Source organism: Geodermatophilus sp. URMC 60 (assembly GCF_053502585.1).
On the sequence record NZ_CP199958.1, the window covers coordinates 3364168 to 3420952 of the forward strand.

Annotated in this window: 55 protein-coding genes (2 of these 55 running past the window's edge); 24 read left to right on the plus strand and 31 right to left on the minus strand. The window is 72.8% G+C overall.

All coding sequences use genetic code 11. The features are described from left to right. Together ACWIX3_RS15965 and ACWIX3_RS15970 are read left to right on the plus strand one after the other, a co-directional pair. Positions 1 to 164, plus strand: partial view of a DoxX family protein gene (locus tag ACWIX3_RS15965; protein WP_448608322.1) — the final stretch only. Its footprint begins 406 nt before the window's first position; only the last 164 of its 570 coding nucleotides appear in the window; its start codon lies beyond the left edge, outside the window; the stop codon is at positions 162 to 164. A gap of 203 nt (positions 165 to 367) precedes the next feature. Then, the gene (locus tag ACWIX3_RS15970) at positions 368 to 1186 is read left to right on the plus strand and encodes a nucleotidyltransferase domain-containing protein (protein ID WP_448608323.1); all 819 of its coding nucleotides are present in this window, start codon (positions 368 to 370) and stop codon (positions 1184 to 1186) included. Positions 1187 to 1423: 237 nt separating this feature from the next. Here ACWIX3_RS15970 and ACWIX3_RS15975 read toward each other — a convergent pair whose 3' ends face one another. Continuing rightward, entirely contained in the window at positions 1424 to 1786 is a 363-nt protein-coding gene (locus ACWIX3_RS15975) for a hypothetical protein (RefSeq protein ID WP_448608324.1), read from the minus strand. A gap of 484 nt (positions 1787 to 2270) precedes the next feature. Beyond that, a complete protein-coding gene (locus tag ACWIX3_RS15980) occupies positions 2271 to 3185 on the minus strand; it encodes an amidohydrolase family protein (protein WP_448608325.1) in 915 nt (304 codons plus the stop codon). A 541-nt stretch (positions 3186 to 3726) separates the two neighbouring features. Here ACWIX3_RS15980 and ACWIX3_RS15985 point away from each other — a divergent pair. From ACWIX3_RS15985 to ACWIX3_RS16000, 4 genes are all read left to right on the plus strand, one after another. After that, positions 3727 to 4695: a collagen-like protein gene (locus ACWIX3_RS15985; RefSeq protein WP_448608326.1), complete on the plus strand. Its 969-nt coding sequence runs from the start codon at positions 3727 to 3729 to the stop codon at positions 4693 to 4695. Between the two features lie 906 nt (positions 4696 to 5601). Next, on the plus strand, positions 5602 to 6228 hold the full coding sequence (locus tag ACWIX3_RS15990; RefSeq protein ID WP_448608327.1) for a maleylpyruvate isomerase family mycothiol-dependent enzyme: 627 nt from the start codon (positions 5602 to 5604) through the stop codon (positions 6226 to 6228). Positions 6229 to 6336: 108 nt separating this feature from the next. Further along, positions 6337 to 6681 (plus strand): TfoX/Sxy family protein, encoded by a 345-nt coding sequence (locus ACWIX3_RS15995; protein ID WP_448608328.1) that lies wholly within the window; start codon positions 6337 to 6339, stop codon positions 6679 to 6681. A 569-nt stretch (positions 6682 to 7250) separates the two neighbouring features. Continuing rightward, a complete protein-coding gene (locus ACWIX3_RS16000) occupies positions 7251 to 7952 on the plus strand; it encodes an acetate uptake transporter (RefSeq protein WP_448608329.1) in 702 nt (233 codons plus the stop codon). 639 nt (positions 7953 to 8591) lie between these two features. Here the strand turns inward: ACWIX3_RS16000 and ACWIX3_RS16005 are convergent. From ACWIX3_RS16005 to ACWIX3_RS16025, 5 genes are all read right to left on the minus strand, one after another. Beyond that, positions 8592 to 9992, minus strand: a complete 1401-nt coding sequence (locus tag ACWIX3_RS16005) for an MFS transporter (protein ID WP_448608330.1) — start codon at positions 9990 to 9992, stop codon at positions 8592 to 8594. Between the two features lie 282 nt (positions 9993 to 10274). Next, positions 10275 to 10574: a muconolactone Delta-isomerase gene (gene catC, locus ACWIX3_RS16010; RefSeq protein WP_448608331.1), complete on the minus strand. Its 300-nt coding sequence runs from the start codon at positions 10572 to 10574 to the stop codon at positions 10275 to 10277. Positions 10575 to 10647: 73 nt separating this feature from the next. Beyond that, complete coding sequence (catA, locus tag ACWIX3_RS16015; protein WP_448608332.1) at positions 10648 to 11496, minus strand: catechol 1,2-dioxygenase; 849 nt, start codon at positions 11494 to 11496, stop codon at positions 10648 to 10650. Positions 11497 to 11548: 52 nt separating this feature from the next. Then, complete coding sequence (locus ACWIX3_RS16020; RefSeq protein WP_448608333.1) at positions 11549 to 12652, minus strand: mandelate racemase/muconate lactonizing enzyme family protein; 1104 nt, start codon at positions 12650 to 12652, stop codon at positions 11549 to 11551. Then, the gene (locus ACWIX3_RS16025; RefSeq protein ID WP_448608334.1) at positions 12649 to 13593 is read right to left on the minus strand and encodes a LysR substrate-binding domain-containing protein; all 945 of its coding nucleotides are present in this window, start codon (positions 13591 to 13593) and stop codon (positions 12649 to 12651) included. Before ACWIX3_RS16025 ends, ACWIX3_RS16020 begins: the two co-directional genes overlap by 4 nt. Before the next feature lie 230 nt (positions 13594 to 13823). On the opposite strand from ACWIX3_RS16025, the gene benA reads away from it, so the two are divergent. The 4 genes from benA (at position 13824) to ACWIX3_RS16045 (ending at position 21384) form a co-directional block, all read left to right on the plus strand. Beyond that, on the plus strand, positions 13824 to 15200 hold the full coding sequence (gene benA / locus ACWIX3_RS16030; protein WP_448608335.1) for a benzoate 1,2-dioxygenase large subunit: 1377 nt from the start codon (positions 13824 to 13826) through the stop codon (positions 15198 to 15200). A 5-nt stretch (positions 15201 to 15205) separates the two neighbouring features. Then, the gene (benB, locus tag ACWIX3_RS16035) at positions 15206 to 15754 is read left to right on the plus strand and encodes a benzoate 1,2-dioxygenase small subunit (protein ID WP_448608336.1); all 549 of its coding nucleotides are present in this window, start codon (positions 15206 to 15208) and stop codon (positions 15752 to 15754) included. Between the two features lie 76 nt (positions 15755 to 15830). Continuing rightward, complete coding sequence (benC, locus tag ACWIX3_RS16040) at positions 15831 to 18590, plus strand: benzoate 1,2-dioxygenase electron transfer component BenC (protein ID WP_448608337.1); 2760 nt, start codon at positions 15831 to 15833, stop codon at positions 18588 to 18590. Further along, positions 18574 to 21384, plus strand: coding sequence for a LuxR C-terminal-related transcriptional regulator (locus tag ACWIX3_RS16045; protein ID WP_448608338.1), 2811 nt, complete (start codon positions 18574 to 18576; stop codon positions 21382 to 21384). The genes benC and ACWIX3_RS16045 overlap by 17 nt, the downstream gene beginning before the upstream one ends. A gap of 22 nt (positions 21385 to 21406) precedes the next feature. Here the strand turns inward: ACWIX3_RS16045 and ACWIX3_RS16050 are convergent, their stop codons facing one another. The 4 genes from ACWIX3_RS16050 to catA (ACWIX3_RS16065) all read right to left on the minus strand — a co-directional run bounded on the left by ACWIX3_RS16050 (position 21407) and on the right by catA (ACWIX3_RS16065) (position 24457). Then, positions 21407 to 22237: a CoA transferase subunit A gene (locus tag ACWIX3_RS16050; protein ID WP_448608339.1), complete on the minus strand. Its 831-nt coding sequence runs from the start codon at positions 22235 to 22237 to the stop codon at positions 21407 to 21409. Between the two features lie 12 nt (positions 22238 to 22249). Then, positions 22250 to 23002 carry an alpha/beta fold hydrolase gene (locus ACWIX3_RS16055; protein ID WP_448612479.1) on the minus strand — a complete coding sequence of 251 codons (753 nt, stop codon included), beginning with the start codon at positions 23000 to 23002 and terminating at the stop codon, positions 22250 to 22252. 261 nt (positions 23003 to 23263) lie between these two features. Next, positions 23264 to 23551 carry a muconolactone Delta-isomerase gene (gene catC, locus ACWIX3_RS16060; RefSeq protein WP_448608340.1) on the minus strand — a complete coding sequence of 96 codons (288 nt, stop codon included), beginning with the start codon at positions 23549 to 23551 and terminating at the stop codon, positions 23264 to 23266. A gap of 36 nt (positions 23552 to 23587) precedes the next feature. Then, complete coding sequence (gene catA, locus ACWIX3_RS16065) at positions 23588 to 24457, minus strand: catechol 1,2-dioxygenase (RefSeq protein WP_448608341.1); 870 nt, start codon at positions 24455 to 24457, stop codon at positions 23588 to 23590. Positions 24458 to 24837: 380 nt separating this feature from the next. Between catA (ACWIX3_RS16065) and ACWIX3_RS16070 the strand changes: the two genes are divergently transcribed. The 4 genes from ACWIX3_RS16070 (at position 24838) to ACWIX3_RS16085 (ending at position 28606) form a co-directional block, all read left to right on the plus strand. Beyond that, a complete protein-coding gene (locus tag ACWIX3_RS16070; RefSeq protein ID WP_448608342.1) occupies positions 24838 to 25179 on the plus strand; it encodes a cupin domain-containing protein in 342 nt (113 codons plus the stop codon). A 147-nt stretch (positions 25180 to 25326) separates the two neighbouring features. Further along, the gene (locus ACWIX3_RS16075) at positions 25327 to 26733 is read left to right on the plus strand and encodes an MFS transporter (protein WP_448608343.1); all 1407 of its coding nucleotides are present in this window, start codon (positions 25327 to 25329) and stop codon (positions 26731 to 26733) included. 75 nt (positions 26734 to 26808) lie between these two features. Further along, positions 26809 to 27267, plus strand: coding sequence for a universal stress protein (locus ACWIX3_RS16080; protein WP_448608344.1), 459 nt, complete (start codon positions 26809 to 26811; stop codon positions 27265 to 27267). A gap of 61 nt (positions 27268 to 27328) precedes the next feature. Next, entirely contained in the window at positions 27329 to 28606 is a 1278-nt protein-coding gene (locus ACWIX3_RS16085; protein ID WP_448608345.1) for a benzoate/H(+) symporter BenE family transporter, read from the plus strand. 688 nt (positions 28607 to 29294) lie between these two features. Here the strand turns inward: ACWIX3_RS16085 and ACWIX3_RS16090 are convergent. Continuing rightward, positions 29295 to 29702, minus strand: a complete 408-nt coding sequence (locus ACWIX3_RS16090) for a hypothetical protein (protein ID WP_448608346.1) — start codon at positions 29700 to 29702, stop codon at positions 29295 to 29297. A 244-nt stretch (positions 29703 to 29946) separates the two neighbouring features. Between ACWIX3_RS16090 and ACWIX3_RS16095 the strand changes: the two genes are divergently transcribed. From ACWIX3_RS16095 to ACWIX3_RS16105, 3 genes are all read left to right on the plus strand, one after another. Beyond that, positions 29947 to 30162: a hypothetical protein gene (locus ACWIX3_RS16095; RefSeq protein WP_448608347.1), complete on the plus strand. Its 216-nt coding sequence runs from the start codon at positions 29947 to 29949 to the stop codon at positions 30160 to 30162. A gap of 661 nt (positions 30163 to 30823) precedes the next feature. Further along, positions 30824 to 32188 carry an MFS transporter gene (locus ACWIX3_RS16100; protein WP_448608348.1) on the plus strand — a complete coding sequence of 455 codons (1365 nt, stop codon included), beginning with the start codon at positions 30824 to 30826 and terminating at the stop codon, positions 32186 to 32188. Between the two features lie 13 nt (positions 32189 to 32201). Continuing rightward, a complete protein-coding gene (locus ACWIX3_RS16105) occupies positions 32202 to 34103 on the plus strand; it encodes an acyl CoA:acetate/3-ketoacid CoA transferase (protein ID WP_448608349.1) in 1902 nt (633 codons plus the stop codon). Between the two features lie 646 nt (positions 34104 to 34749). On the opposite strand, the gene ACWIX3_RS16110 is transcribed toward ACWIX3_RS16105, so the two are convergent. The 11 genes from ACWIX3_RS16110 to ACWIX3_RS16160 form a co-directional block, all read right to left on the minus strand. Further along, positions 34750 to 35451 carry a hypothetical protein gene (locus ACWIX3_RS16110; protein WP_448608350.1) on the minus strand — a complete coding sequence of 234 codons (702 nt, stop codon included), beginning with the start codon at positions 35449 to 35451 and terminating at the stop codon, positions 34750 to 34752. Between the two features lie 303 nt (positions 35452 to 35754). Next, positions 35755 to 36735 carry an EamA family transporter gene (locus ACWIX3_RS16115; protein WP_448608351.1) on the minus strand — a complete coding sequence of 327 codons (981 nt, stop codon included), beginning with the start codon at positions 36733 to 36735 and terminating at the stop codon, positions 35755 to 35757. Between the two features lie 189 nt (positions 36736 to 36924). After that, entirely contained in the window at positions 36925 to 37272 is a 348-nt protein-coding gene (locus tag ACWIX3_RS16120) for a hypothetical protein (RefSeq protein ID WP_448608352.1), read from the minus strand. Positions 37273 to 37821: 549 nt separating this feature from the next. Then, entirely contained in the window at positions 37822 to 37992 is a 171-nt protein-coding gene (locus ACWIX3_RS16125) for a hypothetical protein (RefSeq protein WP_448608353.1), read from the minus strand. Positions 37993 to 38128: 136 nt separating this feature from the next. After that, positions 38129 to 38263: a hypothetical protein gene (locus ACWIX3_RS16130; protein WP_448608354.1), complete on the minus strand. Its 135-nt coding sequence runs from the start codon at positions 38261 to 38263 to the stop codon at positions 38129 to 38131. Between the two features lie 441 nt (positions 38264 to 38704). Further along, entirely contained in the window at positions 38705 to 39385 is a 681-nt protein-coding gene (locus tag ACWIX3_RS16135; protein ID WP_448608355.1) for a DUF899 domain-containing protein, read from the minus strand. 142 nt (positions 39386 to 39527) lie between these two features. Continuing rightward, positions 39528 to 39896, minus strand: a complete 369-nt coding sequence (locus tag ACWIX3_RS16140) for an ArsR/SmtB family transcription factor (RefSeq protein WP_448608356.1) — start codon at positions 39894 to 39896, stop codon at positions 39528 to 39530. Then, positions 39886 to 40317: an SRPBCC domain-containing protein gene (locus tag ACWIX3_RS16145; RefSeq protein ID WP_448608357.1), complete on the minus strand. Its 432-nt coding sequence runs from the start codon at positions 40315 to 40317 to the stop codon at positions 39886 to 39888. Before ACWIX3_RS16145 ends, ACWIX3_RS16140 begins: the two co-directional genes overlap by 11 nt. A gap of 584 nt (positions 40318 to 40901) precedes the next feature. Beyond that, positions 40902 to 41156, minus strand: a complete 255-nt coding sequence (locus ACWIX3_RS16150) for a hypothetical protein (protein WP_448608358.1) — start codon at positions 41154 to 41156, stop codon at positions 40902 to 40904. Between the two features lie 119 nt (positions 41157 to 41275). Further along, on the minus strand, positions 41276 to 41956 hold the full coding sequence (locus tag ACWIX3_RS16155; RefSeq protein ID WP_448608359.1) for a GntR family transcriptional regulator: 681 nt from the start codon (positions 41954 to 41956) through the stop codon (positions 41276 to 41278). Positions 41957 to 42010: 54 nt separating this feature from the next. Continuing rightward, positions 42011 to 42208 carry a hypothetical protein gene (locus ACWIX3_RS16160; RefSeq protein WP_448608360.1) on the minus strand — a complete coding sequence of 66 codons (198 nt, stop codon included), beginning with the start codon at positions 42206 to 42208 and terminating at the stop codon, positions 42011 to 42013. A gap of 327 nt (positions 42209 to 42535) precedes the next feature. On the opposite strand from ACWIX3_RS16160, the gene ACWIX3_RS16165 reads away from it, so the two are divergent. From ACWIX3_RS16165 to ACWIX3_RS16190, 6 genes are all read left to right on the plus strand, one after another. Continuing rightward, positions 42536 to 43672, plus strand: coding sequence for an amidohydrolase family protein (locus ACWIX3_RS16165; RefSeq protein ID WP_448608361.1), 1137 nt, complete (start codon positions 42536 to 42538; stop codon positions 43670 to 43672). Next, complete coding sequence (uraD, locus tag ACWIX3_RS16170; RefSeq protein WP_448608362.1) at positions 43669 to 44193, plus strand: 2-oxo-4-hydroxy-4-carboxy-5-ureidoimidazoline decarboxylase; 525 nt, start codon at positions 43669 to 43671, stop codon at positions 44191 to 44193. Before ACWIX3_RS16165 ends, uraD begins: the two co-directional genes overlap by 4 nt. Next, positions 44190 to 44522 carry a hydroxyisourate hydrolase gene (gene uraH / locus ACWIX3_RS16175; RefSeq protein ID WP_448608363.1) on the plus strand — a complete coding sequence of 111 codons (333 nt, stop codon included), beginning with the start codon at positions 44190 to 44192 and terminating at the stop codon, positions 44520 to 44522. The genes uraD and uraH overlap by 4 nt, the downstream gene beginning before the upstream one ends. Positions 44523 to 44538: 16 nt before the next feature. Then, the gene (pucL, locus tag ACWIX3_RS16180) at positions 44539 to 45417 is read left to right on the plus strand and encodes a factor-independent urate hydroxylase (RefSeq protein WP_448608364.1); all 879 of its coding nucleotides are present in this window, start codon (positions 44539 to 44541) and stop codon (positions 45415 to 45417) included. A gap of 33 nt (positions 45418 to 45450) precedes the next feature. Beyond that, positions 45451 to 46938, plus strand: a complete 1488-nt coding sequence (locus ACWIX3_RS16185; protein ID WP_448608365.1) for a nucleobase:cation symporter-2 family protein — start codon at positions 45451 to 45453, stop codon at positions 46936 to 46938. A 158-nt stretch (positions 46939 to 47096) separates the two neighbouring features. Next, the gene (locus ACWIX3_RS16190) at positions 47097 to 48809 is read left to right on the plus strand and encodes an NAD-dependent malic enzyme (RefSeq protein WP_448608366.1); all 1713 of its coding nucleotides are present in this window, start codon (positions 47097 to 47099) and stop codon (positions 48807 to 48809) included. Between the two features lie 154 nt (positions 48810 to 48963). On the opposite strand, the gene ACWIX3_RS16195 is transcribed toward ACWIX3_RS16190, so the two are convergent. From ACWIX3_RS16195 to ACWIX3_RS16205, 3 genes are all read right to left on the minus strand, one after another. Next, entirely contained in the window at positions 48964 to 49113 is a 150-nt protein-coding gene (locus ACWIX3_RS16195; RefSeq protein ID WP_448608367.1) for a hypothetical protein, read from the minus strand. A 68-nt stretch (positions 49114 to 49181) separates the two neighbouring features. Next, positions 49182 to 50654: an MFS transporter gene (locus ACWIX3_RS16200; protein WP_448608368.1), complete on the minus strand. Its 1473-nt coding sequence runs from the start codon at positions 50652 to 50654 to the stop codon at positions 49182 to 49184. A gap of 30 nt (positions 50655 to 50684) precedes the next feature. Then, on the minus strand, positions 50685 to 51665 hold the full coding sequence (locus tag ACWIX3_RS16205; RefSeq protein WP_448608369.1) for an NAD(P)-dependent oxidoreductase: 981 nt from the start codon (positions 51663 to 51665) through the stop codon (positions 50685 to 50687). Positions 51666 to 51757: 92 nt separating this feature from the next. On the opposite strand from ACWIX3_RS16205, the gene ACWIX3_RS16210 reads away from it, so the two are divergent. Beyond that, on the plus strand, positions 51758 to 52717 hold the full coding sequence (locus ACWIX3_RS16210; RefSeq protein ID WP_448608370.1) for a cupin domain-containing protein: 960 nt from the start codon (positions 51758 to 51760) through the stop codon (positions 52715 to 52717). Between the two features lie 325 nt (positions 52718 to 53042). Here the strand turns inward: ACWIX3_RS16210 and ACWIX3_RS16215 are convergent, their stop codons facing one another. The 5 genes in view from ACWIX3_RS16215 to ACWIX3_RS16235 are tightly spaced (at most 22 nt apart) and all read right to left on the minus strand, a layout consistent with a single transcriptional unit that may run on beyond the window. Continuing rightward, on the minus strand, positions 53043 to 54227 hold the full coding sequence (locus tag ACWIX3_RS16215) for an alpha/beta hydrolase family protein (protein WP_448608371.1): 1185 nt from the start codon (positions 54225 to 54227) through the stop codon (positions 53043 to 53045). Between the two features lie 22 nt (positions 54228 to 54249). Further along, positions 54250 to 54729: an SDR family NAD(P)-dependent oxidoreductase gene (locus ACWIX3_RS16220; protein WP_448608372.1), complete on the minus strand. Its 480-nt coding sequence runs from the start codon at positions 54727 to 54729 to the stop codon at positions 54250 to 54252. Beyond that, positions 54726 to 55478: an SDR family NAD(P)-dependent oxidoreductase gene (locus ACWIX3_RS16225; RefSeq protein WP_448608373.1), complete on the minus strand. Its 753-nt coding sequence runs from the start codon at positions 55476 to 55478 to the stop codon at positions 54726 to 54728. The genes ACWIX3_RS16220 and ACWIX3_RS16225 overlap by 4 nt, the downstream gene beginning before the upstream one ends. After that, a complete protein-coding gene (locus tag ACWIX3_RS16230; RefSeq protein WP_448608374.1) occupies positions 55475 to 56443 on the minus strand; it encodes a fumarylacetoacetate hydrolase family protein in 969 nt (322 codons plus the stop codon). The genes ACWIX3_RS16225 and ACWIX3_RS16230 overlap by 4 nt, the downstream gene beginning before the upstream one ends. After that, positions 56443 to 56785 carry the final stretch of a VOC family protein gene (locus tag ACWIX3_RS16235; protein ID WP_448608375.1) on the minus strand. The gene runs 596 nt beyond the window's last position, so the window shows 343 of its 939 coding nt (coding positions 597–939); the start codon falls outside the window, past its right edge — the gene reads right to left on this strand; it ends in the stop codon at positions 56443 to 56445. The genes ACWIX3_RS16230 and ACWIX3_RS16235 overlap by 1 nt, the downstream gene beginning before the upstream one ends.

The following is a 56785-nucleotide window of genomic DNA, read 5'->3' on the forward strand; positions in this document are numbered from 1 at the left end:
GGCCGGCCTGGGCGCTCGCCGCGCTGGCCACCGGGGTGGCCACGTCGTTCCTCACCGTGGCGGTCGCTCGCCGCGGCCGCCCCGGCGTCACCTCAGCTCCCGGCCGGACCGCCGTGCCGGCCCCGGGCGACACCGCCGGGGATCCCACCACAGCGGGCGCCTGATCGCGGGGCCTCCCTCACGCCCGCGACCAGCACCACCGCGAACGCCCGCGTGCTCGCGGTGGTGCTGCGCTGCTCCACGTTGATCTGTCCGACGAGCGGAGGGGAGGGGCTGTGGTCCGCTGGTGCCCCCCTGGAGATCAGCGACCTGCTGCCGCCACGGCATCGGGCGAGTGCCTGGACCCGCCCCGCGGCATGCTGCCGGAGTGATCGGAGAGGACGAGCTCGTTGATCTCGCCCACCGGTTGCCCGCCGTCGGCGGGGTCGTCGGCGTAGTTCTCGGTGGCAGCCGGGCCCGTGGCACCCATACTGCGGTTTCCGACGTGGACCTGGGCATCTACTACCGGCCACCGCTGGACGTCACCGGCCTCGGCGCTGTCGCGCGCGAGATCGCCGGAGCGGACGCTGTGGTGACCGACCCGGGTGCCTGGGGGCCATGGGTCGACGGTGGCGCCTGGCTGCGCATCGGCGACACGGCGGTCGACTGGATCTACCGGGACGTCGACCGCGTCCGCGTCTGCTGGCAGGAGGCGCAGGCGGGACGCTTCGCCCTCCATGCCCAGGTGGGACATCCGCTGGGCTGGCCGGATTTCGCCTATGCCGGTGAGATCGCGCTGGGCCGTGTCCTGGCCGACCCCTCCGGTGAACTCGGAGAGCTGCACGAGGCTGCCGGTCACTATCCGCCGGCGCTCCGGGAGACGGTGGTGACCAGGACTCTCTGGGAGGCGTCGTTCACCGTCGACATCGCCCGCAAGGTGCTGCCCCGACAGGACACCGCCTACGTCGCCGGGTGCCTGTTCCGTGCCATCGGGCTGTGCTGCCACGCGCTGCACAGCAGGGCGGGACAGTGGCTGATCAACGAGAAGGGTGCCGTCGCTGCGTCGGGCCTGCTCGGCGACGCACCGCCGGCCTTCGCCGATCGAGCCCACGCCATCCTCGGCGACCTGGGTACGACCAGCGAACGCTTGGCCCGGGCGCTCGACCACGCCGCCGGCCTCATCGCCGAGATCAGGCGCCGGATGTGAGCACCGAACCGGGGAGTGGCTCCGAGCCGCCACCGGTGGATCGATCGACCGACGAGACGGACGCAGCTCGACCCGGTTGCAGGAACCGGACCCGTGCGGTGGCGGCCCGAGCGGCTGTCCCCCGGACACGTCCTGCCGCGGCGTCGTCGCCGACCGCCACGCCGGCCGGGATCACCGACCCGGTGCGTCCGTCACGCGCGGCACGGGGCCGAGAGCGGTTCTTGCCGGCGGGGTGGTTCACGTGGGAACCGTCCGGCCGGTGTGGGCCAGCCAGGTGACCAGCGAACGGTGCAGGTCCTGGGCCTCGGCTCGGGAGAGCCGCAGGCCGAGCGCCTCGCCGTTGTCGTCGACCAGCACGCCGATGCTGTTCGGGGGGCATTCGAGCAGGCCGAGGGTGATCCGCCCTTCGGCGTCCTCGCTGGTCTTGAACCACAGCAGGTCGTCGTGACTGAGCAAGACCGCAGCGGCCGGGTCGGGCGTGGACTGCGGCGGCCCGGCGTCGTCGTCCTCACCCGGGTCGTCCTCGCCGGGATCGACCGCGATCCAGGCGGCACGGAGGGTGCGGCGGAACCGGGAGACCCAGGGGCTGAGCAGGCGCATCGGCGTACTCCTCCGGTTGTCGGCCGGCCCGTCCGCTGCCTCGGGGAAGACCTCGGCGGGGTCTGCGTCGCAGGCCGGCTGGATCGACGGGGGAGGACGGTCCGACCGAGGCCGAGTCGGTCGCAGCCGGCCCCGGTCGTCCGACCTCCAGCGTCTGGAGAACGGAGTCCCCGGCCGGGACGACAGATACCTCGGCGCGTCACGGAGTCCGGCCCGAGGAGTCGACGGCGGCGCCGCTGCCGGCTGCGGCGCCGGGCACCGTGCCCGGGCCGGAGCGTCGCGGCGAAGGCGCGCAGCCAGGCCGAGCATCGCTCACCATCCCAGCGCGGATGGTCCCGGTCCCCGGCCGGACCCCCTCCAGCCGCCCTGGCAGTGTGGCCTCCTGCGTTCGGGACGTCTCATCCCGTGCCGACGCAGCGAGGCCTGGGGAGGCCCTCCGGGTTGTCGAGGACGTCACGCGCGGTCGGCTCTCCGGCGGTGCAGGTCACAGCGAGTACACCCTTCGCGCTGTTCCGGCGAAGACATCGTCCTGCACATCGGCCGGCTGGTCGGCGAAGGCTCGTCGCCAGGCAGCGACCAGTGGTGGCAGCTCGGTCCAGATCTTCTCGACCGGGAAGTTGCTGCCCCACATGCACCGGTGCGAGCCGAACAACTGGAGGCAGGTGCCGGTGACCAGGTCGATGAGGGCCTGGTCGACGCGGTGGATGAAGGTGCCCTGCCCGGTGAGCTTGACCACCACGTTGGGCTGCTCGGCCAGGAGCTGCATGCCCTGGCGCCAGGCCTCGACGGTCACCGGATCGGTGTCCTCCAGCATCCCGGCGTGCACCAGGACGAACGTGATCTCGGGGAAGTCGGCGACGATTCGTGCTGCCAAGGCCATCTGGGGGCTGAACACCTGCAGCTCGAACAGCCACCCGAGGTCGGCGAGCGAGGCGATGTTCCCCCGGAACACCGGGTCGGTCATGCGGTCGGGAGCCGCGGCGAACCGGTACTGCGGGCGCTCGTGCCAGTGCAGCTGGAGCCGCGTGCCCCGGACCAACGGGGTGAGCGCCGCCTGCTGCCGCATCACGTGCACGGCACCGGGGTCGAACAGATCCGCCGAGCCGATGAAGGCCATCGGCCAGCCGGTCGCGGCGTGCACGTCGGCCAGCCAGCGGATCTCGTCGAGCGACCGGTCCACCGGCCAGTTGGCCTGCACGTAGACCGAGGAGGTGATGCCGACCGCAGTGGCCTCGGCGATGTACTCCTCGGCGAGGTAGTCGCGCCGGATCGGCTCGTAGGGGCCGAAGATCCGCGGTACCGGATCGCCGCTGAGCCAGGGCAGGTCGGCGACGCGCCAGATGTGGTGATGGCAGTCGACCAGCCCGGCGGGCCCGGCGGATGTGTTCCCGGTGGTCATCGTGGACTCCTGCTCCGTTCCGGTTCGACGCACGCGCGAGCTGCTCGGCCGCCGCCGCGCGCGGGTCCTCACCAGCGCACGGCGCGGCGGCCGATGAGTCTCGCCCTCACGGACGGGGTCCGGAAGCTGTCACGACCTCGCACGCGGACGGCGTCTCGAGGTCTGCCGTGCGGCACATGACCGCGTCATCGAGCGGCCGACGCCTGGCGGGTGCGGGGTCACGGGTTCGGGTCCCTCCACCTCCGCTGGGTCGGGAGCGGATGGTCGGCCCGCCGCGGACACCCGCTGCTGGCGGCGATCGGCCGGTGACCGTCGGCCCGACCGGTCGTCGTTGTGGCCGGTCTCACTGGGGGCCGGACGCTTGTCCCGGTCGGCCCTGGGCACGGTGATGACTGGCTTTCGGGCCGGACCATGTCTGGTGCCGACTGCGTCGGCGCCGGCCGGGTCTCCGCAAAGGCGCGGGGTCGGATACCGACCGCGGGTGGCTGATACTCCAGCGCCGCCCGCCACATGACCGCCTACATGAGAGGCCACTACAGCCATGGCGCAGTCGAAGAGCACGACACGCAGCGAGACCGTTGCAGTTCCCGTCGACGTCACCGTCGAGGAGGGCGACCGCGGCGGAAAGGGCCCGACCGGTCCGGTCGGCCCCGTCGGCGAGCCCGGCGACAAGGGTTCCAAGGGCCCGGTCGGCCCTGTCGGTGAGCGGGGTGACAAGGGCGAGAAGGGCCCGGTCGGCCCCCTTGGTGAGCCCGGCGACAAGGGCGAGAAGGGCCCGACCGGTCCCATCGGCCCGGTCGGTGAGCGCGGCGAGAAGGGGCCGATCGGTCCGCGAGGCGAGCAGGGCCCTCAGGGTGAGCCCGGCCCGCGGGGCGAGAAGGGGCCCGAGGGGGAGACCGGTCCGCAGGGCGAGCAGGGTCTGCCCGGCTCCACCGGTCGCCCCGGCGAGCAAGGTGAGCAGGGCCCGCAGGGCCTGCCCGGCCTGCGCGGCGAGACCGGCCCGCGCGGTGTCGTCGGTGAGCGGGGTGGGCAGGGGCCGCAGGGTGAGCAGGGCCTGCCCGGGGCCCAGGGGCCGCGCGGCGTGATCGGCGAGACCGGCGAGCAGGGCGAGAAGGGCCTGCCGGGTGTGCAGGGCCTCCCCGGTCTGCAGGGCGAGCAGGGGGCTCCTGGTGTCCGCGGCCTGCAGGGCCCGCAGGGTGTGCAGGGCCCGGCCGGCCCGGCCGGTCCGGCCGGTCTGCCCGGCGTGCAGGGTCCCCAGGGCCCGGCCGGTCCGGCCTGGCTCTACCAGCTCAGTCCCGCCGAGCTGGCGTCCAAGGTCAAGCAGGCGGCGTTGGACGTCACGCCGCGCACCGTCTACGACCCGCGGGTGGGCGTCCGCTACCTGGCGGCGCTGACCTCGACGCTGATCAAGCTGCAGGGCGGGTTGTTCCTGCGTGCCATCGTCGACACCGATGCCGCGGCGAACAAGCAGTCGGGCGCCGACCTGTCCAACGTGCGCTCCATCGCCTGACCGGCGCAGCACACCCGAAGGGCGCCTCGTCCCGCCACCGCGGGAGGAGGCGCCCTTCGCTGTCCGGGCTGCGCCGCGCTCCGGTGTGGCAGTCACGATCGGGACGCCCGTGCGTCGGATCCCGTGGCCGGCCGGCGAGCCGCAGCCCCGTGACCACCCGCCTGGTGTGCCCGGGAGGTCCTGGCGGGCGTCGTCGTGGCCGTACCGGCGGATCGGTGGAGGTCCTCGGGCCGGGACGACCACGGCCGCCCCCACCGTCGGAGGGGCGGCCGTCGCCGCGGGCGCCCCGGGTGCTCGTCCGACGTCCGGGGCGTGTCTCGCAAGCAGGGGTCGCCGGTACGGGATCGTGAACCGGTGGTGTGCGTGCTGAGCTGACTGATGAGCAGCAGGCGGGCGATCGAGCCGTTGACGCCGCAGGTGACCGGCCGGTCCCGGCCCCACCGGGATCACCGGCAGGTGCTCAAGGGCATCGTGCGCCGTTGCCCGTGCGGGCTGGCGTAACGCGATCTGCCCGAGTGGTTCGGGCCCTGGCAGACGGTGTGGGAGCGGCACGCCCGTTCCCGGAACGGCACCCGGGACGAGGCGCTGGCCGCGGTCATCGCCCACGCCGATGCCGCCGGTGACATCGACCGGGCTGTCTCCATGGTTCTCACGGTCGACCGCACGCACCAGCACGCCACCAACCTGCCGCGAGCCGAGACCTCGACCGATCGGCCACGACCGCGGGGTCTGCGAGCACCGCAACGTCGTCGAGGGCTCTTTCGCCCTGCTCGAGCAATGGCGCGCACGTGCCACCCGCTACGCCGAACACGCACTCACCTACCGCAGCGCTGTCGTCCTGGCCGCAGTCCTCGCCTGGACCCGTGCTCGGGACACACGCCCTGGTTCTCGTGCCAGGATGACCTTGTGGACACATTCGCACAGATTGCCGACGAGCGTCGCGGTCTGGCTGCCCTGATGTCGGGACTGACGGGTGAGCAGCAGGCGACGCAGAGCCTGTGCAGTGAATGGAGCGTGCACGACGTGATCGCGCACCTGGTCGTGCCCCTGGAAGTGAGCACCCCGAAGTTCGTGCTGGCCATGCTGGCATGCCGCGGGAATTTCGACCGAGCGAACGTTCGGCTGACCCGCGAGCAGGCACGCCGGCCCTTCGGCGAGATCATCGAGGTGTTGCGCCAGAAAGCTGACTCGCAATTCACCCCTCCCGGTTCAGGTCCCGAGGCGCCCCTCACCGACCTTCTGGTGCACGGCCTGGACATCCGCTGGCCACTGGGGCTGCCGCGCGACATCCCCGAGGAGCGTCTGCACGAGTCGTTGACCTTCCTGACCGCCGCTCCCGTCGGTGGCCTCGTCTCCAAGGGCACGCTGGGCGGATTGCGATTCGAGGCGAACGACATCGACTGGGCTCACGGCAGCGGTCCCACCGTGAGCGGCAACGCCGAGGCGCTCCTGCTGGCGATCACCGGCCGCACGACCGCACTCGGCCAGCTCAGCGGCGACGGCGTATCGACGTTGCGTGGCCGGCTGGCCTGACCCAGTCCACCAGAACGGGTAGGAGCCGCAAGTCCGAAGCGAGCGGAAATCGGTCTGTCGGCGACCGGAGGATCTACGCTTCTCAGTTCGCCAGGAAGGAGACAGCGAGTGGCTCACGATGCTCAACTCGCAGAGCGCGTTCGTGGTGCGGTTTCTCATGAGAAGAACGTTCGTGAGGTGAAGATGTTCGGTGGCCTTGCGTTCATGGTGAATGAGAAGATGGTGGCCTGCGTCTCGGCCGGCGGGGGCGCCCTACTCGTGCGCGTGTCTCGCAGTCGCGATGCCGAGTACCTGGATGTGGTCGGGGCCCGCCGCGCAGAGATGGGCAAGGGCCGGTCGATGGGCGAGGGGTGGATCACCGTCGACGAGGAGGTGCTCACGGAAGACGGAGATCTGCAGTTCTGGATCGATGCCGTCCTGGAGTACAACGCCGAGAGGTCAGCGGAGCGTTGACCGAACGGATCGAGCGACCAGGCCCGGACCGTCCGGCAGATCACGCCACGCGAGCCCGCACCGACAACGGTGCACGATGCCCCTCCACCACCTGTCGGTGATCCCGGTACGGCCGCGACCGCCCCGCCACCCTCGGCACCGACGGCTCGATCGCCGCCCACTGCCCATCGGTCAGCTCTGCGCGAGTGCCCACCGAGCCAGACCCCGCAGCATCCGCCACTCACTCGGGAGACGCGCCCCAGGCCGTCGCGGCGAGACACGCCGGAGCTGTCTTGACGCCCCGATGTCCCCACGATCACCGTCGTGCGGGGAGGGGGCACCCGATGCGAATGGCCACCCAGAGCCGGGTGGAGCAACCCACGCAGCCCGACGACCGTGCCTGCCCGCTGTCAGCCGGACACGAGAGTGATCACCGCGCTCGATCAGCGGGTGCCACGAATCGGCCTCGATGCTCTCCGCGGAGGTCATGGATTCGCGGTCCACAGACGTCTCGTCCCGCTGTGCCGGAGCCGTTCACGGCGCACGTGCCGGCTGTGCCGCTCCCAGCGTCGATCAGGAGGGGTCTTGCAGTGGCAGTCAACGCAGCACCCGACGTAGGAACGACGACCGCACCAGGGGGCAGCGAGTTCCTCGCCGACCTGAGCGACCCGACCGCCGGCCGGGTGGCCATGGCGAGAGAACTCGCCTCGGAGAACGTACGGATGATCGCCGACCCCGCGCCGCTGGGTCTCGGCTGCTTCGCGCTGACGACGTTCCTGCTGAGCCTGTTCAACGCAGGTCTGTTGCCGACGGCCGGCGAGCCGATCGTCTTCGGCGTCGCACTGGCCTACGGGGGCGCGATCCAGGTGCTCGCCGGCATGTGGGAGTTCCGGAAGGGCAACGTCTTCGGCGCGACCGCTTTCACGTCCTACGGCGCCTTCTGGCTGTCGTTCTGGGCGTTCGTCACCTTCTACGCGGCCGACATCCCGGACGCCGGTGACCGGGCGACCGTCGTCGGCTGGTACCTCATCAGCTGGGGCATCTTCACGGTGATCATGTGGGTCGCCTCCCTGCGCACCACCGCGGTGCTGGCCCTGCTCTTCACCCTCCTTGCGGCGACGTTCTTCGTGTTGGGGGCCGGGGACGTGGCGCACAACGAGGGCCTGACCACGCTCGGCGGCTACCTGGGCCTCGTGACCGCTGCCGTCGCCTGGTACGCGTGCCTCGCCGGGGTCAGTGCGTCCACCTTCGGACGCGCGGTGCTGCCGAACCCGCCGCTGTACAAGCTGTGACCCTGTCCGGCGGTCGTCCGACCGACGGCCGGCCGGTGGTTGCGGTCCTGGGTTGCGTCGACCGCGTCCCGGGTCCTGCGAAGCAGCGCACGGCAGTTCGTGTCTGCTGGAGGAGCGGCATACGGACCGGCTCGAAACCTCTGCGAACGAGAGCATGACGGCCCGGCAGCGTGGGCGGGTCCGGCGGTCCCTGTTCCTACGGCGGCCCGCCCGCTGCCCACGAGTTCGGGAGCGACCGCGCCGGTGTCGATCCGGCTGCCTGGGAACGCCCACTCGTCGCCGGGCGCGTCCTCCAGCGCCGTCGTGACGGAGGCGGACGCATCGGCGGCCGAGATGCCCTGGACGCCGCGCAGCAGGACGAACGTGGCGGAACGGGGGCCCGGATGGGAACGTGGCCGGGGCAGCGCCTCGACGCGCACCACCCCGGCCACGGCTGTCAGGTCACCACACCGGGGACCCCGGTCCCTCATCGCCCGTGGTCCTGCCTGCAGTCGAGCCCGACTCGAGGTCGTGGTCGCTCCGGCCGTCGTGCCGCGCCACAGCGGATGGACACCCAGGGACATCCGCTGTCCCCTCCAGGTGACGGCAGCCGGTCCGGCGTCCGGGCCACCCTGTCGTCCTCTCGCGGACGCCGACCCGCTACTCGGGCGTGCGGGCGAGCAGGTCGCCAGGCTCCACGGCGAGCCTGGCCGGCGCGGCCCGTCGGGCCACCTGCGCGTGCCGGGCGTCCGCCGTCGGGACGACGAGGGTGAGCAGAGCCCCGAGCACGGCCAGGGCGGTCAGCACGTAGAAGATCGTGTTGAGCGCGATGCCGGAGGCGACGAGCAGCCCGCCGATGAGCGGACCGCCGATGCCGCCGAGGCGCCCGAACCCGGCGCACCAGGCGACACCCGCACTGCGCACGTTGGTGCGGTAGTAGGTCGCGACGAAGCCGTAGATGAGGATCTGCGTCCCGCTCGTCCCCAGGCCCACCACCGCCACGAACGCCAGCAGCACGCCCAGCGGGAGACTGACGGTGAGCAGTGCGATCGCCGCTGCGCCCAGCGCGAAGGACGCGGCCACCACCGGCTTGGGCCCGAACCGGTCGGCGAAGCGGGAAGCGGCCAGCGCGCCCAGGACCGCGCCGCCGTTGAGGACCAGCAGGAAGGCCAGCGACCCCTTGGTGGAGAAGCCGGCGCGGCCCATCAGCTCGGGCAGCCACGTGTTGAGCGCGTAGACCAGCAGGAGACCGGTTGCGCTGAGCAGGCCCAGCAGGATGGTCGGCAGCAGGTAGGTGCGCCCGGCCAGCCCGGCGAAGCCGGCGCGGCCTCCAGCGACCGGGTCGACGACCTCCGGGCCCCCGGTGCCGGGTTCGGCGAGCGTGACCCCGGTCTGCGCCGCGACGGCCCGCGCCTCGTCGAGGCGCCCCCGCGACGCCAGCCAGGCCGGCGACTCGGGCATCTTGAGGACGGCGAGGGGGAGCAGCGTCACCAGGGGCAGCGCGCCGATCCAGAACATGCCCCGCCAGCCGATGGCGTCCAGCAGCAGGATGGCCAGCAGGGCGGCGAGCAGGCTGCCCAGCGGCACCCCGGAGTAGGTGATCGCGTTGGCCAGGTTCTTCTTCCCCGCGGGCGCGAACTCGGCGACCAGCGCCCCGGTGGTGGCGACCAGTGCGCCGACCCCGATGCCGGTGACGAAGCGGAGCAGGCCGAAGGTCGTCGTGCTCGTCGCCAGCGCGGTGAGGGCCATGCCGACGGAGAACCATGCGTAGGCGGTGAGCATGACCTTCCGCCGGCCGATGACGTCGGCGACGCTGCCGGCCAGCAGCGCGCCGACGAGCACGCCGATCAGCGCATAGCTGCCGAGGGCGCCGGCCACGGCCGGCGTCACCTCGCCGATCTGGCCGGGATCGCGCAGGAAGAGGGGGACGACGGTCCCGTAGACGACCAGGTCGTAACCGTCGAAGACCAGGCCGACCGTGGCGAGCGAGACGATCCAGGTGACGGACTTCCGACGGAGCGCGTCCCGTCGGACGGCTCCGTCCTGCATGGGTGGTGCCACTGTTGTTCTCCTCGGGACGGGCCCTGGCTCGGGGACGACCGGGTGGCCGTGGCAGGGCAGGGGGCACCCGGCGACCGACGTCGCCACGGGTGGGGGAGGTGCGCCGGCTGGAAGGGGACGCCGGGCGGTCCGGTGGTGCGGGTCGTGCGGTACTGCCGGGGGTCGGCCGGAGGGCGTGTTGGCTTCCCGGGTCCTGCGCGGTGCCTACTGCGCCGGGGCCCGCGCGGTGCCTACTGCGCCGGGTCCTGCGCGGTGCCTACTGCGCCGGGTCCTGCGCGGTGCTTACTGCGCCGGGTCCTGCGCGATGTCCGACGGGTGCGCGGCCAGCGGGGTGACCGTGATGGTCATGTGGGGGAACAGCGGCAGGCCCCACAGGATCTGGTGCAGCTGCTCGTTGCTGTCGACGGCGAAGACGCTGAGGTTGGCGTACTGCCCGACGCACCGCCAGATGTGCGGCCAGTGGCCCGAGCGTTGCCAGCGCTGGGAGTAGGCCTTCTCCCGGGCGAGGAGGTCGTCGCGTGCCGCCGGGTCCATGTCCGGCGGCAGCGCGACGTCCATCCGCACCGCGTACAGCTGGGTCACGCGCCCTCCTCGCCGGCACTCGTCGGTCGCGTGCTCCGGCGTCCGGTGTCGCTGCGTGACCTCGCGAGCTCGATCACGAGGGGTCCAGCGCGAAGTCGTAGGTGACCTCCTCGCCCTGCCCGGAGGCGGCCGTGGTCGGGTGCAGGACCAGCTCCGGCTTCACCGCCTGGGCGACGTCGTCCTCGACGTGCTGCCCACCCGCGAAGTACAGCTGCGTGGTGACCAGCTGCTTGCCCTCGGCCGACACCTTGAGGTGCAGGTGGGCCGGGCGCCAGGCGTGCCAGCCGGCCGCGGCGATGAGCGCGCCGCACGAGCCGTCGGTCGGGATCTGGTAGGGCGCGGGCTTGACGGTGTGGAACGCGAAGCGGCCGTCGGGCCCGGTCAGGATGGTGCCGCGCAGGTTCCACTCCGGGATGCCCGGCGCGAACTGCGAGTAGTAGCCGTCGTCGTCGGCGTGCCACAGCTCGACCCGGGCGTCCTCCAGCGGGTGGCCGCCGAGGTCGGTGACCGTGCCCTGGAAGACGAACGGCGTGCCCTTCTCGCCGTCGCGCATCGGCAGGGTGGCCTCGCTGCGGAACTCCGGCGAGCCCGGGATGTAGTACGGGCCCTCGATGGTGCCGACGGCGCCCGCGCGGTCGGCGTTGGCGACCTCCTCGACCACGTGCTCGATCCACACGTCGAGGAACAGCGGCCACTCACCGTCCGCACCGACCCGGATCAGCCATGCCTTGAGGGCGTCGTACTCGGCGTAGGTCACCCCGTGCTTGCGGATGACCTCGTGCAGGGCCGTGATGGCGTCGGTCGCGATGGCCGACACCCGGGCCGGGTCGACCGACGCGCCGCTGCGCTCCTTCTGGGCGAAGCGCTCGGTGGCGTTGCGGCCGGAGCCGGCCGCGGTCGGATTGACGTCGGTTGCGGTCATGGTGTTCTCCTGCGTCGTCGTGACGGGTGGAAGGGATGGGTGGAGAGGCGGTTCAGCGGTCCAGGCGGTAGTGCGCGAGCTTGTCGGGGTCGACGTCGATGCCGATCCCCGCTCCGGGACGGACGGCGAGCTCACCGCCGGAGATCTCCAGCGGCTCGGTGAGCAGGTCGTCGCTCATGTCCAGGAAGTTGGAGAGTTCGCCGGCCCGGCGCGAGGAGCTGCGGTGGGCAGCACCGAAGGCGACGCTGCAGGCGGTGCCGATCTGGCCGTCGATCTGGTTGCCCATGACGACCTCGACGCCGAGGCCCTCGCACTGGTGCAGGATGCGCTGCGAGGTGCTGAAGCCGGTACGGGCCGTCTTGATGCTGATCGCGGTCGCCGACCCGCCGAGCAGCTCCCGGGTCACCTCGCCGGGCGTCGTGGCGCTCTCGTCGGCGACGGTCGGCATCGTGGTCCGTGCAGTGAGCCAGCGGCGCCCGAGCACGTCGTCGGCCGGGCAGAGCTCCTCGGACAGCGTCAGATCGAGGTCGGCCATCGCGCGGAGGGCGCGCGCTGCCTCGGACGGCGTCCAGCCGCGGTTGCCGTCCACGTACAGCTCAACGTCCGGCCCGAGGGCCGCCCGCAGCGCCCGGCAGGCGCCGACGTCGAGCTCCACCGGACGCCGGCCCACCTTCACCTTGAACACGCGGATGCCGTAGGTGTCGCGGACCCGTTCGGCCTCGGCGACCATCTCGGCGTCGGGCGCGAACCCGACCATGTGGGACACCCGCATCCGGTCGGTCCAGCCGCCCAGCAGGTCCGAGACGCCGAGACCGAGCGTGCGACCCAGGGCGTCCCACATCGCCATGTCCACGGCCGCCTTGGCGGCCGGGTTGCCGACGGTCCGATCCATCCGGGCGTGGACGGTCTCGCGCTCGAGCAGGGTCAGGCCGACCAGTTCCGGGGTGAAGAGCTTCTCGACCACCGCGACGATGGACTCCTGGGTCTCGCCGTAGGTGTACGGCCGCGGCGGCGCCTCGGCGACGCCGATCACGCCGTCCTGGGTGTGCACGCGCACCAGCACGTGGTCGGCGACGTGCACCTCACCGCTGGCGAACCGCAGGGGCTTGCGGTACGGGATCGCGAAGGGGATCGCCTCGATCCTGGTGATCTTCATCGGGCTCCTCCGAGGGGGACGGGATCCGGTGCGGGCGGCGCGGGGAAGGCCACGTCGGATGCGATGAAGCCGTTGGCCTCCAGCGCATCCAGCAGCCGGGCGAGGGCAGGCGAGGGGTCGGCGCTGCGCCAGGCGAGGGCCAGGTCGATGTGCACGTCGTCGGCCACGGGCACGAGCTGGACGCCCTCCACGTTGAGGGCCCGGGCCGACTCGGGGAGCAGCGCCACCCCGAGACCGGCGGCGACGAGCGTGAGCACGATCGAGGTCTCGGCGGCCTGGTGGGTGCGCCGGGGCAGGAAGCCGGCAGCCAGACAGGCCTGGGTCACGACGATGTCGACGACCGAGTCGGGGACGCCGTAGACGACGAAGTCCTCGTCCCGCAGTTCGGCGAGCGCGACCGGCTCCTCACCAGCGAGACGGTGGCTACGGGGTACGGCGAGGAGTACGCGCTCCCGGGTGATCAGCCGGGAGGACAGCCCCGCGCGGCGCAGCGGTGGCCGGAGCACGGCGAGGTCGATCCGGTCCTCCTCGAGCGCGGCCTCCTGCGCCGGGGTGAGCATGTCGGGCTGGAACCGCAGCACCAGGCCGGGTACCTCCCGGGCGGCGATCCGGGCCAGCTGGGGCAGCCGGCGGAGCGCTGCCAGCCCCGTCGACCCGACGCGGAGCAGGCCGGTGTTGCCGGCGCCGACCAGGCGCACCCGGGTCTGCGCCGCCTCGATCGAGTCGAGGATGCGCTCGGCATCCTGCAGGAGGGCCTCGCCGGCGGGGGTCAGCTCGACCCGTCGCGTCGTCCGCGTGAACAGGGTGACTCCGAGCTGGGTCTCGAGCTGCCGGATGGCCTGGGACAGCGGGGACTGGGCCATGTGCAGACGTTCGGCAGCCCGCCCGAAGTGACGGGTCCGGGCCACGGTGACGAAGTAGTGCAGCTGGCGGATCTCCACGTGCCCTCCTCCGTTGATCGGTCCGGGCCCCAGGCGGATGCTGTGATTCACCCAACGTAGGGCCGGTTGCCATGTATGGACAAAGACCGAATGGCGCTCGATCCAGATCCGGAGCGTCTGGGTAAGTCCCTGGTCAGGACTAGGCAGATTGCTGACGCGGACGTGACTCGCGCCACCCACAGTGGGGTGCAGCGCACTCGACCCACCGCCCCCTGGACCGGAGGTCCGCCATGACAGTCGAATCCACCCAGCTCCGCGACGTCCTCTCCGACGCCGTCATCGACGACCCGTCGGCCGGGATCTACCGCGCCAACCGTCGGATCTTCACCGACGAGGAGATCTTCGAGCTGGAGATGACCCACATCTTCGAGGGCAACTGGGTCTACCTCGCGCACGAGAGCCAGGTCCCGAACCCGGGGGACTACTTCACGACCTTCATCGGCCGTCAGCCCGTCGTCATCACCCGCGACAAGAACGGCGAGCTGCACTGCCTCATCAACGCCTGTGCGCACCGCGGCGCCATGCTCTGTCGCCGCAAGACGGACAACCGGATGACGTTGACCTGCCCCTTCCACGGCTGGACGTTCCGCAACGACGGCAAGCTGCTCAAGGTCAAGGACCCCGAGGGCGCCGGCTACCCGGCCAGCTTCAACCAGGACGGCTCGCACGACCTGGTCAACGTCGCGCGGTTCGACAGCTACCGCGGGTTCCTCTTCGGCAGCGTCAACCCCGACGTGAGCACGCTCGCCGAGCACCTCGGTGACACCACCACGGTGATCGACATGCTCGTCGACCAGTCGCCGGAGGGGCTGGAGGTGCTGCGCGGCGCCTCCACCTACACCTACGACGGCAACTGGAAGGTCCAGGCGGAGAACGGCGCCGACGGCTACCACGTCAGCGCCACCCACTGGAACTACGCGGCCACGACCTCGCGGCGCAGCACCGGCGAGTCGAAGAACACCACCAAGGCGCTGGACGCCGGCGGCTGGGGCAAGTCCGGCGGCGGCTACTGGTCCTACCCGAACGGACACCTGTGCCTGTGGACGTGGGCGGCCAACCCGCAGGACCGCCCGCTGTGGGACCGCCTGGACGAGCTCAAGGCCCAGTTCGGCGACGCCAAGGGCGAGTTCATGGTCAAGGGCTCCCGCAACCTGTGCCTCTACCCGAACGTCTACCTGATGGACCAGTTCAGCACCCAGATCCGGCACTTCCGGCCGATCTCGCCCGAGCAGACAGAGGTCACCATCTACTGCATCGCGCCGAAGGGCGAGAGCGCCGAGGCCCGTGAGCACCGGATCCGCCAGTACGAGGACTTCTTCAACGCCTCCGGCATGGCCACCCCCGACGACCTGGAGGAGTTCCGCTCCTGCCAGCTCACCTTCCGGGCCACCGCCGCGCCCTGGAACGACATGAGCCGCGGTGCCGAGCACTGGCTCAACGGGCCGGACGAGGTCGCCAAGTCCCTCGGCATGGACGGCGTCATCTCCGCGGGGCAGCGCAACGAGGACGAGGGGCTGTACCCGATCCAGCACGGCTACTGGCTGCAGACCATGCGCGCCGCAGTCGAGAAGCAGGCCGGCGCGGCCGCCGCGACCACGAAGGGCTGATCCCCATGACCACGCTGCAGAACCCCCTGCACACCCCGGCGGAGGGGGCTCCCGCGGGCGGGAAGCTCATCACCCAGAACATGATCGAGCAGTTCCTGTACCGCGAGGCCCGCTACCTCGACGACCGCGAGTTCGAGAAGTGGTTGGAGTGCTACGCCGACGACGTCGTCTTCTGGATGCCGTCGTGGGCCGACGACGACCGGCTCACCGAGGACCCGCACCGGGAGATGTCGCTCATCTACTACTCGAACAAGGGTGGCCTGGAGGACCGCGTCTTCCGGATCCGCACCGAGCGCTCCAGCGCGACGTCGCTGCCCGAACCGCGCACCAGCCACAACATCACCAACGTGGAGGTCATCGAGCGCCGCGGCGACCTGGTCGACATCCGGTTCAACTGGCACACGATGTACTTCCGGTACAAGACCGTCGACCCGTACTACGGGACGTCGTTCTACACGATCGACTTCTCGGGGCCCGCGCCGCTCATCCGGCGCAAGACCGTGGTGCTGAAGAACGACTACATCCACCACGTCGTCGACGTCTACCACCTCTGAGCAGCGGCTCCACCAGGCTGTTCTCCTCCTAGCTGCTGTTCCTCCGAAGTACGGAGAAGTTCCCATGGACCATCGCGTGGCACTCGCGTTCGAGGACGGGGTCACCCGCTTCATCACCTGCCGGGACGACCAGACCGTCGCCGACGCGTCCTACCGGTCGCGGATCAACATCCCGCTGGACTGCCGTGACGGCGTCTGCGGCACCTGCAAGGCCTTCTGCGAGTCGGGCGAGTTCGACATGGGCGGCTTCCTCGAGGACGCGCTGTCGGACGACGAGGCCGAGAGCGGGTACGTGCTGACCTGCAGCATGAAGCCGCGCTCGGACCTGGTGCTGCAGATCGCGACCACCTCCGCGGTGGCCAAGACCAGCGCCGCCACGCACCGCGGTCGCATCACCGTGCTGGACCGGCTCTCCCCGACGACCGTCGGGCTGACCGTCGAGATCGACGACCGGGACTCCCTGGCGTTCCTCCCCGGGCAGTACGTCAACATCGCCGTCCCGGGCACCGAGGAGTCCCGGTCGTACTCCTTCAGCAGCGCTCCGCAGGACAAGGAGCTGACCTTCCTGGTCAAGCTGACGCCCGGCGGCGTCATGTCGACCTACCTGGAGGAGCGGGCCGAGGTCGGTGAGGAGATCACCTTCACCGGACCGCACGGGAGCTTCTTCCTGCGCGAGTCCGACGCCCCGCTGCTGCTCCTGGCAGGCGGGACCGGGCTGGCGCCGGTCCTGGCCATCCTGCGGACGCTGGAGGGCAACCGCAGCGACCGGCAGATGCACCTCGTCTACGGGGTCACGACCGACGACGACCTGGTCGAGTTGGAGACCATCGAGCAACTGGCGGGCGCCATCGACGGGCTCACCTGGGACTACTGCGTCGCCGACCCCGCGACCAAGGCCCCCAACCAGGGCTACGTCACCGGACTCTACGGACCCGAGCACCTGCACGACGGCGACGCCGCGGTGTACCTCTGCGGCCCGCCGGCCATGGTCGAGGCGGTCCGCGGGCACGTCGCCGGGCTGGGCGTTGCCCCGTCGGGCTTCTACTACGAGAAGTTCGCCCTGGCCGCGGTCCCGACCGAGGTCGCCGAGGAGGTCGCCGAACCCGAGCCCGGGGCGGTCGTGCCGGAGTCCGAGGCGGTGGCTCCCGAGCCGCCGCCGGTGCCGCTCGTCGTCCCGGACACCGTCGCCGAGCTGCTGGCCCTGGGCGGCCGGGAGGGCCGGACGTCGGCCGGCCAGGCCCTGTTCCCGCCGGTCGAGCTGCGCCCGCTCGGCGCCGACGCGGCCGGGCCGCGTGCCGAGTCGCCGGCGGAGTTGTGGCGGTTGGCGGGACAGCAGGTGGGGGAGCCGTTCCCCACCGGAGACGTCCTCCCCGTGGACGACGCCGACGACCTCGTGCTCGCCGTCGGCGCCCGCGCCGTCGCCGGCCAGGAGATGCTGCCCGAGGTGGCGCTGGAGCAGCTCACCCCGCCGGCGCCCGAGGCACCGGTCGCTCAGCCGGACGCGGATCGGTCGGACGCGGAGATCGAGCCGGCGTTGACCGCCGGCGGCTACTCGATCACGGGCGACGGGTACGAGATCGGTGAGGAGCACCCGTCGGTGCACGAGTCCGACGCCATCTTCGACGCCCGCCGGGCGCTGGAGCTGGGCGCGCTCGAGCTGACCATCGGTCGCCTGACGCACCAGCAACTCGTCGGCTACCGGATACTGGCCGAGGCCACCGTGCCCTACGTCGAGGGTGACCGGTTCGTCGACGCGGCGGCGTACACCGAGACCAACGCCGCCTTCCACGACTACCTGTTCACCCTCACCGGGAACGAGCACCTCCTGCGCGCCTACCAGGCGCTCGGCGTCAAGGGGCACATGGAGGAGGCCCTCCGCTCGGCCACCTGGTGCCATCCCCGGTGTGCGCAGGACCACCTCGACATCGTCGAGGCCTTCCGGGACGGCGACCGCGAGCGGGCACGGATCCTCATCTCCGAGCACGCGGAACGGTCGAAGGAGACCACCCGCCGGGCCATGCACGACCTCGCCGCGGGACGCCGTCCCCGGTTCGTCACGCCTGGCAGGTTCGCCGGCCAGGTGGTCCTGGTCACCGGTGCCGGTCAGGGGATCGGTGAGCGCACGGCACGGCGGATCAGCGCCGAGGGCGGGACGCTGGTGCTGGCCGACCGGGCCGAGCTGGTGCGCGACCTGGCCGGGGAGCTCGGGCAGCCCGGGGCCGAGGCGCTCCCCGTCGTCGCGGACCTGGAGACCTGGGAGGGCGCGAAGTCGGTCGTGGACGCCGCGCTGCAGCGGTTCGGCCGCATCGACGTCGCCATCCACACCGTCGGCGGCACGATCTGGGCCAAGCCGTTCGAGCACTACCCGCCCGACCAGATCCAGGCCGAGATCAACCGGTCCCTGTGGCCGACGCTGTGGTGCTGCCGCGCCGTCGCGCCGCACATGGTCCAGCGGGGGCAGGGCACCATCGTCAACGTGTCGTCGGTGGCCACCCGGGGGGTCAACCGCCTCCCGTACGCCGCGGCCAAGGGCGGGGTCAACGCCATCACCACCGCGCTGGCCCTCGAGATGGCCCCGCACGGCGTGCGCGTCGTCGCCACCGCTCCCGGCGGGACCGACGCCCCGCCGCGCCGCACCCCGCGCGGGCCGGCGCCCCAGACCGAGCAGGAGCAGGACTGGTACCGGACGATCGTCGACCAGACGGTCGAGTCCTCGTTGCTGAAGCGGTACGGGTCCCTGGACGAGCAGGCCGCCGCCATCACCTTCCTGGCGTCGGAGGAGGCCTCCTACATCACCGGGACCATCCTGCCGGTGGCCGGTGGCGACCTCGGTTGAACCGCTGACCGGGCGGCCCACGACGGGGGAGCACCCGGCCTCCCGGGCCCACGGTGCCGGCGAGGGCCCGAGCGGTGAGGAGCTGCACGTCGTCGGGCTGGCCACCGAGACGGCGCGGCTCGAGACACTGCTCGACCGGGCCTCCGCGGACGGGCCGGTGGTCGCCCTCGTCGAGGGCCCGGCCGGGAGCGGCAAGACCACCCTCCTGCGCCGGTTCCTCCGCCGGCACCCGGGGCTGCCGACGACGTCGGCCACCGGGCTGCCGTGGGAGAGCTCCCGGGCCGGTGCGCTCGCCCGACGGCTGCTCGACGACCACCCCGGGGGCACTCCGCCGGGGCCGGACGGCAACGACCCGGTCGACCTGGGCATCGCGCTCGCCCGCCGGTGGGAGGCCCGGGCCAGGGAGGAGCCGCTGCTGGTCGTCGTCGACGACGCCGACTGCGCGGACCCCGTCTCGCTGCGGGCGATCGCCTCCGCGGTCGCGCGCGTCCACCGGGAGCCGGTCGTGCTGCTGCTCGCCCGGACCACCGGGTGGCCGGACACCGGCGACCCCGGGGCCGGCGCCGTCCTCGACCGGCTCGCGGCCACCTCCGTCCCCGTGTCGCGGCTCGGGCCGGCCGAGACCCGTCTGCTCGCCGCGCGGGTGGCGGCGGTCGACCTCCCGATGCCCGTCGCCCGGCGACTCTGCGAGCACACCGCCGGGATCCCCGGTCACCTCCTGGAGCTGCTCCGCGACACCCCACCGGGCCGCTGGTCGGACTGGCAGACCCGGCTGCCCGCGCCGGCCAGCATCCGGCGCCGCGTGCAGCAGGCGCTCGAGCGCTGCTCCCCGGAGGCCCGGGCGCTGGTGGAGGCCGCGGCCGTGCTCGGCCGGAACGCCGTGCTCGCCGACGCCGCGATCCTGGCCGGGCTCACCGACCCGATCGCCGCTCTCGACGAGGCCTGTGCCGCCGGCCTCCTGGTGACCGCCGCCGGCCACGGCCTGGATGCGCTCGACTTCCCGGAGCGGTTCATCCGCGGCGCCGTCCACGCCACGCTCTCGCCGCGTGCACGGCACGACCTGCACCTGCGAGCGGCCGCCGTGGTCACCGACGACACCGAGCGGCTCCGCCACCGGGTCGAGGCGGCCCCTCTCCCGGACGCCCACCTCGCGGACGAACTCGTGGAGCTCGCCCGGCGCAAGGCCGACGAGGGGGCGTGGGCGGTCGTCGCCGGCGCGCTCATCGACGCCAGCCGGATCAGCCCCACCCGCGCCGACCGGGAGGAGCGCCTCATCCAGGCCGTCGACGCGCTGGCCGGAGCCGGCCTCATCGGTCAGGCCGTCGACGCCCTCCCCGAGCTGGAGGCGCTGCCCCCCGGCCCCCGCCGGGACGCGGTCCTGGCCTACGTCGCCATCCAGCGTGGCCGCCGGGCCGAGGCCGCCACCCACCTCGACGCCGCCTGGCGCCGTCGTGGCCCGGACCGGCGCGCCGCCGCGGTGGTGTGCCAACGGCACGTGTTGCACGCCCTGGCCGACTGGGACGGTGAGGCGCTGGTCCGGTGGGCCGGCCGAGCGGTCGAGCACGCCGAGCCCGGGTCGCCCGCCGCGGTGGAGTCGCGCGCGATCGTCGGCCTCGGTCACGCCGCCCGCGGCGACGTCGCCGCGGCGTTCACCGCCTACCGGCATGCCCTGGCCGAGAGCCCGACCGGACCCCAGCACCAGCGGGGGCGCATGGGCCTGGGCTGGCTGCACCTGGCCCAGGACGATCCCGAGGCGGCCCGACGCGAGCTGGAGTTCGCCGTCCCCACCGCCCGGCAGGCCGGCTCCAACCGCATCTCGCTGTGGGCTCTGGTGTGGCTGGCCCGCACCCGCTTCGCGCTCGGGGACTGGTCCGGGGCGCTGGACGCGGTCGGCCAGGCGGAGGTCCTGCTCGCCGCCACGGGGCTGGAGCTCCTGCGGCCCCTCGTCCACTGGACCGGCGCGCAGATCCGGGCCCTGCGCGGTGAGCCGGAGATCGCGGAGCGGCACCTGCAGCTGGGCGGGGCGGGGGAGCAGGACTACACGGTCATGACCGTCCCCGCGCTGCTCGCGCGGGCGCACGTCGCCGAGGCGGCGTCGGACTACTCCGCGGTCGTCCGTCACCTCGCCCCACTCGCCACCCGGGAGCCGCGGGGCGGGCTCGACGAACCCGGGTTCTGGCCCTGGCACGACGTCTACGCCAACGCCCTCGTCGTGACCAACCGGCTCTCCGAGGCCGAGGACTTCCTCGCCCCGCTCGAGGCGACGGTGCACCTGCGGGGGCACCGCTCCGCGAGCGCCCGGCTCGGTTACGTCCGTGGCCGGCTGCTGGCCGGACGCGGTGACCTCGTCCGCGCGGAGGCCGCCTTCGAGGAGGCGCGGGCCCGGCTGGCTGCGCTGCCACTGCCGTACGAGCGCGCTCGCGTGGACTTCGCCCACGGCATCACCCTGCGCCGCGCCGGCCGGCGCCGGGACGCCGCCGCGCTGCTCGCCACGGCACGCCAGTCCTTCGCCGCGCTCGGTGCGCGGGTCTACGTGGAGCGCTGCGACCGGGAACTCAAGACCGGTCGCCCCGCACCACGAGGGGCGGAGGCCGGCACCGAGCACCTCACCGAGCAGGAGCGGACCGTCGCCGCCCTCGTCGCGAGGGGCCTGACCAACAAGGAGGTGGCTGAGTCGATGCTGTTGTCGGTCAAGACCGTCCAGTTCCACCTCACCCGGGTCTACGCCAAGCTCGGCGTCCGGTCCCGTGCCGAGCTCGCCGCGCGATCCTCACGCGAAGCCGCCCGGGGATGAGGCCTCCGGGGCGACGAGCCCGTCACGGGCGACGCGCTCGGGCACCACCTGCGGGAGCGGTGCCGGCCTCCTCCCCGACGGCGGCCGGCGCAGGGGAGCGGTCGGTGCGCGGACGGGTGGTGCGCTTCTCGATCTCCTTGCGCACGGCGCCGACGACGACCACGCGGTCGACGAAGACCCCGGGCAGGTGCACGTCCTCGGGCCGGATCTCGCCGGGTCCGACGAGCTCCTCGACCCCGGCGATGGCCACCCGCCCGGCCAAGCCCGCCAGCGGGTTGACGTTGGCCGCCGACCCGTGGAACACCAGGTTGCCGTGCCGGTCACCGACCGCGGCGCGGACCAGGCCGAAGTCGGCGGTCAGCGCGGCCTCCGGCACGTACTGCCGGCCGTCGAACTCGCGGACCTCCTTGGGCCGGGAGGTCCCCACGACGGTGCCCTCGGCGTCGTAGCAGACCGGGATGCCGCCGTCGGCGACCATCGTGCCCACGCCGGTGGGCGTGTAGAAGGCCGGGATGCCGACCCCACCGGCGCGCAGCCGCTCGGCCAGGGTCCCCTGCGGGGTCAGCTCCACCTCCAGGTCCCCGGACAGGTAGAGGCGGGCGACCTCCTTGCTGCCCCCGACGAAGGAGCTGATCGTCGTGCGGATCCGGCCGGCGTACAGCAGCACCCCGAGCGCCCGGTCCTCGACGCCGCAGTTGTCGGAGATCGTGGTGAGGTCCCGCCGGCCCTGCTCCAGCAGCGCGTCGATCGAGGCGAAGGGCACCCCGCACAACCCGAACCCACCCACCGCCAGCACCGCGCCGTCGGGGATGTCGGCGACGGCCTCCCGCGCGCTCGCGACGACCTTGTCCACGGACGGCCTCCTTCAGTCGCCGACGTGGTGCCGCAGTGCGGCGTTCACCGCTACGGGGTGCGTGGCGGTCGGCAGGTGGGCGGCTCCGGCGACGACGACGAACGCGCTGTCCGGGATGCCGTCGGCGAGCAGCCGGACCATCTCGACAGTGGTCGCCGGGTCCTCGGCGCCGGCGACGGCCAGCGTCGGGGCGGTGACGTCGCCGAGCCGGTCGCGGACGTCGAAGGCGCCGATCGCCTCGCAGCAGGAGGCGTAGCCCTCCGCGGGGGTGGCCCGGAGCATGCCCAGCAGCCGCTCGGTCGCGGCCGGTTCCTCCTCGGCCCACTCGGCGGTGAACCAGGTCCCGGTCCGCGAGGGCACGAGGATCTCGGTGCCCTGCTCTCGCACCTGCGCTGCGTGCACCGCCCACGACGGCGGATCGGCGAACTGCGCGGCGGAGGCGATGATCGCCAGCCTCTCCAGCCGGCCGGGGACGGTGAGCGCGAGGTGCTGGCCGATGGCGCCGCCGATGGAGACGCCGGCATAGGAGGACCGCTCCACTCCCCACGAGGCCAGCAGCGCCAGCACGTCCCCGGCGAGGTCGGCGACCGTGCACGGACCGGGCACGACCTCGGAACCGCCGTGCCCCCGCAGGTCGTACCGGATCACCCGGTGGGTGCGGGCGAACTCGGCGACGTGGGGGTCGAACAGGCCGGTGTCAGTGCCCAGCGACGGGCCGAGGACGAGCACGGGGGCATCGGCCGGGCCGTCCTCGACGGCGTGCAGTTCGTGCCGTCACGCGGCTGTCCCCCCCCCGGAGATGGCGGCGCTGCAGGCGGGACGGTCATCCCGGCGTCCGCCGGGCCGCCGGGTGAGGCGAGCAGCTCGTGGAGCCCTCCGACCCGGCTGGGCCCGTCGGGGACGCCGTCCTCGGCGGACACGCGACCAGCGCGGGCCGGTCGCCGTCGTCGAGCGCGGCGGTGGATGGCGTCGGAGGTCCGGACCGACTCGACGTCCGCCGGCCGCCGCAGCCGCTCCTCGCCGAGCTCACGGGTTCGCCGACAGTGCCGACGGGTGCTCGGTGAGCGGGGTGACCTGGACGGTCATGAAGGGGAAGAGCGGCAGGTTCCACAGGATGTCGTGCAGCTCGTCGCTCGAGGCGACGTCGAACACGCTGATGTTGCTGTACTGGCCGACCACCCGCCACAGGTGCACCCAGGTGCCCTGGCGCTGCAGTTCCAGTGCCCGGGCCTTCTCGGTGGTCACGAGCCGGGTGCGCTCGTCGGGGTCGAGGTCGCGGGGGATGGCGACGTCCATGCGGACGTGGAACAGCATGCTGGAGCTCCTCGAGGACCGGGACGGGGTCCCTCTTCAGGCGGCGGCCGCTGCCTCGTCGCGCTCGAGGACGAAGTCGTACTCGACGCGATTCGTGCCGTCGCCGGCGTCCTGCGGGTCCAGGATGAGCTCGGGCTTGACCGCGGAGGCGACGTCGCTGTCGAGCCACTCGCCGCCGGTGAAGTACAGCTGGGTGGTGATGGCCCGGTGGCCAGGAGCGCTGACGATCAGGTGCAGGTGGGCCGGGCGCCACGGGTGCCAGCCGGCGGCCTCGATCAGCTTGCCGGTCGGGCCGTCGGTCGGGATCTGGTAGGGCGCGGGCTGGATGGTGCGGATCTCGAACCGGCCCTCGTCGTCGGCCACGACCAGAGCGCGCAGGTTGCCCTCGGGCAGGTGCGGGGCGAAACCGGAGTAGTAGCCGTCGTCGTCGGCGTGCCAGATGTCGATCTCGGCGCCGGCTATGGGGTTGCCGTCCACGTCGCGGACCTGGCCGGCGAAGATCAGCGGGCTGCCCTTCTCGTCCTCGCGCATGGGCAGGGTGGCCGGGGAGGGGACCCGTTTCTGGCCGGGCAGGTAGTAGGGGCCCAGGATGGTGCCCTTGGTGCCCTGCTGGGTCTCGGCCTGTACCTCCTCGACGACGTGTTCGACGAAGACGTCGAGGAACAGTGGCCACTCGCCGCCCTCGCCGACCTCGATCATCCAGGCCTTGGCGGCCTGGAACTCCGGATAGGTGACCTTGTGCTCCCGGATGGCCGCGTGCACGCCGTCCAGGACCGCTCGGACCACCGCGTCGACCCGCTCCGGGGGCACCTGGCGGGCGGCCTGGTACATCTCGTTCGTCAGGAACGACTCGGTCGCGCTGGCCCCCGAACCGGCCGCGGTGGGGCTCTGCTGAGTGTCGGTCATGACCGTGCTCCTCGGATGTCAGCGCGGTACTCCGACCGCGCGTCATGGGCCGGGCCTGCTATTCCGTAATGGAGTCGTGCCATCGTGGACGACACGGTGGGCGGCCGTCCAGCCATCGAGGTCCCGATCGGCCCTCGGCCAGGCCTTCAGCCGTTTCGGGCCGCTCTTCCCGTCTGAATGCGTGGCCATTGTGCTGGACCTCCGTCCAAGCCACGGATGGAGCCGCCAATGCGTGGCAACGCCTCTACGCTGCAGTGGCCAGGTCCGGAGGTCACGATGCGCGCCGGGATCGAGGCGGCGGGCCGATCTCACTGATCCACCGTGAACTCCTCTGGTCCCGGGGCGGTGCGTCCCGTGATCCGAGGAGATGAGGAGGAGTGGTGACCGCGTCCTTCCAGGCGTTCCGGCTCGAGGACCTCGAGCGGGAGCTGAGCGAGTCCGACCAGCCGTACCGCGAGTTCCTGCGGCGACTGGGCATGTCCGTCGGGCTGTACCGCCTCCCGGTCGGCGCCGAGGACCGGCAGCACCCCCACGCCGCGGACGAGATGTACCTCGTCCTGCGCGGGCGTGGAACGTTGCGGATCCGCGATCACGAGGTGGAGGTCGGCCCGGGCAGCGTGGTCTCCGTCGACCACGGCGAGGACCACCGCTTCGTCGACATCAGGGAGGACCTCCACCTCATGGTGGTGTTCGCGCCGCCCGAGTCGCCTGACGAGGACTGACCCACCGCCACCCCGCCCCACGACCTGCTCCAGTCACCCCGTGTCCGTCGGGGAGGCAGGACCCCGGCCCCCGCAGGGCCCCGCGGTGCCGGATGCGGTGCCCGCGGCACGTGTTCGGCCGCACCAGCACCTCCCAGGAGGTCCGCAATGTCAACCGCCACCGGTAGCTCATCGGACGCCGTCACCGAGCCGACCCCGGAACAAGAGGCCCGGCGCCGGCGAACCGTGGTCTGGGTCGTCGCGCTGGCCACCCTCGGTCTCGTCTTCGACGGGTACGACCTGGTCGTCTACGGCACCGTCGTCCCGCTGTTCCTCGCCGATCCCGGCCACATAGGGCAGGTCACGCCCCCCGTCGCCGGGGCACTGGGCAGCTACGCGCTGTTCGGCGTACTGGTCGGCGCCCTGCTCGCCGGCAGCGTCGCCGACATCGTCGGCCGCCGGAAGGTCATGCTGACGGCGTATGCGTGGTTCAGCGTCGGCATGGGCGCGACCGCGCTGATGAACAGCGTCGGCGGATTCGGGCTCATGCGCTTCCTGACCGGCATCGGCGTCGGGGCCCTGGTCGCCACCACCGGCGCCCTCGTCGCGGAGTACGCGCCGCCGGGCAAGAAGAACCTCGCCAACGCCATCACCTACTCCGGTGTGCCGGTCGGGAGCCTGCTGGCCGCGCTGCTGGCGATCCTGCTGCTGGGGCAGATCGGCTGGCGCGGCATGTTCTGGATCGGCGCGCTCCCGTTGGTGACCCTCCTGCCGCTGGCCTTCTTCCTGATGCCGGAGTCGCCCAGCTGGCTCGCGTCCCGCGGTCGGCTGGAGGAGGCCCGGAGGATCTCCGAACGCACCGGCGTGCCGATCATCGCGACGTCCAGCCCCGCTCCCGGGAACGCCACGGCGCCGGCCCGGCGCGAGCGGGCAGGCTTCGCGGGCCTGTTCGGGCGGCAGTACTGGTTCCCCACGCTGGTGCTGGGACTCATGAGCGCCACCGGCCTGATCCTCGTCTACGTGCTGAACACCTGGCTGCCCGAGCTCATGGGCCGCGCGGGGTACTCGACCCAGGGATCGTTGTCCTTCCTCCTGGTGCTCAACGGCGGGGCGGTCCTCGCGGCCCTGGTGGCGTCCCGGCTCGCCGACCGGTTCGGTCCCAAGCTGGTGGTCGCCGGGTCGTTCCTGATCGGGGCGATCGCCCTGGCGCTGCTCACCGTCGACGCTCCACTCGCGCTGCTCCTGCTCTTCGTCGCGGTCGTCGGGGCGGGGACGAGCGGCACCCAGATCCTGATCTACGGGTTCGTGGCCAACTACTACCGCACCAACGTGCGCAGCGCCGGTGTCGCGTGGTGCGCCGGCTTCGGGCGCCTGGGGGGTGTCGCAGGCCCTCTGGTCGGCGGCCTCCTTGTGGCCGCGGGGCTCGCGCTGGAGTCCATCTTCTACGTGCTCACCGGGCTGGCGGCCTTCGGTGCACTGCTCACCCTGCTGGTCCCCGTGGCGCGGGGGGCGGTCGCGGCCAGGACCGTGCCGGTGGAGCCCACCGTCGCAGCGCAGCCCTCCGCCGGGCGATGAGCGCCGGTCGGGCGCACCTGCCCGCGAGAGCAGCCGGTCGGTCGATCTGCGACTCCTGCAGGGAGGCGAGCAGCGGTGTATGAGCGGATCCTCGTCGCGATCGATGCGCACCCCTCGGAGGAGAACGCCTCCGCGATCCGGCGCACCGAGCAGATCGGCACGCTGACCGGGGCCACCGTGCACGTGCTCCACGTGGCGCGGGGGCACATCATCCCGGAGGACATCACCGGCGGTTCGGCGCGCCTCGGCGTCTGGGCCGCCGAGGACGACCCCGAGGACGCCGACCGGGCCGCGGTGCAGCAACTGGTCGACGGGCTCTGCGCCGCAGGCATCGACGCCCACGGGGAGATCGTCGTCGCCACGGAGCACGACGCCGCCGACGTCATCCTGCAGCGGGCCGAGCAACTCGACGTGGACCTCCTCGTCCTCGGGCACCAGCACCACCGCGGATCCCGGACCGCGGAGCGGGTGATCCACCACCACCCGCCCTACTCGATCCTGCTGGCCCGGCCACCCCAGCAGCCGCGGCGGTAGGGGTTCCCCGCTGGTCGGTCCCCATGACCGGCCCGCGCAGCGACCAGACGGAGCGGAGCACATGCGATCCCAGCGCGCCGGTGGGAACGCCGTCGCCGGAGCGGCGGTGCGTGAGCACCTGATCGAGCGCCCCATCCGGCCCCTGCCCGGCCTGCGCCGGCTCCTGCGGGACGCCGGTGGGGTCTACGCTGCCAACGGCCTCATCGGCGTGGTCTTCGCGGCCACCGGTCCGGTCGCGGTGATCCTGGCAGTGGGCGCGCAGGGCGGGCTGGCCGAGGAAGAGCTGGCTTCGTGGATCTTCGGCGCCTTCTTCCTCAACGGCGTCCTCACCGTCGTGGCGTGCTGGCTCTACCGGCAGCCGCTGGCCTTCTTCTGGACGATCCCGGGCACCGTGCTCGTCGGGCCGGCCCTGACCCACCTCACCTGGCCGCAGGTGGTCGGCGCCTTCTTCGCCACAGGCCTGCTCGTCCTCCTGCTCGGGGTGAGCGGGTGGGTGCGCCGGGCCATGGCGGTCGTCCCGATGCCGATCGTGATGGCCATGGTCGCCGGGATCTTCCTGCGATTCGGCACCGACCTGGTGCGCTCCTTGCACGACGACGTCGGGATCGCCGCGCCCATGGTCCTGACCTTCCTGCTGCTCAGCGCGCTGCCGGGGCTGGGGCGACGGATCCCCCCGATCATCGGGGCGCTGATCGTCGGGGCGGTGACGGTGGTGGTGTCCGGGCGGTTCCACCCCACCGGAGCCGGGGCGGAGTGGTTCGCCGCGCCGGTGCTCCAGGTCCCCGAGTGGTCGCTGCAGGCGATGCTGGAGCTGGTCGTGCCGCTGGCCATCACCGTGCTGGTGGTGCAGAACGGCCAGGGCATCGCGGTGCTGCGCTCCGTCGGACACAGCCCGCCGATCAACGCCGTCACCGTCGTCTGCGGCGTCTGGTCGCTGCTCACCGCGGCGGTGGGCACGGTGTCGACCTGCCTCACCGGGCCGACGAACGCCCTGCTCTCGGCATCGGGGGAACGCTCCCGGCAGTACACCGCCGGGATCGCCTGCGGCCTGCTGGCCATGCTGTTCGGCCTGTTCGCGCCGCTGTTCACCAGCGCCATGCTGGCCATGCCGCCGGCCTTCATCGCCACGCTCGGTGGCCTGGCCCTGCTGCGGGTGCTGCAGGCGTCCTTCGTCGCGGCGTTCAGCACACGCTTCACCCTCGGCGCCCTCGTCACCTTCGTGGTGACCGTCGCCGACGTGACGGTCGTGAACGTCGGGGCCGCCTTCTGGGGTCTGCTCGCCGGGCTGGCCGTCTCCGGGCTGCTGGAGCGCCCGGACTCCTCCTCCGCCCGGAGCTGAGCGCCGGTCCCGGTGGTCGGCCACCGCTGCCGGGTGCCGACCCCCGGCCTCGCGACGACGGCTGCGACCTGTCCGCCGCGGACCTCGCCGCCGAGGTGGACGACAGGGCCCATGGCCACCGCGTCCTCGACCAGCGCGGCTGCCGGGACGGGACACGCCTGGCCGCCGGGGCCGTGCCGGAGTCCGCGAGGACCGGACCCGACCGGGCCCGGGCCATCCGGCACCTCGCGGCGACCCAAAGAGTTGAGCGGGTCCGTCGGCAGCGGCGGCGGCCGAGGAGGTGGACCCCCGGCACCCACGAGGGGACGATCCCGCCGGTCGGCTCGCACGGGACCGACGACTCACCGCTCAGCGGGACCAGCGACGGCGCTGGCACAACGAGGGGGTGTTCGTCGTGCCGGCACCTGTGGTCGGCAACGACATGGTCGCCGGCTTCGTGACGAGCCACCTGCCGGGGCGGCACGACGTCTCCCGGGGCCCGGCTGCAGCACTGGACGGTGGGGCTCGGCGATCCGTGGGCGGTGGACTGCGGCCTGGGCGGGATCGTCGGCCGCCGTGACATCCGGGAGATCCGCCCTCAGCCCGAGGGTGCCAGCCGGCAGTGCTGCCCGGAGTGGGCCGTCATGGGACACCGAGCAGGCTCGTCGTGAGGGCGGCTCCAGGAACACCCGCGGACGGGAGGGACGCCTCAGCGCAGCCGCTCGGCCACCTGCTCCAGGCCGGCCCTGACCAAGCGTCCGTACCCGTCGTCGCCGAGGACGCCGATCGCGGCCTGCGCCTGCTGGAGGTGCTCGCGAGCACGGGCCAGATCGCCCAGCTTGCGATAGCACTCGCTCACGTTCAGGTGCAACGACGGGTACAACCCGGCCACCGGAAGCGTCACCCCGGCCTGCGCCGCCCGCGCATCGGTGATCAGGTCGGCAGCGGCCAGCGCTCGTTGGTCCCAGACCAGCTCGTCGCGCACGTCGTCCTGCACATCGGCCATCGCGTGCGCGAGTGTGCAACGGTGCAGGGGGTCCCCTCCCTCGCCGCCGATCTCATCCCAGATCTTCGCGAACTGGTGGCGAGCGGCCTCGCGCCGGCGACGAAGGGCCATCAGCGGCAGCCACCTCCCCCTGAGCGGGCCGCTCGGGGACCCACCGCAGGCTCGCCCCGAGGGCGCTCTCGGGGACGGCGCAGCGGGGGTCCCGGTCGCCGGTCGGGGCTCCACTCCGGCCGGGGAGCCAGCATGCCCGCTACGGCGCCGGGAGCAGCTGCGGAGCATCACCGAAGGCGGACCACGCCACGTGTACGCCTCCACCGGTTGTCCGGCCGGGCCTGGTGGGTGCAGCCTCGGGGCCGTGACGATCCGGTGGTTCACCGACGCCGACCGGGTGGAGCGGGCGCGGATCGTGCGCGAGCGGTTGGATCGGGATGAGCTGCTGCTGACGTTCGCCCGGTGGCTGGCGGATCGCGCGGGGCACGACGGGCCGGTCACCGTGCCGGAGCTGACCCCCGAGACGGAGGCACGTCTGTTGCGGCTGCTGCGGGACGAAATGGCTCCGCCGGCCCCCTGAGCGTCATCCGCGGCCTCGGGGCGGAGGGCGTCGCGCTGCGGCTCGTTCACCACGGCGTCGAGTGCTCAGGACTGCACGAGCGGAGGCAACCGGCCTGGCGGTGTGCGGGTCAGGGGTTCGAGTGCGCTCAGCGCCACCCCGTCGACCGGGCCGTTCCCTCGCAGGGAGGGCGGCCTGAGTCGTTCCTGGGGCCGTGCCGGTGCGCGGACGGTGCTGGTCACCTCGCAGCGCCCGCCCCCTGGGGTGTGCGGCCTCCCTCGCCGGCGTTCCTCCCTCCACGGCCGGCGCCGGCCACGGACCGGGAACGCCCGCAACTCGCCGATGTGCCGCAACCCGAGGATGCTGTGCCCGGAGTTCGGGCAGCGAGGGGGTGACCGTGGATCTGCACCGTCGTCCGTGGGCCCTGCCCGTCCCGGTGCGTCGCCGAGCCGCGTACCGCCGACGGCCACCTGCACGAGGGCCTTCGCGGGGACCGTGCCCAGTGTCCTGCGCAGGACCTGTGGCCTGTCGTCCGGTCACCTCTCGTGCCGCTGCACCGGTCCCGAACGCTGAGCCGGCCGCCCGTGAGCGGGCGGCCGGCTCGATCGCCACGGGGCTCCCGTCCCTCGGCCGGAGACGTCCCGAACCTCAACAGATCCTGCACACGCAGAGGGGATGAGCCTTGTCCAGGTCTCACCAGGAAGCCGCCGTCCCGCCGGGGTCGCGCACGCCCATCGTCAAGGTCGTCGGCGCCAGCCTCGTCGGCACCACCGTGGAGTGGTACGACTTCTTCCTCTACGGCTCGGCCGCCGCGCTGGTCTTCAACACGCTGTTCTTCCCCGACTTCGACCCGCTCGTGGGCACGCTGCTCGCGTTCGCCACGTACGCCGTGGGCTTCGCGGCCCGGCCGATCGGAGGCATCGTCTTCGGCCACTTCGGCGACAAGGTCGGCCGCAAGCAGATGCTGGTCATCACGCTGATGCTGATGGGCGGCGCGACGTTCCTCATCGGCCTGCTGCCGACCTACGGGGCGATCGGCGTCTGGGCGCCGATCCTGCTGATCCTGCTCCGGCTGGTGCAGGGCTTCGCCCTCGGTGGCGAGTGGGGCGGGGCGGTGCTGATGGCCGCCGAGTACGGCACGCCGGAGCGCCGTGGGTACTGGGCCTCCTGGCCGCAGGCCGGTGCGCCGGCGGGCAACCTCCTCGCCGTCGCCGTCCTCGCGCTGGTCTCGGCGTTCACCACCGAGCAGCAGTTCGAGTCCTGGGGCTGGCGCATCCCGTTCCTGCTCAGCGCGGTGCTGGTGGGCGTGGGTCTCTGGATCCGGGTCTCGATCGAGGAGTCGCCGGTCTTCCGGGCCGCCCGCGAGCAGTCCGCCAAGGCGGAGGAGGCTCCCAAGCTGCCCGTCGTCCAGGTCCTGCGCGAGTACCCCCGGGAGATCATCCTGGCCATCGGCGCCCGCCTGGCGGAGAACATCGGCTACTACATCTTCACCGCGTTCGCGCTGGCCTACGCCACCGGTGAGGCGGGCGTCTCCCAGGGCACGGCGCTGAACGCGGCGCTCATCGCCTCCGCGATCCACTTCGCCGCCATCCCCGCGATGGGTGCTCTGTCCGACAAGTTCGGCCGCCGGCCGGTTTACCTGGTGGGGGCCGTGGGCGTCGGGGTGTGGGGCTTCGTCTTCTTCGTCCTGTACGACTCGCAGTCGTTCCTGCTCCTTGCGCTCGCCGGCACGGTCGGCCTGGTCTTCCACGGGGCGATGTACGGGCCGCAGGCGTCGTTCTTCTCCGAGCTGTTCTCCACCCAGGTGCGCTACAGCGGCCTGTCGGTGGCCGGCCAGGTGTCCTCGATCGTGGCGGGCAGCCTGGCGCCGATCATCGCCACGGCGCTGCTGATCGAGTACGGCAGTTCCCTGCCGATCTCGCTGTACCTCGCCGGTGCCGCGGTGCTCACGGTGATCGCCGTCGTGCTCAGCCGGGAGACCGCGCGCAGCGACCTGACGCGGGACCCCGCCGCCGACCGGAGGCTGGTCGGCTCCGGCCGGCGCTGAGCCCCGCCATCCGGTGCAGCGCAACAAGGTCATCTCGGCCGATGCCGCGGCGCAGATCGTCCTCGACGGCGACACCGTCGCCACCGGCGGGTTCGTCGGCGTCGGGTTCGCCGAGGAGCTGGCGCTCGCGCTGGAACGGCGGTTCGAGGCCACCGGCTCGCCGCGGGACCTCACCCTGGTCTACGCGGCGGGCCAGGGCGACGGCGGCGCACGCGGGCTGAACCACTTCGGTGCCGACGGCATGGTGCGCCGGGTCATCGGCGGGCACTGGGGGCTCGTGCCGAGCCTCGGCGTGCTCGCTCTCGACGACCGCATCGAGGCGTACTGCTGGCCGCAGGGCGTGATCAGCCACCTGTTCCGGGAGATCGCCGGCGGGCGCCCGGGCGTGGTCACCAAGGTCGGGCTCGGCACGTTCGTCGACCCGCGCCACGGAGGCGGTCGGATGAACGAGTGCACCAGGGAGCAACTGGTCGAGCTGGTGACGCTGCGTGGGGAGGAGCACCTGTTCTTCCCCGCGCAGCCGGTGCACGTGGCCCTGCTGCGCGGGACGACGGCCGACCCCGAGGGCAACATCACCATGGAGCGGGAGGCGCTCACCCTCGAGGTGCTGTCGATGGCGCAGGCGGCCAAGAACTCCGGTGGCGTGGTGATCGTGCAGGTCGAGCGGGTCACCGAGCACCGGACCCTGAGCCCGCGCGAGGTGAAGGTCCCCGGCGTCCTGGTCGACGCGGTCGTCGTCGCGCAGCCCGCCAACCACGGTCAGACCTTCGCCGAAGCACACAACCCCGCCTACACGGGGGAGATAACCGCACCCAGCACCGGGCTGGCCCCGATGCCCCTCGACGCGCGCAAGGTGATCGCCCGTCGCGCCGCGATGTTCCTGTCGACCAACGCGGTGGTGAACCTCGGGATCGGCATCCCCGAGGGGGTGGCGGCGGTGGCTGCCGAGGAGCGGATCCTCGACCTGATCACGCTGACCGTCGAGCCCGGCGGTGTCGGTGGCATCCCGGCCGGCGGGCTGAGCTTCGGCGCCGTCACCAACCCGCAGGCGATCATCGACCAGCCGTACCAGTTCGACTTCTACGACGGCGGCGGGCTGGACCAGGCCTTCCTGGGCATGGCCGAGGCCGATGGGGAGGGGAACGTCAACGTCAGCCGGTTCGGTCGCCGGGTCGCCGGTGCGGGCGGCTTCATCAACATCAGCCAGAACGCCAAGGCGGTCTTCTTCCTCGGCACGTTCACCGCCCGCTCCCGGGTGGCGGTTCGCGACGGCGCGCTGGTCGTCGACGACACCGGCGCGGTCGCGAAGTTCCGCGACCGGGTCGGGCAGGTGACTTTCAACGGACGCCTGGCTGCGGAGCGCGGACAGTGCGTCCACTACGTCACGGAGCGGTGCGTCCTGCGTCTGACCGAGCGGGGCCTCGAGCTGGTCGAGGTCGCCCCGGGCGTCGACGTGGAACGGGACGTGCTGGCCCACATGGACGTCGCTCCCGTCATCGGCGACGACCTGTGCGCGATGGACGCGGCGATCTTCCGGGACCGGCCGATGGGGCTGCGCGACCGGCGTCCCGTCGAGATGGATGAGCGTTTCCGGTTCGACGCGGCCACCGACACCGTCTACGTCAACTTCGAGGGGCTGCGGCTGGTGACGGCGCAGGACGCCGACGACCTGGCCGGGGAGCTCGACCGCCGGTTCTCCGCGCTCGACCGGCGGGTGCACGTGGTCGTCAACTACGACAACTTCGACCTCGGCCCTGACGCGGCGGACCCCTTCTTCGCCATGGTCAGGAGCAACGAGGATCGCTTCTTCCTCTCCTCCACCCGCTACTCGACCAACGCGTTCTTCCGCCGCCAGTTGGGCCGGGAGTTCACCGAGCACGACCTCTACGCCAACTTCAGCGAGCGACCTCGCTGAGCGCGTTCTCCACCGCTGTGGTCGCGCACGCGGGCCCGCTGACCATCGAGTCGGGGGCGTTCCCCACGAGCCGCCGCAGATCGGACTGAGCGACTGGTCCAGCAGGGATCCGGGGAGCTCCCTCGGTGGGTCCTCCGGGGAGCCCTACCTCGTTCCGTCCTCGGGAGCACTGACGGCCTTCACCATCGATCTGGTGAGCAGGCCGGCCGCGGCGACTGCGGCAGCCGCGATCGCGGAACGGAGCAGACGGTGCCTGCGACTCATGGCAGCCTCCCGGGGCGGCGGTGTGCCCGATCTCTACTCCGGTGGCCCGATCGGCTCAACGGCCCGTCAGGTCCGGGGACGCCGCGCACGTGATGCGTCCTGATGCGAACGCGCTCCTCGTCCTGGCGCCACCGTGGTGGCCGAGGAACTGCGTCCACTGACGTTCGCGGGAGTCCTTCCGGACCGACCTGCACGTGTGTACTCCGGCGAACCACCGTGAACCCTTCCCGCCTCCCTGGCAGTGTGGAGGTAGGGGGCTCGAGCTCCTCGGCCTCCGGGTGCCCGAGCAGCGGCTTCGTCGACCTCGAGCGCGACGTGGCGCCCCGGATCACGGGTTCGTGACCCGGGACCAGCGCGAACGACACCAGCCGACGTGCCGGGCTCAGGATCCGGGACGGTCCTGCTGGACCTCACGTGCTGGGAGTTCTTCGACGGTCACGGGCGCTGGTGTGGCGGGCCCGAAGACCCTCGCGGCGGCAGTGATGATGCCCTTCAGGACGTGTTGCACGTAGTTCGCGGCGGCCATCGGGCCCAAGCCGAAGGGCAACAGCCCGGCCAGGAGCGGCGGTCCGACCGCCAGTGCCCATGCCCGGAGGATCTCCGACTGTGAGGCCGCGACCTCCCTCCGCTCCTCCGCCGTCAGCGCCGCCAGAGCGTCGTACGAAGCGGCTCGTCCCAACAGCGACGCGTGGGGTCCCAGGATCGCGTCGGGACGGATCCGCCCGGTCTTGTCGAGCTCGACCGCTCCGTCCGTGAGGACCAGGAGGACGGCGATGCGGGTCAGTTCAGGGTCGGTGAGATCTCTGCCGTAGAGCAGTCCGACCTTGATCGCCGCGCTCACCGCCTCCTTCAGGACCTCCCGCAACGCGACCGGGAGTGCGGCAGCCGAGATCACCGTCCCGTAACCCGGGAGGATCGACGGCAGGGAGTAGGAGACCGCTCGCGCTGCCCTGATCCGGTTTCCGCGCGTCACCTGGCCGACCAGGTCCACCGGTGCGACCAGGGGCTTGCCCGCACGGACCTTGTCGACGACCTGCTGAGCCTCCTCGAGGGAGGGTTGGAGAGTCCGGTTGATCAGCGCCATCGCACGCTCGACGGTCGACTCGATGTCGAACTCCGGCTTGGGGAAGGTGAAACCGCTGGTCATCTCGGTCTCCTGTCCGTTGGCGACCCATGGAGGATGCCAGCGGGCCGCTCCGGAAGGGGGATGACGGTGCCCGGCTCGTGCTCCGGGTCACCGACTGCTGAGGAGCCCTGGTCGGCGTCGCGGTCCAGTAGGTCTGTCCGCGCAGGCCATCCGGTGAGGGCGGCCCTCCACTGCCGGTTCGCGGTCCGGGACCCTGGTCGGCCATAGACCGGGGGCGGGGGGACTCCCTCGCGGCCGCCCTCATGGCTCGCCCCGGCGATCCGATGGTGAGCGCGACCTCGTCCAGGGGCGTCGCAGCCGACGGGGCTCGCCGGTGGGCAGGGGAGCCCTGGCGGGCGAGCGGGCGGCCCCGCCGCTCGCGACGACGACCAACGCGACCGCGAGCAGCTGCACCGGGGTGAGGACCTGGCCGAGCACGAGGAGCCCGGCCAGGGCTGCCGCGGCCGGTTCCACGCTCATCAGCACGCCGAACACCCGGCTGGCGAGGGCACGCAGCGCGGTGAGCTCGAGGGCGTAGGGCACCACCGAGGACAGCAGGGCGACCGCCAGCCCGACCAGCAGCACGTCGGGCGCCAGCAGCGCCGGTCCGGCCGAGGTGAGCCCGATCGGCAGCAGCACGAGCGCGGCTGCTCCGCTGGCGAGAGCCAGCCCGTCCAGCCCTGTGGAGCGGCGCCCGGTCTCGGCCGACAGCAGGATGTAGCCCGCCCAGCACGCACCCGCGCCGAGGGCGAAGGCGACCCCGGCCGGGTCCAGCCCCGTCAGGGAGCCGTACCCGAGCAGGAACACGCCGGCGGCGGCCATCAGCACCCAGCCGAGGTGCTGCAGCCGGCGCGACAGCACCGCGGCCAGGCCCAGCGGCCCGAGGAACTCCACGGTGACCGCCGCGCCGATCGGCATCCGGGCGAGGGCCTCGTAGAACAGCCAGTTCATGGCGGCCAGCGAGAGCCCGAACGAGGCGATCACGGCCCAGTCGGCGCACGAGCGGCCGCGCCAGCGGGGGCGGACCAGCAGCCCCAGCACCAGCGCGGCGCCGCACAGCCGCAGGGTCACCATGCCGGCCGGGCCGACCCGGTCGAACATCGTCGCGGCCAGCGCGCCGCCGAACTGCACCGAGAGGATGCCGCCGAGCACCATGCCGACCGCCCCGCCCCTTCCGGGCGTGGCCCGGCCGCGCAGCGCGGAGGCGCGGCCGTCGGCGGGGGCCGGTGGCGAGGTGCTCATGTTCGATGCGGTCCTCGGGAGCGCTGCGGTGGGTGGGCACCTGACGCTGGACAGGGTCCCGCCGCGGGCGGAGACCTGATCCACCCGGACTCGTGCTCCGTGGGCACGGGGCTCGAGCTCAGCCACGTCGGGGCCGTCCTCGCCTGCGCCGAGGAACCGACCATCACCGGGCCGCAGCGCGGGTCGGGGTCACTGCCCGGCGGTGTCATCTCCGGTCGGGCCCCGCCCCTCGCTCCCGGGCCGCGCTCCCGAGGCTCGCGTGTCCGTGCGCTCGAGGCGCTGACGGATCGCCGCGACGTTGAGCGCCAGGTCCTCGAGCGCCTCGACGGCGCGCGTCGCCAGTGCGAACGTGAGGTTCTCGCGCTGCTCCTCAGCGCTGGGCTCGCGGTTGCCCTCCGCGATCTCGGAGCGCTCGCGCGGACGACGCGTCGCCTCCGCCCACGGCTGGTCATCCCTCCGCGAATCGCCGAACAGCTCGCGCAGCATCCGCTGCGCCAGCTCGAGGAACTCGCCCGGGTCGGGCCGGTCGGTCGCCATCCGTCTTCCTCTCAGCACATGTCGGGCACGTCGCGTGGACCGGGGGCTGACCCGTCCGCCAGGTCCGGTACGGCTGCCGGGACTGCGCCCGGCCGTCACCGGCGCGGTCGCGATCAGGACGGCCGCACCGACCATGGTCCACCCGTCGGGGACATCCTCTCCCTGGTCCCGCAGACCTCGCCCTTCGGGCTCCGGCGACCTGCCGGCCACCGGCACGCCGTCGGGCGTGGGCCACCCCCACGACGCCGCCGCGGCCACTGCACGCGGGCGACGTCGCCGAGGTCGAACGCCTCGGCGTCCCGCGCAACCCCGTCGTCGCAGAGGACGCCCGAGACGCATCCGGCGTGATCGACTGACCGCTCGCGAGTCGATCGACGCGACCGGCAACCGGCTGCGTCCACGGAGCGCCGGTGAGGCTCCTCCGTCCGCGTCGACGCCTCTGCCCGTCGGCGTCGCGATGCTGGCCGGGGCCGTGACTCCGACGGCGGGTTGTGGGAGGTCTCAGGGCCGCGGGGACTGCGCGGTCTGCGGCTCGGCAGAGCGCGACGTTCAGGCCTCCCCGCCCAACTCGCCGTCGTCCAGTTCCCGCACCCGACGTCGGTCCTCGTCGATGTCGGCTCGCTCCTCCGCGTTCCTCTCGGCGAGGGTGGTGTCGGAGGTCCCCCTACTGGCGGCCTCGGGCTCGGGGCGGGTGCCGGGATCCTGCGACTCGGTGTTCATGGGGGACCCCTCCGGTCGGTCGATGGACGTGGCTGTCAGGGTCGGGAACCCGTGGGGGCACGACTCCTCGCGGACCACACCACGGCGGTGGGGACGGTCGCGGAGTGCTCGTCAGACGGGGACACCCCGCGGCGGGTCAGTGCTTCTTGTCCCGTGTCAGCCGCTCCATCTGGGACGCGGCGTCGGCCTTGGCCTTGCGCTCGGTGCGCTTCTCCTTGATGGACTTGCCGGACTTCTTCGACATGGAGTGTCGAGGGGACTTGTCGGCCATCGCGTGCTCCCTCATCAGGGGACCCTTGTGGCTCCGTGCCCGGACGCTACGCCGCCCACGGGGGTCGTGCGTGCCTGTCGCGCGCCGTTGTGGGGGCTCGGTCGTCGGTGGGTCCGCCGGGGGGACGCCGGACCGCCACCGTCTGCGGAGGCGGGCGGCTCTCCGGGGAGCTCCCACGCGGGCTCCGGGCCGGGGACGCCGGGACCGCTGAGCCGCACTGTCGTCGACCGCGGGGCTCCGGGCGTCGTCCCGAGGGGCGACACGGCGCATCCGCACACGCCTGCGACCGCGTGGCTGCCGGGACGACCGAACGCCCCACCGGGGTGGCCGGGTGCGCGGTTCCGATGCCGGTGTCCGGGAATGCGCCGTCGATGATCGGAGCCGCCCGTAGGCGCGGACCGAGGCACCTCCGCTCGCCGTCGTTCCGGCGATCCGGGCCGGTCAACCGGCCGCGGGCTCCTCGTACTCGTCGTGCCAGTTCCACCACTCGTACGGCGGGGTCCGGGGATAGCCGTCGGGCGAGTCCTCCCATTCCTCCTGACGTCCGAGCGCGGTCATGTCGAGGTAGCTCCAGGTGCTGCCCAAGGCCTCGTCGCCGCGGTTGTTGATGAAGTAGGTGCGGAACACGTTGCCGTCGTCATCACGGATGAACGCGTTCGTGCCGTGCCACTCGTCCACACCGAAGTCGGTGTCGAAGTGGTCGGTCATGGTGTACCAGGGCATCGTCCAGCCCATCCGCGTCCTCATCCGGTCGATGTCCGGCTGTGGCGCCCGGGAGACGAAGGCCAGAGTGGTGTCGCGGGCGTTCAGATGGGCGAGGTGGGCAACCTGGTCGGCCACCAGGGAGCAGCCGCGACAGGCATGGTCGGGCCAGCCGAACACGCCGGGTTCGAAGAAGGCGCGGTAGACGACCAGCTGGCGGCGACCCTCGAAGAGGTCGAGCAGGCTGGCCCGGCCGTTCGGCCCGTCGAACAGGTATGCCTCGTCCACCCGCTGCCACGGCATGCGGCGACGTTCCGCCGCCATCGCGTCACGGGCACGGGTCAGTTCCTTCTCCTTCACCAGGAGCCGCTGACGCGCGGCTTCCCACTCCTGCGGTGACACGGTCGGGGGTGTCTTCATGGCGAGATCTCCACCTCGGGATCCGGATGCGAGCTCATGGACGGGATCAGGGGACGTCGATGTGGTGGGCCTCCCGTGCTGCGGAGTCCGGCCGGATGTCGCGGACGGTCCGCCGGTCCGCCACCGGCCGGCAGGTGCCACTTCACGGGTCGCGGTCCCCGGGTCGGGCGGTGTCGGGGGGGCGCCGGCCGAGGTGGTCCTGCAACGCGTCGAGCCGGCCGTCCCAGTCGCGGGCCAGGGCGGCCAGGAACTGCTGCGCCAGTTGCATGGGGGCGGAGCGGAGCCGGTAGCGCACCCGGCGTCGCTCACCGGGCTCGGCCGTGACCAGGCCGGCCTCGGACAGCAGCGCCAGGTGCTTGGCGATGGCCTGCCGGGTGATCGGTAGCCGCCCGGCCAGGTCGGTGGCCGTGGCCGGACCGTCGGAGGCCAGGGCGGCCAGGATGCCGCGTCGGGTCGGGTCGGCGAGGGCGGTGAAGACCTGCTCCGCGATGGCCTCGATGTCAGGCGGCATCGAGGTGGTCGACCAGCTCGCCGAGCTCACGCGCCCAGCCCCGCGTGTTGCCGTCGTACGCCGTGCGGTGGGCGTCCTCCGGCAACTGCGCGAAGCCGCTCTCGACCACGGTCAGCCGTGTGCCCGTGTCGGTCGGTTCGAGCGTGAACTCCACGTACGTGCGGCGTGGGTCGTCGTCGGGCAGGCCGTAGACGTGCCAGGTGAACCCGAAGACCCGCGGCTCCTCGACGCGCTCGACGCGCAGGTCGGCCGTGGAGCCCTCCTTCCACTCGAGCTGGGCCGCACCGCCGGGGCGCAGGTCGATCGACGCCCGGTCGCCGAACCACGCGCCCAGGCCCTCGGCCGTGGTGAGCGCGTGCCAGACGGCGGCCGGCGGTCGAGCGATCTCGACGGTCCGCTCGATGCGGTCGGGAAATGCCATGAGAGCCTCGCTTAAGTAGCAACCCAGTAGTTGCGATATCATGGCAACCCATCAGTTGCGTCAACGGAGCCGCCGGCGGCGTCGCGTGTCGCGGGGGAGCGGCTCATGGGGGAGGGGCCACCTCCCGTCGAGCGGAGGGGTGGTGGAGCTGGGGGCGGCGTCCTTGCGGACGCCGACGTGCGGGTTGATCCTCCCTTCGTCCGTCGGCGGCCGGTCGACGTCCAGTCCGTCGGAGGACCGCGCGATGGTCTGCCGGCCCGAGGTTGCCGTCCTGCTCGGCGGGCACGGCGCACCGACCAGCCGTGTCCGCGGGGACGCCGGCCTGTCCGATCCCGCCGAGAGCGACGCTCAGCGACCCGGGACGGCTGACCACGGCCGCGCAGGAGACGACGCGCCGCCGGGCAGGTGCCCCGCCGCCCCGGACGAGATCAGTCGCGATCCCGGACCGCGAGGACTCGGCGCTCCATCGCGGCCGGCGGGACCCGGGCGCGGCTGTCTCCGGCGGCGGATCGCGGTGCTGCGGTCTGCGGGTGGCCTTCCCGGGACTTGCCCCCTGCCGTGGCGGGCGGCTCGGTGCAGGGGAGCTACCGGACCAGGCGCAGCGCCGGCGCCGCGGGGGCGGGACCGGGGGCCGCTGCCGCTCCTCCGGGGAGGATGGCGAGCGCCGGACGGGCGCCGTCCGGACGTCGTCCACCGAGCGCGTCCCGGAGGGACGCGTTCGCGTAGCCGGCGGGCAGCCGGTGGCACTCGTCGTGGGCGTGCGGCGGCGTCGCCGGAGCGGTGGGGTGCTGCGCCAGGTGGACGTAGACGATGCCGTCCGCGGGGTCGTACGTCCTCATCTCGTCCTCGCCTCCTCCCGGACCCGCCGGTGCGGTTGCCGCGGTCTGCGACGGCGACGCCGGCGGTGCGATCCGGACAGGTACAGCGTGGCCGGTGGGTACGACGGAAAGCCGTGCCGTCACGGCCGCCCGGCGGGCGTCTCGGACGCGGGACACGTGCCGAGCAGGGCTCCGGCGAGGAGGTGCTGCCGGTGCAGCGCGGCTGCGTCGACCAGCTGCTGCTGATCGCCGGCGAGGAAGGCATCGAGCATGACCTGGTGCTCGGCCTGCAGGGCCTCCTGCCCCGTCTCGTCGAGTCTGTTCGCTGCTCGGTAGGTCTCGGTGGCGTCCCACAGGCCGTCGAGCAGACGGAGGAGACGCGGCATGCGGCAGGGCGCGAGGACGACTGCGTGGAAGCGCCGGCCGTTGTCGCTGAAGGCGTTGAGCTGCCTCCGGTGGAGCGCCTCCTCGGCCGCCGCGCAGGCCTCCCGGGCCGCCGCGCGGTCGGCGTCCGTGGCGTGTGGCACCGCCCGCCGCAGGGCCTCGTCCTCGAGCAGGGCGCGGAGGTAGTAGATCTCCTCGAGCTCCTCAGCGGTGAGGCTCGGGACGGCGAAGCCCACGTGGGGACGATGCGTCACCAGCCCCTCTCCCTCGAGGATCATGAGCGCCTCGCGGACCGGGATCCGGCTGACCCCCAGAGCTCCTGCGACCGCGTCGACCCGGATCACGGTTCCCGGCGGCAGCTCTCCGTCGTTGATCCGACGCCGCAGCTCCTGGAGGACCGCCTCCTGCATGGTCTGCGGTCGGGACGTGGTCGCCACCTGCCACCTCGCTCTGCTGGCGTACGTGGCAGAGAGTGTGCCTCCTCCGGGCCGTCATCGATGCCCCGAACTCGCCTGGCGCTCCGACAAAGGCAGCTCGGTGAACACGATGGAGCAGTCGACCGCGTATTCGAGGGTGTGGGTGACCATCACGTCTCCCGGGGAGTAGAGCCGGTCGGAGCAGGGAAAATGGTCGCAGCTGCCGTGGCCGGAGAGTTCCGCGAGTCGGGTCGTCGTCAATGCGAACGGCACCCCCATGAGAGTGGAACGGACCGTAGGCACTGCTGAGCGGCGTGGTCAAGCGATCCGTCGGCACGAACCCGGGGATCGCGGAAGATATATCGGATATGCGACGCGAGCCCCGATCGCCAATCCCTCCGAGGCCGGGTATTTCGTATATCTCCGGCCGACTGTTGACTGGATCACAGCGCCACTCCTAGCGTTCCCCGGCATCGGGCGTCCACCGAGCGCCCGGCGGAGCGCAGTCGAGATGTCGGCACACGCCCGCGCCGTCGCGGGTCGCCCGGCCGGCCCCACCACCTCCACCACCCACCTCTCCACTCCGCAACGGGAGGCCTCGTGACCCGGTACGACACGGTCCTGCGCGCTGGGCGTCTCGTGACGTCGGGGCGCCAGCAGGCCGGGTGGGTCGGAGTCACCGACGGGCGCATCGCCGCGGTGGAGCCGCTGGAGGCGGGCCTGGCGGGACGGCGGGTCGTCGAGCTCGGAGATGACGTGGTCCTGCTGCCCGGCCTGGTCGACGCCCACGTGCACGTGGACGAACCCGGCCGCACCCAGTGGGAGGGGTTCGCGTCGGCGACGCGGGCGGCTGCCGCCGGTGGCGTCACCACGATCCTGGACATGCCGCTCAACAGCATCCCGCCGACGGTGGACGTGGCCGCGCTGGAGGTGGAGCGCAAGAGCGCCCTGGGGCAGTGCTTCGTCGACGTCGGCTTCCGGGGTGGCGCCGTCCCCGGGAACCTCGGGGACCTGACCGCGCTGCACGCCGGGGGCGTCTTCGGCTTCACGTGCTTTCTCGTGCACTCCGGAGTCGACGAGTTCCCGCCGCTGCGCCCGGAGGACCTCGAGGACTACCTGCGGGTCCTGCGGACCGTCGACGGGCTGCTCCTCGTCCACGCCGAGGACGGCGACGCGATCGAGCAGGCCCCCAGCGTGCACAGCGACGACTACGGCGACTTCCTGTCCTCCCGGCCGCGGGGGGCGGAGGACCGGGCCATCCGCCGGGTCATCGACGCCGCACGGGCCACGGGCGCGCGGACGCACATCCTGCACCACTCCAGCACCGACGCCCTTCCGCTCATCGCCGCGGCGCGCCGCGACGGCGTCCGGATCACCGCCGAGACCTGCTCCGGGGACTGGACGGAGCTGCTGCCCAGGACCCGACTGCAGCCCGACACCCGCCACCTGTTCCGGCTCCCCGACGTCGGCGAGGTCGACACCGTCCGGCTCGACGTCTTCCCCGACGGGGGGATGGCCCGGGTGCGGCTGCACGGCGCCCTCGGCGACCGGAGATGGGCCCAGCTGGGGCTGCGCTGGTTCAACAGCCTGCCGAGCACCCAGGCCCGGCAGGTGCTGGGCCAGGAGTGCGGTCCGGACGGCGGGGCGGTCGACGACGTGCTGGCGGGCCGGCCGGTTCCCGACCCCAGCGTGCTCCCCGGCGCCGTCCGCTCGTTGCTGACGGGAGGTGCCCGGTGAGCGGGTCGGTGAACGCGGTGCCGGCCGGCCTCGGGACGCTGAACGCGCTGCCCGCCGACCGGGCCGAGGAGCAGCTGGCCGCCTGCTGCGCGGCCCCTGCCTGGATCGTCCGCATGGTCGCCGGCCGACCCCATGCCGACGTCGACGAGCTCCTGACCGCCAGCGACCGCGCGATCCGGGAACTCGGACCCGACGACCTGGCCGAGGCGCTGGCGGCGCACCCCCGCATCGGGCAGCGGGTGGCCGGCTCGTCCACCGAGGCCGCCTGGTCCCGGCAGGAGCAGTCCGGGATGGACGACGCCGGCACCGAGGTCCGCACCGCGTTGCGCGAGGGCAACCTCGCCTACGAGGAGCGCTTCGACCAGGTCTTCCTGATCCGCGCGGCCGGCCGCTCTCCCGCGGAGGTGCTCAGCGAGGTCCGCCGCCGGCTGGGCAACGACCCCGAGACCGAACGGCGCGAGGTCGCCGAGCAGTTGCGGCAGATCACCCGCCTCCGGCTGGAGAGGTCGCTGCAGTCATGAGCTCCCTGTCGACGCACGTCCTCGACGCCGTCTCCGGACAGCCCGCCGCGGGGGTGCGGGTGTCCCTGGAACGCCGGACGGGGGAGGACTGGCAGCCGCTCGGGAACGGTGTCACCGACGCCGACGGCCGGCTGCGCGACCTCACCCCCGACGGCCTCGGCGCCGGGATCCACCGCCTGGCCTTCGCCACGGGCGACTACTTCGCGGCGACCGGCCGGACCGGCTTCTACCCCGAGGTGACGGTGGCCTTCACCGTCACCGACGACCGGCACTACCACGTCCCCCTGCTGCTCAGCCCGTACGCGTTCTCCACCTACCGAGGTTCTTAGAACAGGAGTGATCCACATGGCAGTCGTGCTCGGCCACAACCAGTACGGCAAGGCGGAGAACCGGGTGGTCCGAGTCTTCCGCGACAGCGACCCCCACGAGATCGTCGACTACAACGTCAGCGTCGCGCTGTGGGGCGGGCAGGACGCCCCGCACCTCACCGGCGACAACTCCCCGGTGCTGCCGACCGACACGCAGAAGAACACCGTCTACGCGTTCGCGAAGGAGGACGACGTCGTCGCCCAGCCGGAGTCGTTCGGCATCCGGCTGGCCCGCCACTTCGTCGACAGCACCGAGCCGATCACCCACGCGCGGGTGCGTCTCGAGATGTACCCCTGGACCCGGCTGGGCAACCCGCACGCCTTCACCCGCGACGGCCGCTACGTCCGCACCGCGACGATCACCTACGACGGCTCCACCACCTGGGTGGTCTCCGGGGTCGAGGACCTGTGGATCCTCAAGACGACCGACTCCGAGTTCGCGGACTTCCTGGAGGACCGGTTCACGACGCTGGCCCCCACGCACGACCGCCTCATGGCCACGTCGATGCGCGCCCAGTGGCTGCACACCAGCGAGGACGTCGACTGGGGCAAGTCCCACGACCGGGTGGTGCAGACGCTGCTGGAGACCTACGGCAACCACTACAGCCTGGCGCACCAGCAGACCCTCTACGACGCCGGCGCGGCCGTGATCGACGACCAGCCGGAGATCGGCGAGGTCCGCATCACCGCCCCGAACAAGCACCACTTCGTCTACGACCTCGCACGCTTCGGCATCGAGAACGCGGGCGAGGTCTTCCACGCCGACGACCGTCCCTACGGGCTCCAGGAGCTCACGGTCCGCCGCGACGACGCCCCCGCCCCCGGCCTGGCCTTCGATCCCGGCCAGGGCTGGTGACCACACCGACCCGCTGAGCGAGGAGACCGTTCGATGGCCAAGTGGAACAAGAGGGGCCGCACCGGTGCCGGCACGACCGGCGTGCACCCGGTCGACCAGGTGCTCCCGCCAGGGCCGATGGTGGCCTACGGCCTGCAGCACGTGCTGAGCATGTACGCAGGCGTGGTCGCGGTGCCGATCATCGTGGGGACGGCGCTCGAGCTGACCCCCGCGCAGACCACCTACCTGATCAGCGCCGGGCTGTTCATCTCCGGCCTGGCCACGCTCCTGCAGACCCTCGGTGTCTGGCGGATCGGCGCGCGACTGCCGATCGTGCAGGGGACGTCGTTCGCGGCCGTCTCCACCATGATCGCCATTGGGGCGCCGCTGGGTGGCGAAGCGGGGCTGCGCGCCATCTTCGGGGCGCTCATCGTCGCCGGCGCCATCGCCTTCCTGATCTCGCCGTTCTTCACCAGGCTGCTCCGGTTCTTCCCGCCGGTGGTGACCGGCACCGTGATCACCGTCATCGGGATCTCCCTGCTCCCGGTGGCCATGCGGTGGGCGCTCGGGGCCGCGACCAGCCCCGAGTTCGGGTCGATGCGCAACATCGGGCTGGCAGCGGCGACCCTGGTGATCATCATCCTGATCTACCGCTTCCTGGGCGGCTTCTTCAACCGCGTGGCCATCCTGTTCGGGCTCGTCCTCGGCACGCTGGTGGCCATCCCGTTCGGCGCGACGGACTTCGGCCGTCTCGGGGACGCCGCCCCCTTCCAGCTGACGGAGCCCTTCCACTTCGGCACGCCGACCTTCGCCGTCGGGGCGATCGTCTCGATGCTCGTCGTGATGCTGGTGATCATGACCGAGACGACGGCCGACATCCTGGCCATCGGGGAGGTCGTGGACAAGCGGCTCACCCGCCGCGACGTGACCGGCGGGCTGCAGGCCGACATGCTCTCCACCACCGTCGCCGGCGTCTTCAACGGCTTCTCGGTCAGCGCGTTCGCCCAGAACGTCGGCCTGGTCGCCGTCACGGGGATCAAGAGCCGGTTCGTCGTCGCGGTGAGCGGCGTCATCCTCTTCCTGCTCGGCCTCTTCCCGGTCCTCGGGGCGATCGTGGCGATCGTGCCGCTGCCCGTCCTCGGGGGCGCCGGACTGGTGCTGTTCGGCACGGTCGCCGCCAGCGGCATCCGCACGCTGAGCAAGGTGGAGTACGACGGCAACGCCAACCTGGTCATCGTCGCGGCCGCCCTGGCGATGGGCGTCATCCCCATCGCCATCCCGGAGTTCTACGAGCCCTTCCCGAGCTGGTTCGAGGTCATCTTCGACTCCGGCATCAGCGCCGCCGCGATCACCGCCATCCTGCTCAACCTGCTGTTCAACGTGCGGCGCGGGCAGCCCGAGGAGGCGCCGATCTTCGCGGAGGCGCCGGCGATCGGCACCACCTTCGAAGGGGACACCGAGGGGATCGTCGTCGAGCACACCGACACCGACCACCCGACCCCGACCAGGCCGACGCGCCGGGCCTCGGACAGCCACCACTGACCGGAGGGACGGCGGAGCGGGCTCGTCCGGGCCCGTTCCGTCGTCCCCGGCCCGTCTCCCACCGCCGTCCGACGGGTCGGGACCGTCCCGCCCTGCCAAGCTTCGTGTCCGAACCCCCTGACAGCCCCCGGCCGAGCTCCACCCCCGAGGAGGACCGCATGTACGAACGGCCTTACGAGCTGGTCGGTACGCCGGACAGCCTGACCGCGCGCATCCGCGCCCGGGGCAACGACGTGCTGCGCAACCCGATGCTCAACCGCGGCACGGCCTTCACCAGGGCCGAGCGGGAGGCACTGGGCCTGGAGGGCCTGCTCCCCAGCGCGGTGTCGTCGATGGACGGGCAGGTGCGCCGCACGGAGCAGCAGTACCAGGGCCAGCCCGACCCCCTCGCCAAGCACGTGTACCTGGCCAGCCTCCGCGACCGGAACGAGGTCCTCTTCTACCGGCTGCTCAGCGAGCACCTGGAGGAGATGCTGCCGATCGTCTACACGCCGACCATCGGCGACGTCATCGAACGCTTCAGCCACGACTACAACCGCCCGCGCGGGGTCTTCCTGTCCATCGACGAGCCGGACGCCATCGAGGGGGCCCTGCGCGCCTACGGCCTGGGGCCGGACGACTGCGACCTCATCGTCGCCACCGACTCCGAGGGGATCCTGGGCATCGGGGACCAGGGCGTCGGAGGTGTCCAGATCTCCATCGGCAAGCTGACCGTCTACACGGCGGCCGGAGGGATCCACCCCCGGCGGGTCATCCCCGTCGTCCTCGACGTCGGCACCGACAACCTGCGACTGCTCAACGACGAGATGTACCTCGGGAACCGGCACTCCCGGGTGCGCGGCCAGCGCTACGACGACTTCATCGACGCCTTCGTGACCGCGAGCACCAAGCTGTTCCCCAACGCCCTGCTGCACTGGGAGGACTTCGGGGCGAGCAACGCCCGGCGGATCCTCGAGCGGTACGACGAGACCTGCTGCACCTTCAACGACGACATGCAGGGCACGGCGGCGGTCGTGCTGGCGGCGGTCTTCGCCGCGTTGGGCTCCACCGGCGCGCGGCTGCGCGACCAGCGGGTGGTCGTCTACGGCGCCGGGACGGCGGGGATCGGGATCGCCGACATGCTCCGCGACGCCATGGTGCGCGAGGGGCTGTCCCGCGAGGAGGCCGTGCAGCGGTTCTGGGCACTGGGGAGCCGCGGGCTCCTGACCGAGGAACGCGCCGCCGAGCTGCGCGACTTCCAGGTGCCGTACGCCCGCCCGACCGGCGAGACGGCCGGCTGGGCCGGACCGAGCGGGTCCATCGGGCTCGCCGAGGTCGTGGCCCGGGCGCAGCCGACCATCCTGATCGGCACCTCGACCCAGCCGGGGGCCTTCAGCGAGCCGATCGTGCGGACGATGGCGGCCTCCGCCGAGCGACCGGTCATCCTGCCGCTGTCCAACCCCACCTCCCTGTGCGAGGCGCTGCCCGAGGACCTTGTGGCCTGGACCGACGGCCGTGCCCTCGTGGCGACCGGAAGCCCGTTCCCGCCGGTGCACCGGGACGGGAAGGAGCACGTCATCGCGCAGGCGAACAACGCCCTGATCTTCCCCGGTCTGGGGCTGGGGGTCTCGGTGGTCAAGGCGCGGCGGGTGAGCACCGGCATGCTGACCGCGGCTGCTGCCGCGGTCGCCGGGCTCTCCGACGCGGGTACCACCGGGTCGGCGCTCCTCCCTCCGGTGGACGACCTGCGGCTGGTGTCCGCGGCGGTCGGCATCGCCGTGGCCGAGGCCGCGGTGGCGGAGGGGCTGGCCCAGGTCGAGCTGCACGACCCCGTCCAGCAGGTGCACGCCGCGATGTGGCGGCCGGAGTACCCGCGGGTCGAGGCGATCTGACCGGCCGGCCACCGATCCGGCGACCAGCGGCCACGCACCCCGCACCCGCTCGGCCGGCGCTCGACACCGCCCGGGAACGAGCCGGCCGACCGCAGGGCCCCGAGACGCACGTCGGGCCCGGTCGTCCGACCGAGCCCGACGTGGTCGAGCCGGCTCATCCCCCGTGCACCCGGTCGAGGAGGTCGCGGGGGTACCGGTGGGGCAGGAGGACGACCCGCGCGTCGGGCGGACCCGCCTCGCGGTAGGAGGTGTCGATGCCGTGGACGTCGATCCGTCGGTGGCGAACAGGTGCCAGCGAGCTCATGGGAGGCCCCTCCCGGAGGCGGCCGGTGGGAGGTGTGGCGCCGCGGGCCCGTGGGATCTCGTGACCGGTCACCGCGGAGCGGAGCAGAGGTCGGACCCCGTCCCGTCGACGACGGTCACCGGGTTCGCGCCGGCCCGCCGGCGACGGAGGCCGCTCGCCACGAGTGCGGCGCCGAGGACCGCGGCGACCAGGGGCACCACGAGGGCGGACCGCAGCGCCTCGAGCTCCGTGGCGTCGGCCCGGGCCAGCGCGTGGACGGCGCTCACCGCGGACACCCCGAGCGCGGTGCCGAACTGGATGGCGGTGTAGAGCAGGCCGCTGGCCAGCCCGTGCTCGGCGGGTGCGACCCCCTCGGTCGCGGCCATCGTGAGCGGCCCGTAGGCCAGCGAGAAGGCGAGGCCGACCAGGAGGAAGGCCGGCAGCATCGTCAGGTAGGTCCAGTCCACCCCGAGGGGCAGGAAGAGGACGTACGCCGCGGCTGCCAGGACGAACCCGGCAAGCAGCACCGGCGGAAGCCCGTACCTGTCGACCAGCCGGGGTGTCAGGGTGGGGGACAGGATGGCGTCGATGCCGATGACCAGCATCGCCAGCCCGGTCATCAGCGGACTCCAGCCACGCAGCTCCTGCAGGTACAGCGTGACGAGGAACTGGAAACCGGCGAACGCGCCGAGGAACAGCAGTGCGCTGAGGTCGGTCCGCACCAGGGTCGCCGAGCGCAGGATCCCGAGCCGGACCAGGGGTGTGCGGGCGCGTCGCTCGACGGCGACGAACACCGCCAGCAGGGCCAGTCCCAGGGCGAACGGCACGAGGGGTTGCGCCCAACCGTCGGCCACGTGCTCCACGCGAACCACGCCGTAGGCCAACAGCAGCATCGCCGTCGTGATGGACAGCGCGCCGGCGAGATCGGCCTGGCCGCGCGTGCTCCCGCGACGGGACGAGCGCGCTCCGGAGGTGTCGCCGCCCTCGCGGAGCAGCGGGACGGCGGCCAGCAGGATCGTCCCGGAGAGGAGGACCGGCGCGAGGAAGACCCAGCGCCAGCCCACCGACGTCAGCAGGCCGCCGATGACGAGGCCGAGGGTGAAGCCGGCGGCCGCCGTCCCGGCGTAGAGGCCGAGGGCTCTGGTCCGCGCCGGTCCCTCGGGGAATCGCTCCGTGACCAGCGCCAGTCCGGCGGGCGTCATGAACGCAGCTGCCACGCCGGTGACGAACCGCGCCAGGAGCAGCACCCAGCCCTCGGTGGCCAGTCCGCCCAGCCCGGAGAAGGCCAGGAAGACGGTGAGCCAGACCAGGAACACGCGGCGGTGGCCCAGCAGGTCCGCGGCGCGCCCGCCCAGCAGCAGGAAGCCGCCGTAGCCGAGGACGTAGGCGCTGACGACGGCGCTGAGTGCGGGTGTGGACAGCCCCAGGTCGGCGCGGATGGCGGGGAGCGCGACGTTGAGCATCGCGACGTCGATGCCCTCGAGGAAGATGGCGCCGCAGATGACGAGCAGGACGCCCCGGTCCCGGGTGGTGATCGGCTGGTCCCGTGCCGTGCCGGTCATGCGGTCCTCCTGTTCAGTGGGGAGCCGCCCTCATCGGGGGAGCGGCCGGCGGAGGTGGTCGACCAGGCGGGAGAAGCCGTCCGTGCCGTGGCCGGACGCGACGGCCCGGCGGGCGAGGTCGCGCATGAGGACGGCCAGGCTGCTGTCGGTGCCGCTCGCCTCGGCGGCTTCGACGATGTGGTCCAGCGCGGCCGCCTCCATCGCCAGCTGGTCCTCGTCGCCGGGGTGGGTGCCCGCGTCGACGTCGCGGGCCAGCCCGGCGAGGGTGTCGGGCAGGATGGCGACGACCCGCTGGGCGTAGGGGAGGAAGTCGCCAGCCGGCACCCCGCCGGCCGACGCCATCGCGGCGGCGTGCAGGAACGACGTCATGCCGGCGAAGAAGACCTCCAGCATGGCCACGTCGAACAACGACGCCAGGCCGGGGTCCTCACCGAGGTGGTCCGGTGTCCCGAGCAGGGCCAGCCGTGCCCGTGCGGCCCGGAAGACCGCGGTCGGGCCGCTGTAGAGGATGAGTGCGTCGGGGGTGCCGATCAGCGGTGTGGGCACCATGATCGCGCCGTTGAGGTAGGTGATGCCGCGCTCGGCGGCCCAGTCGGCGGTCCGTCGGGCCTCGACCGGGGTGGCCGAGGACAGGTGGACCACGGTCCGTCCGCGCAGGTCGTCGGGGTCCAGGTCGCCGAACGCCTCGCGGAACGCGGCGTGGTCGCGCAGGCAGGCGACGACCAGCGAGCCGGCGGTGACGGCGGTCGCCAGGGTGTCCGCGACGGTCGCCCCGTCGTCGGCCAGCGGGCGGGCCCGGGACGCGGAGCGGTTCCACACGGTGGTGGGGGCACCGGCCGTGAGCAGGGCCCGGGCCAGTGCGGTGCCCATGGGGCCCAGACCGACGACGGTCATCGGCTCGGGCACCCGGGAGGAGCTGTCCTCCGGAGTGGGGACGTCGGTCGCCGTCCGCGCGGCCGTGTCGCCCGCTCGAGCGCGACGTCCGTGGGTGGTGGGGTCCGCGGTGGTCATGCACCGAGTCAACGGCCGCACCGTGAGCGCCGACATGGTTCAGGATCTCGATCCCATGTCCCGCCGTCCACGACAGGTCTAGCGTTCGCGCCATGGACGCGCTCGCGAGCCTGCTCGACGAGGTGCGGTCGAGCGGAGCGCTGTTCGGCCGCGACATCGTCACACCGCCCTGGGCGGTGCGCTTCGCCCACGACAGTCCGCTGACCCTGGTCGCCATGCTGCGTGGCTCGGGCTGGATCGTCCCGGACGACGCCGATCCCGTCCCCATCGGGGAGGCCGAGGTGGCGGTCGTCGTCGGCCGGCGGCCGTTCACCGTCGCCGACGACCGCGACACCTCGGCCACGCCGCTGTACGTGCTGCACTCCGGCGACCGCTGCACCACCGCCGACGGCACGGACGTCGGCGACCAGCTCACACTGGGCCTGCGCACCTGCGGCGAGAGCCTGGACGGTCCGACCGCGATGCTCACCGGCACCTACCCGGTGCGCGGTCGGGCATCGGCCCGCCTCGTCGACGCACTACCGCGGGTCCTCGTGGTCCCGAGCAGCGGGCGGCTGCGCCCCATGCTCGAGCTCACCGTGACCGAGATTGAGCGGAACGACCCCGGCCAGCAAGCCGTCCTCGACCGGCTGCTGGACCTGCTGCTGCTGTCCACGCTGCGCGAGTGGTTCGCGCGCCCCGACGTCGAGCCGCCGGCCTGGTACCGCGCGCTGGGCGATCCCGTCGTGGGCCCGGCGCTGCGCCTGCTGCACGCCGAGCCGGCCCGGCCGTGGACGGTGGCCGAGCTCGCCGAGCGGGCCGGCGTCTCCCGGGCCACCTTCGCCCGCAGGTTCACCGAGCTGGTCGGCGAGCCGCCGATGGCCTACCTGACCGGCTGGCGGCTGTGCCAGGCCGCCGACCTGCTCGAGCGCACCGACGCCACCGTGGAGGCCGTGGCCCGGCGGGTCGGCTACGAGAGCGGCTTCGGGCTCAGCGTCGCCTTCAAGCGGGTGTACGGCACCCGGCCCAGCCACCACCGGGCGTCCGCACGAGCGAGGGTGGCCTCGCGGTGATCCTCGTCGAGTGCTGGCCGCGAGCAGCAGCGTCCGCCTGCGTCCGCGGCGGGCCGCCGGTGGTCCCCGTCGGAGAGGGGGCCGACCGGCTGCTCCAGGAACTCCGGCCGCCGGCGGAGCACGGGTGTGTCGCAGGCCGCGTCCGGTCGGTCGACGACGTGCTGCTGGTCCATCCACGTGACCTGCCACGCGTGCCCGTGCGGGTCGGCGAAGCTGCTGGTGTAGGTGGCGCCGTCCTCCCGGGCCGGCAGCCACGGCCGGCGCCCGGCCGCGGAGGCCCTGGCCACGCCGAGGTCGCGCACGGGGAGCTCGACGAAGAGCGTGCTCACGACGACCGGCCCCCCAGCTCGGCGAAGGTGTCGGCCACCCAGTCGGCGATGAACGTGCTGACGTAGGGCAGGTGGTCGAGGCCGATGTGCTCGGTCGCGCCCTCGTCCGGCGTGAACACCCGCAGCTCCCGCTTCGGCGAGTTGACCGCCTGGTCGTAGGAGCGGTGCGCGTACTCCAGCGGGATCTGCCGGTCGTTGGCGCCGTGCGCGATGAGGAAGGGCACGGTGATGTTCTCGACGACGCCGTCGAGGTGGACGCCGTCGGCGAAGCCGAGGAACGCGTCGAGGTCGTTCTCGTCGCCGTCGTGGCCCCACACCCACAGGACGTGCTCCCAGTAGTGCGGCACCGGCCGCTCGCCCTCGCGCTCCTTGCGGCGGCGCTGCACGGCACCCCAGTCGTGGTTGGCCCCCCAGGCCACGACGAGGGCGAACCGCTTCTCGAACGCCGCGGCGCGTGGGGCGTAGTAGCCGCCCAGGGACCAGCCCGCGATCCCGATCCGGTGCCGGTCGACGTCCTGCCGCGTCTCCAGCCAGTCGACGGCCGCGCCGGCCCACACCTCGGTGTCGATGCGGGCCGGCAGACCCTGCAGCCGCAGGGCCTCGCCGGTGCCGGGCTGGTCGAGCATCAGGCAGGAGATCCCGCGGGCGGCCAGCTCCTCCCAGTGGGCCGAGGCGTACTGGTGCTCCTTCGTCGAGTCCAGGCCGTTGACCAGCACGACCACCGGCACCGGACCGTCGTCGGCGGCCGGTGCAGCGCTGAAGTAGGCGGGCAGCGTGGTGCCCTCGTAGGGGATCTCGACCCGCTGCACGCGCGGGCTGTGCAGGTCGAACGCCTTCTGGGTCAGCTCGAGCAGCCGCCGGTAGGTGGGGATCCGGTTCGGGTCGGAGTGGGCCAGCATCCGCTCGGCCTGGGCCAGGTAGTTGCCGGCGCGGAAGTACAGCTGCCCGGCGGTGCGGGTGTGGCCCGCCTTCTCCGCGCCCTCGGCCTGCCCGACGAGCTGGTCGGTCAGCGCGGTCCAGGCGCGCAGGAAGTCCGGTGTGCCGGCGTCCTCGCCGCCGGCTGCGGCCTCCTTGATCGGCCGGCAGGCGCGGTCGACCTCGTCGATGAGGCCACCGGAGTTCAGCGTGGCGACGACGGCCAGGTTGTAGGTGTAGGGGCCGGTGGGGAAGTACTCGAACACGGGGGTTCCTCTCGCTGGGTTCTCAGCAGGCGTCGGGCAGGACGGCGGACCAGCCGCCGTCGGCCACGAGGTCGGCGCCGGTGACGCAGGAGGCCTCGTCGGAGGCGAGGAGGAGCGCGCAGCGGACGCGGCGCCCTCCGTGGCCGGCGATGTCGAGCCCGTTGCGCAGGGCGAAGGACCGGTCGGCGTGGCCGGTCCGGTCGACGGGGGAGAAGCGGGTGCCGGCGTCGCCGTGGACGACGTCGATGCCGCCGTGGGCCTCGGCCGCGGCCTCGACCCGGGGCCGGACGCCGTCCTCGTCGGCCAGGTCGAGCGGGTGGGTGCTGTCCATGACGCCGCCGGCAGCGCGCACCAGCTCCACGGTCCCTGCCGTGCCGTCGGCCTGCAGGTCGATGCCCACCGCGGTCGCGCCTTCCGCGGCGGACAGCAGCGCCGCCGTCCGGCCCTGACCGCCGGCTGTGCCGGTGATGAGCGCGACCTCGCCCGCCAGCGGCCCGCTCACGCCGGGCTCCGCAGCGCGTCGCTGATCGACTTGACGCCGCCGTGGGCGGTCATGCCGCCGTCGACGGGGATCTCGGCGCCGGAGATGAACGAGGCCTCGTCGCTCAGCAGGAAGAGGACGAGCGGCGCGACCTCGTCGACGCTGCCGGTCCGGCCGAGCGGGGTCTCGGCGACGTTGGCGTCCCGGAAGGCCGGGGCCGCCGACGCGGTCATCGGGGTCTCGATGTAGCCGGGGTGCACGGTGTTGACCCGGATGCCGCGGGGACCGAGCTCCAGGCTGGCCGCCCTGGCCAGCCCCCGCAGCGCCCACTTCGACGCGGTGTAGGCGATCGGGTAGTGCCCGGTCAGCGCGGCGACCGAGCCCACCACGACGATCGCCGCGCCGGAGGGCATCAGCGGGGTGAGCGCCTGGATGCCGAGCAGCGTCCCGGTGACGTTGACCTCCGAGACGCGCGCCAGGTCGGCCGGGTCGAGCTCGGCCAGCCGGGCCCGCCAGGTGATCCCGGCGTTGGCGACCAGCCCGTCGACCCGCCCGAACCGGGCGCGCAGGTCGCCGGCCAGCGCCGTCCAGCCGCCGGCATCGGTGACGTCGAGCTGCCGGTACTCCGCACCGCCGACGTCCTCGGCCGGTTCGGGCTCCAGGTCGCAGGCGACGACCGTCGCTCCCTCCGCGGCCAGCAGCCGCGCCTCCGCGGCACCCTGCCCCTGGCCGGCGCCGGTGACGACGACGACCTTGCCGCTGACCCTCACGACGCCCGTTCCCGGGACCGCGGCCGCGGCCGGGCCGGCCGAACGGGCGGCAGGTCGAGTCCGGGGACGACCCGGTTGCGGATGGTGCCGATGCCCTCGACGGTCATCTCCACGACGTCGCCGGGCTGCAGCGGTGGCGGGGTCTGCTCGCCGCGGCGTCCCCACAGCTCGGCCAGGCAACCGCCGTTGCCGCAGGTGCCCGAGCCCAGCACGTCACCGGCGCGCACCTCGGTTCCCCGGGAGGCGTAGCTGATGAGCTCCTCGAACGGCCAGCCCATGTTCGACAGCAGGTCTCGGCCGACCTCGGTGCCGTTGACCGACACCCGCACGTCCAGCGCCAGGAAGCCGTCGCCGTCCCGGTAGCGCTCGAGCTCGTCGGCGGTGACCAGCCAGGGGCCGAGCGTGGTGGCCGAGTCCTTGCCCTTGGCTGGCCCGAGGCCGACCTTCATCTCCCGGGCCTGCAGGTCACGGGCGGACCAGTCGTTGAGCACCGTGTAGCCGAAGACGTGCTCGCGCGCGGCCTCCGGGGTGAGCGAGGCGCCGTCCCGGCCGACGACGACGGCGACCTCCAGCTCGAAGTCGAACCGCTGCGACCCCGGCGGGACCGGGACGTCGTCGTGCGCGCCGACGAGCGCGTACGGGTTGGTGAAGTAGAACGTGGGCGCCTCGTACCACTCGGGCACGACGCCGGCCTGACCGTCGATCGCCTTGCGGACACCCTCCACGTGCTCCTCGAAGGCGACGAAGTCGCGCACCGTCGGGGCCTGCAGCGGCGGCAGCAGCCGCACGGACCCGAACGGGACGGCGGGCCCGGCGAGGGCCGCCGTCCCGGCCTCGAGCGCGGCGGGCAGCCCCGCCCGGACCAGGTCCAGCACGGTCGTCCCGTCGGGGAGGGCGTGCAGGCCGGCGGCGCTGACCACGCCGGCCTGCACGCGGCCCTCCGCCTCCCAGGTGGCGAACCGCATCAGACCGGAGGGGCCACGAACAGGCCCTTGTCCGGGTCGTTGAACGACTTCTTCGCGACGAACTCGTTCATCGCGTTCGCCGTCCCCCACTGGTCGGTGACCTCGGGGTTCGAGAAGTCGTACAGGTGCGGGTGCCAGGTGTCCTCGTCGACCTCCTCCAGCTCGGTCGTGTACTCCATCGTGTTGCCATTGGGGTCCAGGAAGTAGCTGAAGGTGTTGTTGCCGGCCATGTGCCGGCCCGGGCCCCAGATCTTCTCCACGCCGGCACGCAGCAGCCGGCCGGTGCCGCGCATGTACTCGTCGATGCCGCGCAGCTCGAAGCTGGCGTGGTGCAGCGAGGGG

Coding starts and splice junctions, on each gene's coding strand:
- ACWIX3_RS15975 (WP_448608324.1), bottom strand. CDS start 1,786: ATGCGCCTGCTCAGCCCCTGGGTCTCCCGGTTCCGCCGCACCCTCCGT.
- ACWIX3_RS15980 (WP_448608325.1), bottom strand. CDS start 3,185: ATGACCACCGGGAACACATCCGCCGGGCCCGCCGGGCTGGTCGACTGC.
- ACWIX3_RS15985 (WP_448608326.1), top strand. CDS start 3,727: ATGGCGCAGTCGAAGAGCACGACACGCAGCGAGACCGTTGCAGTTCCC.
- catA (WP_448608332.1), bottom strand. CDS start 11,496: ATGACCGCAACCGACGTCAATCCGACCGCGGCCGGCTCCGGCCGCAAC.
- ACWIX3_RS16020 (WP_448608333.1), bottom strand. CDS start 12,652: ATGAAGATCACCAGGATCGAGGCGATCCCCTTCGCGATCCCGTACCGC.
- benA (WP_448608335.1), top strand. CDS start 13,824: ATGACAGTCGAATCCACCCAGCTCCGCGACGTCCTCTCCGACGCCGTC.
- benB (WP_448608336.1), top strand. CDS start 15,206: ATGACCACGCTGCAGAACCCCCTGCACACCCCGGCGGAGGGGGCTCCC.
- catC (WP_448608340.1), bottom strand. CDS start 23,551: ATGCTGTTCCACGTCCGCATGGACGTCGCCATCCCCCGCGACCTCGAC.
- catA (WP_448608341.1), bottom strand. CDS start 24,457: ATGACCGACACTCAGCAGAGCCCCACCGCGGCCGGTTCGGGGGCCAGC.
- ACWIX3_RS16075 (WP_448608343.1), top strand. CDS start 25,327: ATGTCAACCGCCACCGGTAGCTCATCGGACGCCGTCACCGAGCCGACC.
- ACWIX3_RS16085 (WP_448608345.1), top strand. CDS start 27,329: ATGCGATCCCAGCGCGCCGGTGGGAACGCCGTCGCCGGAGCGGCGGTG.
- ACWIX3_RS16090 (WP_448608346.1), bottom strand. CDS start 29,702: ATGGCCCTTCGTCGCCGGCGCGAGGCCGCTCGCCACCAGTTCGCGAAG.
- ACWIX3_RS16110 (WP_448608350.1), bottom strand. CDS start 35,451: ATGGCGCTGATCAACCGGACTCTCCAACCCTCCCTCGAGGAGGCTCAG.
- ACWIX3_RS16115 (WP_448608351.1), bottom strand. CDS start 36,735: ATGAGCACCTCGCCACCGGCCCCCGCCGACGGCCGCGCCTCCGCGCTG.
- ACWIX3_RS16120 (WP_448608352.1), bottom strand. CDS start 37,272: ATGGCGACCGACCGGCCCGACCCGGGCGAGTTCCTCGAGCTGGCGCAG.
- ACWIX3_RS16125 (WP_448608353.1), bottom strand. CDS start 37,992: ATGAACACCGAGTCGCAGGATCCCGGCACCCGCCCCGAGCCCGAGGCC.
- ACWIX3_RS16130 (WP_448608354.1), bottom strand. CDS start 38,263: ATGGCCGACAAGTCCCCTCGACACTCCATGTCGAAGAAGTCCGGCAAG.
- ACWIX3_RS16135 (WP_448608355.1), bottom strand. CDS start 39,385: ATGAAGACACCCCCGACCGTGTCACCGCAGGAGTGGGAAGCCGCGCGT.
- ACWIX3_RS16140 (WP_448608356.1), bottom strand. CDS start 39,896: ATGCCGCCTGACATCGAGGCCATCGCGGAGCAGGTCTTCACCGCCCTC.
- ACWIX3_RS16145 (WP_448608357.1), bottom strand. CDS start 40,317: ATGGCATTTCCCGACCGCATCGAGCGGACCGTCGAGATCGCTCGACCG.
- ACWIX3_RS16150 (WP_448608358.1), bottom strand. CDS start 41,156: ATGAGGACGTACGACCCCGCGGACGGCATCGTCTACGTCCACCTGGCG.
- uraH (WP_448608363.1), top strand. CDS start 44,190: ATGAGCTCCCTGTCGACGCACGTCCTCGACGCCGTCTCCGGACAGCCC.
- pucL (WP_448608364.1), top strand. CDS start 44,539: ATGGCAGTCGTGCTCGGCCACAACCAGTACGGCAAGGCGGAGAACCGG.
- ACWIX3_RS16185 (WP_448608365.1), top strand. CDS start 45,451: ATGGCCAAGTGGAACAAGAGGGGCCGCACCGGTGCCGGCACGACCGGC.
- ACWIX3_RS16190 (WP_448608366.1), top strand. CDS start 47,097: ATGTACGAACGGCCTTACGAGCTGGTCGGTACGCCGGACAGCCTGACC.
- ACWIX3_RS16195 (WP_448608367.1), bottom strand. CDS start 49,113: ATGAGCTCGCTGGCACCTGTTCGCCACCGACGGATCGACGTCCACGGC.
- ACWIX3_RS16200 (WP_448608368.1), bottom strand. CDS start 50,654: ATGACCGGCACGGCACGGGACCAGCCGATCACCACCCGGGACCGGGGC.
- ACWIX3_RS16205 (WP_448608369.1), bottom strand. CDS start 51,665: ATGACCACCGCGGACCCCACCACCCACGGACGTCGCGCTCGAGCGGGC.
- ACWIX3_RS16210 (WP_448608370.1), top strand. CDS start 51,758: ATGGACGCGCTCGCGAGCCTGCTCGACGAGGTGCGGTCGAGCGGAGCG.
- ACWIX3_RS16230 (WP_448608374.1), bottom strand. CDS start 56,443: ATGCGGTTCGCCACCTGGGAGGCGGAGGGCCGCGTGCAGGCCGGCGTG.